This is a genomic window from Pseudoalteromonas sp. (genome assembly GCF_036960685.1).
Lineage (GTDB): Bacteria > Pseudomonadota > Gammaproteobacteria > Enterobacterales > Alteromonadaceae > Pseudoalteromonas.
The window spans coordinates 116,406-157,299 of sequence record NZ_JBALXK010000009.1 but is presented as its reverse complement, the minus strand read 5'-3'; the positions used below and the strand labels follow the sequence as shown (position 1 = coordinate 157,299).

40 protein-coding genes and 11 tRNA genes are annotated in these 40,894 nt (G+C 41.4%); 23 read left to right on the top strand and 28 right to left on the bottom strand.

Annotated elements, in window-relative coordinates; genetic code table 11:
- Positions 1-234 precede the first annotated feature (234 nt).
- Both V7783_RS10065 and V7783_RS10060 read left to right on the top strand, forming a co-directional pair.
- Positions 235-310: transfer RNA gene (locus V7783_RS10065), tRNA-Val, on the top strand.
- Positions 311-619: 309 nt separating this feature from the next.
- The gene (locus V7783_RS10060; protein WP_335678598.1) at positions 620-2,278 is read left to right on the top strand and encodes a response regulator; all 1,659 of its coding nucleotides are present in this window, start codon (positions 620-622) and stop codon (positions 2,276-2,278) included.
- Positions 2,279-2,326: 48 nt separating this feature from the next.
- Here the strand turns inward: V7783_RS10060 and msrB are convergent, their stop codons facing one another.
- From msrB to V7783_RS10015, 9 genes are all read right to left on the bottom strand, one after another.
- Positions 2,327-2,767 (bottom strand): peptide-methionine (R)-S-oxide reductase MsrB, encoded by a 441-nt coding sequence (gene msrB, locus V7783_RS10055; RefSeq protein ID WP_335678597.1) that lies wholly within the window; start codon positions 2,765-2,767, stop codon positions 2,327-2,329.
- 8 nt (positions 2,768-2,775) lie between these two features.
- Positions 2,776-3,285, bottom strand: a complete 510-nt coding sequence (locus tag V7783_RS10050; RefSeq protein ID WP_335678596.1) for a peptide-methionine (S)-S-oxide reductase — start codon at positions 3,283-3,285, stop codon at positions 2,776-2,778.
- A 72-nt stretch (positions 3,286-3,357) separates the two neighbouring features.
- A complete protein-coding gene (locus tag V7783_RS10045) occupies positions 3,358-3,798 on the bottom strand; it encodes a hypothetical protein (RefSeq protein WP_335678595.1) in 441 nt (146 codons plus the stop codon).
- A 26-nt stretch (positions 3,799-3,824) separates the two neighbouring features.
- Positions 3,825-4,322: a DUF2919 domain-containing protein gene (locus V7783_RS10040; protein ID WP_335678594.1), complete on the bottom strand. Its 498-nt coding sequence runs from the start codon at positions 4,320-4,322 to the stop codon at positions 3,825-3,827.
- Positions 4,319-4,663 carry a DUF3392 family protein gene (locus tag V7783_RS10035; RefSeq protein WP_335678593.1) on the bottom strand — a complete coding sequence of 115 codons (345 nt, stop codon included), beginning with the start codon at positions 4,661-4,663 and terminating at the stop codon, positions 4,319-4,321. The genes V7783_RS10040 and V7783_RS10035 overlap by 4 nt, the downstream gene beginning before the upstream one ends.
- Positions 4,656-6,677, bottom strand: a complete 2,022-nt coding sequence (ligA, locus tag V7783_RS10030) for an NAD-dependent DNA ligase LigA (protein WP_335678592.1) — start codon at positions 6,675-6,677, stop codon at positions 4,656-4,658. Before ligA ends, V7783_RS10035 begins: the two co-directional genes overlap by 8 nt.
- A 96-nt stretch (positions 6,678-6,773) precedes the next feature.
- Positions 6,774-7,565: a cell division protein ZipA gene (gene zipA / locus V7783_RS10025; RefSeq protein ID WP_335678591.1), complete on the bottom strand. Its 792-nt coding sequence runs from the start codon at positions 7,563-7,565 to the stop codon at positions 6,774-6,776.
- Positions 7,566-7,605: 40 nt separating this feature from the next.
- Positions 7,606-11,001, bottom strand: coding sequence for a chromosome segregation SMC family protein (locus tag V7783_RS10020; RefSeq protein WP_335678590.1), 3,396 nt, complete (start codon positions 10,999-11,001; stop codon positions 7,606-7,608).
- A gap of 67 nt (positions 11,002-11,068) precedes the next feature.
- Positions 11,069-11,800 carry an RNA methyltransferase gene (locus V7783_RS10015; protein ID WP_335678589.1) on the bottom strand — a complete coding sequence of 244 codons (732 nt, stop codon included), beginning with the start codon at positions 11,798-11,800 and terminating at the stop codon, positions 11,069-11,071.
- 168 nt (positions 11,801-11,968) lie between these two features.
- Between V7783_RS10015 and V7783_RS10010 the strand changes: the two genes are divergently transcribed.
- Genes V7783_RS10010 through V7783_RS10000 form a run of 3 tightly spaced genes read left to right on the top strand, consistent with a single transcriptional unit; the run spans position 11,969 to position 14,391 of the window.
- Positions 11,969-13,063: a YjgN family protein gene (locus V7783_RS10010; protein WP_335678588.1), complete on the top strand. Its 1,095-nt coding sequence runs from the start codon at positions 11,969-11,971 to the stop codon at positions 13,061-13,063.
- Entirely contained in the window at positions 13,064-14,101 is a 1,038-nt protein-coding gene (locus V7783_RS10005; RefSeq protein WP_335678587.1) for a M48 family metallopeptidase, read from the top strand.
- On the top strand, positions 14,098-14,391 hold the full coding sequence (locus tag V7783_RS10000; protein ID WP_335678586.1) for a hypothetical protein: 294 nt from the start codon (positions 14,098-14,100) through the stop codon (positions 14,389-14,391). Before V7783_RS10005 ends, V7783_RS10000 begins: the two co-directional genes overlap by 4 nt.
- Before the next feature lie 58 nt (positions 14,392-14,449).
- Here the strand turns inward: V7783_RS10000 and speB are convergent, their stop codons facing one another.
- From speB to V7783_RS09980, 4 genes are all read right to left on the bottom strand, one after another.
- Positions 14,450-15,373: an agmatinase gene (speB, locus tag V7783_RS09995; protein ID WP_335678585.1), complete on the bottom strand. Its 924-nt coding sequence runs from the start codon at positions 15,371-15,373 to the stop codon at positions 14,450-14,452.
- Between the two features lies 1 nt (position 15,374).
- Positions 15,375-17,288: a biosynthetic arginine decarboxylase gene (gene speA / locus V7783_RS09990; protein ID WP_335678584.1), complete on the bottom strand. Its 1,914-nt coding sequence runs from the start codon at positions 17,286-17,288 to the stop codon at positions 15,375-15,377.
- A 234-nt stretch (positions 17,289-17,522) separates the two neighbouring features.
- A complete protein-coding gene (locus V7783_RS09985) occupies positions 17,523-18,026 on the bottom strand; it encodes a hypothetical protein (RefSeq protein ID WP_335678583.1) in 504 nt (167 codons plus the stop codon).
- A 57-nt stretch (positions 18,027-18,083) separates the two neighbouring features.
- Positions 18,084-18,545 (bottom strand): GNAT family N-acetyltransferase, encoded by a 462-nt coding sequence (locus tag V7783_RS09980; protein ID WP_335678582.1) that lies wholly within the window; start codon positions 18,543-18,545, stop codon positions 18,084-18,086.
- A gap of 246 nt (positions 18,546-18,791) precedes the next feature.
- Here V7783_RS09980 and V7783_RS09975 point away from each other — a divergent pair, with 246 nt between their 5' ends.
- The gene (locus V7783_RS09975; protein WP_335678581.1) at positions 18,792-20,183 is read left to right on the top strand and encodes a hypothetical protein; all 1,392 of its coding nucleotides are present in this window, start codon (positions 18,792-18,794) and stop codon (positions 20,181-20,183) included.
- On the opposite strand, the gene V7783_RS09970 is transcribed toward V7783_RS09975, so the two are convergent.
- Positions 20,174-20,794 carry a sulfotransferase gene (locus V7783_RS09970; RefSeq protein WP_335678580.1) on the bottom strand — a complete coding sequence of 207 codons (621 nt, stop codon included), beginning with the start codon at positions 20,792-20,794 and terminating at the stop codon, positions 20,174-20,176. The two genes, V7783_RS09975 and V7783_RS09970, sit on opposite strands and share 10 nt — an antisense overlap.
- Before the next feature lie 101 nt (positions 20,795-20,895).
- Positions 20,896-21,369, bottom strand: coding sequence for a nuclear transport factor 2 family protein (locus V7783_RS09965; RefSeq protein WP_335678579.1), 474 nt, complete (start codon positions 21,367-21,369; stop codon positions 20,896-20,898).
- A 274-nt stretch (positions 21,370-21,643) separates the two neighbouring features.
- Between V7783_RS09965 and cysZ the strand changes: the two genes are divergently transcribed.
- A complete protein-coding gene (gene cysZ, locus V7783_RS09960) occupies positions 21,644-22,351 on the top strand; it encodes a sulfate transporter CysZ (protein ID WP_442961361.1) in 708 nt (235 codons plus the stop codon).
- A gap of 60 nt (positions 22,352-22,411) precedes the next feature.
- Here the strand turns inward: cysZ and V7783_RS09955 are convergent, their stop codons facing one another.
- The 13 genes from V7783_RS09955 to hemA form a co-directional block, all read right to left on the bottom strand.
- A complete protein-coding gene (locus tag V7783_RS09955) occupies positions 22,412-22,765 on the bottom strand; it encodes a YkgJ family cysteine cluster protein (protein ID WP_210797447.1) in 354 nt (117 codons plus the stop codon).
- Between the two features lie 47 nt (positions 22,766-22,812).
- Entirely contained in the window at positions 22,813-23,898 is a 1,086-nt protein-coding gene (gene rlmM, locus V7783_RS09950; protein ID WP_335678577.1) for a 23S rRNA (cytidine(2498)-2'-O)-methyltransferase RlmM, read from the bottom strand.
- Between the two features lie 38 nt (positions 23,899-23,936).
- Positions 23,937-24,305 (bottom strand): DUF423 domain-containing protein, encoded by a 369-nt coding sequence (locus tag V7783_RS09945; RefSeq protein ID WP_064668062.1) that lies wholly within the window; start codon positions 24,303-24,305, stop codon positions 23,937-23,939.
- Between the two features lie 23 nt (positions 24,306-24,328).
- Complete coding sequence (locus V7783_RS09940) at positions 24,329-24,961, bottom strand: alpha/beta family hydrolase (RefSeq protein ID WP_335678576.1); 633 nt, start codon at positions 24,959-24,961, stop codon at positions 24,329-24,331.
- Between the two features lie 4 nt (positions 24,962-24,965).
- On the bottom strand, positions 24,966-25,862 hold the full coding sequence (locus V7783_RS09935; protein ID WP_064668064.1) for a transcriptional regulator GcvA: 897 nt from the start codon (positions 25,860-25,862) through the stop codon (positions 24,966-24,968).
- Between the two features lie 117 nt (positions 25,863-25,979).
- Positions 25,980-26,834, bottom strand: coding sequence for a 3-deoxy-8-phosphooctulonate synthase (gene kdsA / locus V7783_RS09930; protein WP_335678575.1), 855 nt, complete (start codon positions 26,832-26,834; stop codon positions 25,980-25,982).
- Positions 26,835-26,844: 10 nt separating this feature from the next.
- Entirely contained in the window at positions 26,845-28,098 is a 1,254-nt protein-coding gene (locus V7783_RS09925) for a DUF819 family protein (RefSeq protein WP_335678574.1), read from the bottom strand.
- Positions 28,099-28,114: 16 nt separating this feature from the next.
- Positions 28,115-28,942: a tetratricopeptide repeat protein gene (locus tag V7783_RS09920; protein WP_335678573.1), complete on the bottom strand. Its 828-nt coding sequence runs from the start codon at positions 28,940-28,942 to the stop codon at positions 28,115-28,117.
- Positions 28,943-29,065: 123 nt separating this feature from the next.
- Entirely contained in the window at positions 29,066-29,440 is a 375-nt protein-coding gene (locus V7783_RS09915) for a SirB2 family protein (protein WP_335678572.1), read from the bottom strand.
- Positions 29,441-29,471: 31 nt separating this feature from the next.
- Complete coding sequence (locus tag V7783_RS09910; protein ID WP_335678571.1) at positions 29,472-31,013, bottom strand: DUF3369 domain-containing protein; 1,542 nt, start codon at positions 31,011-31,013, stop codon at positions 29,472-29,474.
- A gap of 50 nt (positions 31,014-31,063) precedes the next feature.
- Entirely contained in the window at positions 31,064-31,906 is an 843-nt protein-coding gene (gene prmC, locus V7783_RS09905) for a peptide chain release factor N(5)-glutamine methyltransferase (protein WP_335678570.1), read from the bottom strand.
- A 2-nt stretch (positions 31,907-31,908) separates the two neighbouring features.
- A complete protein-coding gene (gene prfA, locus V7783_RS09900; protein WP_335678569.1) occupies positions 31,909-32,994 on the bottom strand; it encodes a peptide chain release factor 1 in 1,086 nt (361 codons plus the stop codon).
- Between the two features lie 7 nt (positions 32,995-33,001).
- Positions 33,002-34,258 (bottom strand): glutamyl-tRNA reductase, encoded by a 1,257-nt coding sequence (gene hemA / locus V7783_RS09895; RefSeq protein WP_064668072.1) that lies wholly within the window; start codon positions 34,256-34,258, stop codon positions 33,002-33,004.
- Between the two features lie 83 nt (positions 34,259-34,341).
- Between hemA and lolB the strand changes: the two genes are divergently transcribed.
- From lolB to V7783_RS09815, 16 genes are all read left to right on the top strand, one after another.
- On the top strand, positions 34,342-34,929 hold the full coding sequence (gene lolB, locus V7783_RS09890) for a lipoprotein insertase outer membrane protein LolB (RefSeq protein ID WP_335678568.1): 588 nt from the start codon (positions 34,342-34,344) through the stop codon (positions 34,927-34,929).
- 1 nt (position 34,930) lies between these two features.
- A complete protein-coding gene (gene ispE / locus V7783_RS09885; RefSeq protein ID WP_335678567.1) occupies positions 34,931-35,812 on the top strand; it encodes a 4-(cytidine 5'-diphospho)-2-C-methyl-D-erythritol kinase in 882 nt (293 codons plus the stop codon).
- 76 nt (positions 35,813-35,888) lie between these two features.
- On the top strand, positions 35,889-36,836 hold the full coding sequence (locus V7783_RS09880; RefSeq protein WP_064668075.1) for a ribose-phosphate pyrophosphokinase: 948 nt from the start codon (positions 35,889-35,891) through the stop codon (positions 36,834-36,836).
- 160 nt (positions 36,837-36,996) lie between these two features.
- Positions 36,997-37,602, top strand: a complete 606-nt coding sequence (locus V7783_RS09875; protein ID WP_335678566.1) for a 50S ribosomal protein L25/general stress protein Ctc — start codon at positions 36,997-36,999, stop codon at positions 37,600-37,602.
- A gap of 17 nt (positions 37,603-37,619) precedes the next feature.
- The gene (gene pth, locus V7783_RS09870; RefSeq protein ID WP_145240631.1) at positions 37,620-38,204 is read left to right on the top strand and encodes an aminoacyl-tRNA hydrolase; all 585 of its coding nucleotides are present in this window, start codon (positions 37,620-37,622) and stop codon (positions 38,202-38,204) included.
- A 34-nt stretch (positions 38,205-38,238) separates the two neighbouring features.
- Positions 38,239-39,330, top strand: a complete 1,092-nt coding sequence (gene ychF, locus V7783_RS09865; RefSeq protein WP_335678565.1) for a redox-regulated ATPase YchF — start codon at positions 38,239-38,241, stop codon at positions 39,328-39,330.
- Positions 39,331-39,608: 278 nt separating this feature from the next.
- Positions 39,609-39,685 (top strand) — tRNA-Met (locus V7783_RS09860).
- A 69-nt stretch (positions 39,686-39,754) separates the two neighbouring features.
- Positions 39,755-39,839 (top strand) — tRNA-Leu (locus V7783_RS09855).
- Between the two features lie 40 nt (positions 39,840-39,879).
- A tRNA-Gln gene (locus V7783_RS09850) sits at positions 39,880-39,954 on the top strand.
- Between the two features lie 5 nt (positions 39,955-39,959).
- A tRNA-Met gene (locus V7783_RS09845) sits at positions 39,960-40,036 on the top strand.
- A 90-nt stretch (positions 40,037-40,126) separates the two neighbouring features.
- Positions 40,127-40,211, top strand: a tRNA-Leu gene (locus tag V7783_RS09840).
- Positions 40,212-40,251: 40 nt separating this feature from the next.
- A tRNA-Gln gene (locus V7783_RS09835) sits at positions 40,252-40,326 on the top strand.
- A 41-nt stretch (positions 40,327-40,367) separates the two neighbouring features.
- Positions 40,368-40,452: transfer RNA gene (locus V7783_RS09830), tRNA-Leu, on the top strand.
- A 40-nt stretch (positions 40,453-40,492) separates the two neighbouring features.
- A tRNA-Gln gene (locus V7783_RS09825) sits at positions 40,493-40,567 on the top strand.
- A 122-nt stretch (positions 40,568-40,689) separates the two neighbouring features.
- Positions 40,690-40,774: transfer RNA gene (locus tag V7783_RS09820), tRNA-Leu, on the top strand.
- A gap of 40 nt (positions 40,775-40,814) precedes the next feature.
- A tRNA-Gln gene (locus V7783_RS09815) sits at positions 40,815-40,889 on the top strand.
- The last annotated feature ends 5 nt before the right edge of the window (positions 40,890-40,894 follow it).

Below are 40,894 nucleotides of genomic sequence, written 5' to 3'. Positions count from 1 at the left end.
TCAGTTGGGAGAGCATCGCCCTTACAAGGCGAGGGTCACTGGTTCAAGTCCAGTATCACCCACCACATATAAAACCTGTTATTATATCAATAGTTACATGTTTAAAATTGTAATATGGGTCACAAGCTCAGTTACAAGAAAAGAGAGCATCACCGCTATTTACAAGTAACGGCGAAGTTCACTGGTTAAAGTCCAGTACTATTTATTTTAATAGTAGCGTTTTAATTTATATGTGGGTGATTAGCTCAGTTGGGAGAGCATCGCCCTTACAAGGCGAGGGTCACTGGTTCAAGTCCAGTATCACCCACCACATATAAAACCTCTAAATATTCTCAATCAAATCTTATATTCTTTGATAAATAATTAGCTCAGCTGAAAAGAAAGAGCATCGCCACCCTTCACAAATAATGGCGAGGGTCGCAGGTATCAAGTCCAGTATCACCCACCACATATAAAACCTCTTAATACCTTCAAGCAATAACTAGCGCTATAATTGGGCTGCTCGAAAACCCATAACTGATCAAATAAACGAAGTCTGCGGTATTAAATTTTAAATTCCCTTGTCAGCGACTAGACTGTTTATTATAGTCTCTGATACGTTCACGTGGTCACAAGTCTAATGCCAGCAAAGATTTTTTCTAATGCCAAAATACTGATAGTTGAAGAGCAACCTCTTGCTCAAAGCTATATGAAACAATCTCTCGAAAAATTAGGCTTTCGGCAGTTACGCTTTGCTGAGCATGCAAATTCAGCTAAAGAGCAATGTATCACTGAGCAGTTTGACCTCATTGTATGCTCGTTTAATCTGAGTAAAAATCAAGATGGCTATCAGCTGTATGAAGAATTACGGGTTAAACGTCTAATAAAAAACTCTACCGGCTTCATTTTTATCTCTGCTGAGACTAGCGGTTCCCTTGTACACAGTGTTTTAGAGCTGCAACCTGATGATTTTTTAGTAAAGCCTTTTACAATATATGATCTTAAAACCCGTATAGAACGCATTTTACTGCGTAAAAGCAACTTGCAATTAATATACAACTTCATTGACGATGGTAATGACTCTAAAGCATTGAAGGAGATCAACACTGCACTTGATAAAAAAGGAAATGCTTACAGTGCAATACTCCTACGTTTGAAAGGTGATGCCCTACTTCGCTTAAAACGTGCCGATGTCGCAAAAGCCTTTTTTAAATCTGTGTTAGACATTCAAAAATTCGCCTGGGCCAAGGTAGGATTAGTTGAAGCATTAATTGCGAATAATGAGCATATTCTTGCACAAAGAATGCTTAGAACAATGCTACAGCGCCATGAAACACGCTTAGTTGCATTGGATTTACTTGGTAAATTAGAAATAAAATTAAACCAGTTCGAATTAGCTCAAGATTTTTTAAGCCAAGCCGTTGATATTGCTCCGCGTAATATAGATCGTCAAAAATCATTGAGTCATGTGTCACTGATCAATCACGATTATGAAAAAAACTACCTAACACAAAAAGACATCGCTAATTTTGCCAAGCACTCAATCCACGATCACCCTGATGTATATTTAAATGCCGCCCGCGCGGGTATTGATTTTGCCTTAACAACTGATCAAAGTGACCAAATTCAACGCATTTCAAGACAAACCAATAAGTACTTAACAGACTTAAAAAGCCAGTTTCCAAATAGTCATAATCAAGCGCAAATTGATGTGCTAAATGCCAGGCTGCACTATTTAAAAGATGAACATCAAAAAGCGAAATTACTGATCGAGCAGCTCGATGATGACGATAACCATATCCGCTCAGTGGATGGTGCGCTTGATAAAGCAAAAGCATTTCATGAACTGGGGTTTCACCATAAGGCACAGTCACTATTTAGCCAAATTATCAGCCATTGTGAACGCCACCCGACAGTTAGTGATCCGGTTTATTTGCGGTATATTCAGCAGCAGCAAAGCGAACGCCGCGATATAAAAATGGGTCCTAAAGAACTCAACAATCATGCAGTAACTCAGTTTAATCGCGGTCAATTGAATACTGCGCTTGAAGCGTTTACCCAAGCATTTAGAGTCATGCCTCGTAACCCCAGCATTGCTTTAAATTTGCTACAGTGTCTATTTGATAACACCAAACAAAATGGCCAAACATTAAATACCATGATGGCAAAAAAATGTTATGCGCTGCTTAACTCAACGGCGCTGGATAACGAGCAGCAGCAACGCTTTAACAAGATAGTTTTGCAAGCAACGGCTATGGGGCTGACACTTGCGAATTTAGAAGAACCTGACAAGCCTTAATGAGCGTATAAATCAAACTCAATAGGCGTTCAGGGGTTGTATTGATGATTATAATTTTTGTAATGATACAGCATTAATACAATAACGCAGGCCACTTGGCATTGGACCATCTGGAAATACATGCCCTAAATGCGCGTCACACACATTACACACCGCCTCTATTCGTTGCATACCATGGGTTTTATCGCTGTTGTAAGCAATTGAGTTTACTTCTGCAGGCTGAGTAAACGATGGCCAGCCAGTGCCACTGTCAAACTTTTCATCCCCATCAAACAGTAAGTTATCACAGCACACACAGGCGTATTTACCTGGTTCAAACAAAGTGCAGCTATCAGAGCTGTGTGGGCGCTCTGTGCCTTTGTTGCGAGTAACATAAAACGCGGCTTCGCTTAGTTGTTCACGCCATTGCTGCTCGGTTTTAACTACTTTACGGCTCGGCTGCGGATTACCTTTATTGGCAAAGTTTAAAATATCATTCCAATTCAACATAACTGACCTCATTGAGTAAGATGGGTTAATTTACTGCTATCCACATTATCATGGTATCGCGCTAATAACCTTGCGAGCTTGGGATTTATCCGCACTTCGCAAAATGGTTTGTTTGGGTTTGAAAAATAGTAATTTTGATACTGACTTGGTGAGTGTTTAAACTCACCCGCGGTGACCACTTTTGTTATTAAAGGATCAGCATAATCAGTCTGCTTTAAATTTAAAGCCTGTAATGCAGCGTCACGTTGTTCGTTGCTATAGACATAAATAGCCGAGCGGTACTTTTCTCGCATACTGTGTTTACTGGTGGCACTGTGGGTATCGATATGAATAGCAATTAAGTCTGTGAGGCTGATCCTTTTAGGATCAAAACGTAGTCTTATCGCTTCGCTGAACTGACTATCTTGCTCTGCACTTTTAAACCAACCTTGATCAACACTTTCAACGCCTATCAGTGAACTAAAAATAGCTTCTGTACACCAATGACAGCTGCCTCCGAGGCCAACTTGCTGTAGCATGCTATACCTCCTATTGTTTTATTAATCACAGCTCACTGAACTAACTTATACCGTGTAAAGCAGAATTTAATTTCAGCAAATGATAATTATCTGCTTTTCATGCTCAGTAAAAAGACCATTAAAATAATACATAAGTTCAGTTTTAGAGGCCGGTAAGCCTATAGTGTATTGGTGCTGCTCGTTGGAAAAAATAGTGCATTGGTCATCATTACACTGTATTTTCTCAATACTATCAATGACCAGCCACTGCGGGCCATGAGTCCTGTCGAAAAATCCCGACAAGGTAAATAGTAAAAGGTGTTGCTGCTCACGTTTAATAAATTTATCTAACGGGTTACGCGCTATAAATAGTGGCGTTAACCGGTAACAGCATGAGCTAAATACAAACAGCCATAAGGCAATTAAAAATACAAACCAAGCCTGTTGAAATAGCCCAGTAAATACGCTCAACAATAACAGTACGATGCCAAAACATGCGACGATCAACGTCAATCGTTGATTAATTTTTTGCATTGCTGCTCCTCGTTAATCATGCTTGGCTAATCGCTTTTCTTATCGGTTTCAGGATCGGGCCAGTCATTAAAAAATACCGTTAAATAACGGCTTTTGGCTAAATACAGAAGTACCCATAACACTGTTACCATTTGCAACGCTAAAAACATCGAGAATTGATAATAACTATGTGCAGCTTGAATTACCAACCAGCTTAAATCTACTGCTGCACACACCAATAACGGCCAGCGCATAAAACGCCATATTCGGGCAAAACGTGTAGCACTATCGGCACTTTTTTGCGGCCTGCGCAAGCAAAAAACCACCGCCGGAATAATTGCAATAGCGCCAATGGCCAAAGCACTGAAAAAATCACTTTTTGAGCGAAATGCCAATGACATCAAATCGAGCTCAGGACGACGGCTAAGCGCCGCAATGATCCAAATAAAGTAGGCTCGCAGTAATACCAATAAACTCAAATGAAATGCGATTGGGGTACGATATGTGCCGTACTTATCCCAATACTCAGGCCCATAACGCTTCATAACTGGTTTTTCCTATCAGCTAAGATGCCAAGTAGGATAAATGCAGTGATCACGGTAAGTGCTAACCAACGTGTGCCAAAAAACATCAGTAATTGGCTAATGAGTGGCGTCACAAACACCACTAATAAACCAAAACCGAATCCAGTTACCAGTACAAACGCACAAACCCTGACAATAAAGTGACGCCTTGCTACGAAGCGTTTCGTGGTTTTAATGATCTCATTGGCATACAAAGACACTACGCAAACGACCAGTAATAAAGCGATATTATACAAGTACGGCTTTAGCCACTGACCAAAAGTCAGCGCTAAGTCCTGAAAAAGTGTAATAATGCTATCCATTATGTTGTGCCAGTAACGCAATTAAATCATCTTCGCTGAGTACATCAATCCCTAAGTCTTGTGCTTTAGTCAACTTAGAGCCGGCTTTTTCACCGGCAATCAAGGCATCTGTTTTCGCTGAAACACTACCAGAGACTTTTGCACCTAATTGTTGCAGGCGTGCTTTGGCATCATTACGATTAAGCTCGTTTAAAGTCCCGGTTAACACATAGGTTAAGCCTGCAAGTGGCTGTGAATCTTCACTTGGTGGAGTCAGTTCAGGCCAATGGATACCCTGCTCTATTAAAGCATTAACAACGTCTAGGTTGTGTTGTTCAGCAAAAAAGCCTTGTACATGCTTAGCTACAATCTCACCAACATCACTCACTTCAACTAAAGCCTCAATAGTTGCGCTAGTTACTTTTTCAAGTGTTAAAAAATGATTCGCTAAGTTTTGCGCAGTAGCTTCACCCACTTCTCGGATACCTAAAGAATATAAAAATTTGGCAAGCGTTGTTTGTTTAGCATCAGCTAGTGCTGCAACCAGATTTTTGGCTGATTTAGGACCCATGCGTTCGAGTGACTCAACATGTCCTTGCTTAAGAATAAATAAATCCGCAGGCGTTTTAATAAGCTCTCTATCCACCAGCTGTTCAACAATTTTATCGCCAAGGCCATCGATATCGAGTGCTTTTCGTGAAGCAAAGTGTTTAATTGCTTCTTTGCGCTGTGCTTGGCACACTAGGCCTCCTGTACAGCGCGCTACGGCTTCACCTTCAATACGTTCAATATGGGAGTCACAAATTGGACACATCGCCGGAAACTCAATTTCCTTGGCATCTGTAGGGCGACGCTCTAATACCACTTGAGTAATTTGTGGGATCACATCGCCAGCACGGCGAATAATCACTGTATCGCCAATCTTAACGCCTAAACGGTCTATCTCATCACGGTTATGCAAGGTTGCATTCGATACCGTAACACCACCGACAAACACTGGTTCTAAGCGGGCAACAGGGGTAATAGCCCCTGTACGGCCGACCTGAAATTCAACATCTAGTAGTTGAGTGATCTCTTCTTGCGCAGGAAACTTATACGCAATTGCCCAGCGCGGAGCACGCGCTACAAAACCTAAACGCTCTTGCATGGCTTTGTTGTTGATTTTGATCACTACACCATCAATTTCGTATTTAAGGCTGCTGCGACGCTCAAGAATATCGTGATAGTAATCAAGCGCTGCTTGCTGACCTTCAACTAGTTTTGTTTCTGGACACAGTGGCAAACCCCAGTCAGTTAATTTTGCTAGCTGTTGATAATGATCGCTCGGTAGCTCACCATTTTTAACAACTCCAATACTGTAGGCGTAAAACATCAATGGTCGCTTGGCAGTAATTTTTGAATCCAGCTGACGCAAACTGCCCGCCGCAGCATTACGAGGATTAACAAACACTTTTTCGCCGCGCTTTTCAGCCTCAGTATTTAGTTTGTCAAATCCTGCGCTGTCCATAAATACTTCACCGCGAATTTCAATTTCCTCAGGGAAATCATCACCGCGTAATTTCAGTGGCACGTTACGTATTGTTTTCACGTTGGTGGTAATATTTTCACCGGTGTGACCATCGCCACGGGTTGCCGCCTGCACGAGTATGCCATTGCGATATAAAATCGATACAGCGAGGCCATCAAGTTTCGGTTCACAGCAAAAGGTAAGTTCTTTATTGTCCATCAAACGTTCTTTAATACGACGGTTAAAGGCGCTGAATTCCTCCTCTGCGAAGGCGTTATCTAACGACAACATTGGTACTTGATGTGTTACTTGTTCAAATTTAGCAAGCGCTGCTCCGCCGACTTTTTGGGTCGGCGAGTCGGCGCTCATATACTCTGGATTATCCGTCTCAAGCGCACTTAACTCACGTAACAATCGGTCATATTCGGCATCAGGAATACTCGGGTTATCTAACACATAGTAGTTGTGGTTATGATCTTCTAATTGTTGACGAAGTTGCGTAATTTGCGCTAACACTAAAGTGGACATACTGACCTCAAAAAAACAAAAAAAAGCCACTTTAACGAGTCATCATTAAGTGGCTTATAAAATTCTTAACTAATTAACTTTATACATAACTGGTCGTTAAACTGAAAAACGTCTCACTTTTTCAACATACTCACGCACGCTATCAACAGTCATTTCTTCACGTTGTGAATCTAAAATCGTTGCGCCAAATTCATCGGCTAACTTTTTAGCTGCGCTGTGCAACATATTAAATGCAGCAAGGCCATCACCATCACATGGTAAGGTCATAAATAAACTCACCCCGGCAGTACTAAATTGTTCCATATTATCAATATCAAACGTGCCTGGGTTGTACATATTAACTAAGCGAAATAGCACAGGACCGTGGCCAGCAGGATCTAAATGGCGATTAAAAAAGCCTTCTTCTGAGTATTTAAAACCAAGCGTATTAACCGCTGGCAATAATTTACTGCCTTCCATATTTAAGCCTTCAGGCATTTGGATGTGCACAATGATAAAATCACTAGCTACTGGTTGCTCAGGCTCTTGCTCAGTCATCACTTCATCCGTTGGCTCTGCAGCTGTTGTAATGTTATCAACATTAGAAGCAGTTTGTTGCTCTGGCGGGGCAACTGGATCAACGTGAGTCTGTTTTTCATCAGCACTAAAGCTTAAATCGCCAAACTGCGGTTCATCACGTTCAGTGTGAGTTGCAGGCTCATTGTAAGACACAGGCTCAGGTGCACTTTGACGTTCAACAGCAGCTTGATGATCTGCAGGCTCAACCCGTTCGTCATTTGTCGCAGCGGGTGCATCTTTTTTACGCACTGACCATAGGCCATGTATTAATAATCCACCAATGACTACTACACTGATTATGATTAAAACCCATCTTAATTGTTCGGCCATCCCCTCACCTTTTATTATCTATTTACTCAAATATTAATAATTATGCGTGTGCCATTTGCACCGCTTGTTCAATATCTACAGCGACCACACGCGAAACGCCTGGTTCAGCCATTGTTACACCCGTCAACCTGCCAGCCATTTCCATGGCAATTTTATTATGACTGATATAAATAAATTGCACCGATTGTGACATTTCTTCCACTAATCGGCAAAACCGTCCAACATTCGCATCATCAAGTGGTGCATCTACCTCGTCCAGCATACAGAAAGGAGCTGGATTGAGCCTGAATATTGAAAACACTAATGATAATGCGGTCAGCGCTTTTTCTCCACCACTTAAAAGGTGAATTGTTGAATTTTTCTTGCCCGGCGGGCGTGCCATTATACTAACACCACTTTCCAATAAGTCATCACTGGTTAATTCAAGATATGCACTGCCGCCACCAAATACTTTGGGGAACAACTGAGCAAAATCAAGATTTACTTGATCAAATGTTGCTTTAAAGCGGGTTTTTGTTTCGCGATCAATCTTACCAATGGCACTTTCTAGTGTTGTTAACGCTTTAGTTAAGTCTTCCACTTGCGCGTCTAAGTACTGGCTACGCTGCTGCGCTTGTTCAAATTCATCAATCGCGGCTAAATTCACAGCCCCCAACTCACCAAGACTTTGCACAACTTTATTAAGCTGTCCTTGGTAAGTATTTATGTTGGCATTTTCATGCAGCTGCGCCAACACTTCTTTTAAGTTTTGTTGTAATTCATCGAGCGGCTCAAGCGCTGCTTGTGCTTTCACTAATAAACTTTGCTCTTCAAGGGCATGTTGCTGTAATTGCTCTTGCAGCTGGAGCATTTCACCTTGTGAAACTTTGAGCGTTGCTTGTTTATCAGTAAGTGCTGTTTTAGCTTCAGTTAATGCTGTTTGCAAATTTTTGAGTTCAATCTCACTTTGTTGATGTTGCTCTAACAAGCGTAAGATTTGCTCTGCCACCTCTTCTAATGGCATCACCAGCTCTTCTATTTGCGCCGTTAATTCCATTACAGCTTCGCGGGCTGACTCACTGGCCGTAACGGCATGTTGTAACTTAGTGTCGCTAAGTTGGCATTCACTGCGCGCCTTTTGCTCGCTCAACGTTGCTTGATGAGCCTGTGTTTTGTACTGTTCAAACTGCGCATGTGCTTGTTTATACTGCTCATCACTTTGCTGTTGCGCCAATTGCGCAGCATTGAGCGTGTCCGTTATTTCATCCCGCTGTGCGCCGAGCTGTTCGATATGTTGCTGTTGAGCTGTTAGCTTATTTTCAATGTTGCTGTGTTCAACATTTAATTGCGCGAGTTTGCTTTGTAACTTTTGCTGCTGATTTTGAAATTGCAGCAGCTGCTCTTTAAGCATTTCACGACGAGTACTACCCGAAGCCACTTGTTGCGCAAACTGATGAACCGCTGCTTTTAATGTTTCGCTTTGCGCATTCAGCTCTTCGCATACTTGCTGCTGTGCAGTCACTGCAGTGTTTTGTATCGCAAGCTCGCTACTGAGCTGTGCTGTTAATTGCGTGGCCTGTTGCAACTGTTTATGCTTAACAAGCAACGAATTATCTGCATTTTTAGCCGCTTGCTGTTGCCAATTGCGACCATGTATATTGCCATCGCTATCTATCACAGCGAGCCAAAACTTTTCAGCTAAATCATCATTACTAAAATTATCTTTATAGGCAATGCGATGTAATAAATCTGGATAAACCCCTTGCTCGATAAATGTCGCCAATGAACCTTCAGGGGCAGTATCAAGTGCAGGCCATACTCCGTTAGGCGTTGCCGCGACGGTGACATTTAATTGTTCAAGTCCTTGTAATGCCTGCTCTACTAAATGTTCAAAGCCGGTACGCACAACTAATTGTGCGAGCAAATTACCATCGGATTGCTCTTTAGTATCCCCGAGCATTGAATTTAAGCCTGCTATTTTGGCTTTATTCTCGTTAAGTTGCTGCGTGAGTGCTTGCTGAGTATCGTGGCTGCTGCGTAAAGCCGTTTGGGCTTGTTGTACATTGCTCTGCACTTTGTTTAATGCGCTTTGCTTTGCCGCAAGCTCTTGAGTTAACGACTGCATTAATTGTTGTTGCTGCGTTACCTGCTCAGCAATTGGGTTATCAGCAAGTTCTGCTAATTCGCTGGCCAATGCAGTTTGCTGATTTTCAATATAGTGGAGATTTTGGGTATATTGATCCGCGATATGTTGCTGTTGGCTATATTGCGCGTTTATGCTTTGAAACTGCTCATTAATGGCTTGCCAAGTGGCAGAGTTTTGCTCTTTTTCAGTCTGTAAATGAGCAACAGTTTCCGCCATTTCAGCAACTTGCTCTGTACATATTAAGGTATGTTCAATCGCGTCTTGTAAAGCGCTTTGCTGCTGTTGTGTATCATCTTTTTGTTGCTGTTGGAGCTGCTGGTTTTGCAGTTGCAATTGCTGTTGTTTAAGCAAATTATGATTAAACGTTTGTTGTTGTTGCTTTAAGCTAATTTGTTGTTGCTCAGCACGGGTAAGCTCGGTGTGAGTTTTATGTTGTGTTTGCTGCGCATCATTGAGTTTTTCAAGCTGGTGTTGTACTTGGTTTTCAAGGCTTGCTAGTACATCGTCATGGCCTGCATGAGCGGTTTTAAAAAAGCTAATTTGCTCATTTAACTGGGCCATTTTATCGGCTTTGCTCATTTGCTGCTGATGTAATTTTTGCCATTTCAATACAGCTAGTTGACCTTTGAGCGTACGCTCTTGCGCTTTTAGTTCTCGGTATTTCTTTGCTTCTACTGACTGTACCGCCAACTTATCAACTTGTGCTTGTAATTCTTTACGTACATCCAGTAAACGCTCAAGGTTTTCGCGGGTGCTTTTAATGCGAGTTTGTGTTTCACGGCGGCGCTCTTTGTACTTTGAAACGCCAGCAGCCTCTTCTAAAAACACCCGTAAATCGGCAGGTTTACTCTCAATTAAACGCGAGATCATACCTTGCTCAATAATCGCATAGCTACGCGGGCCAAGGCCGGTGCCTAAAAATATATCGGTGATATCGCGTTTTCGACATTTACTGCCGTTAAGGAAATATAACGATTGCCCATCGCGTGTTACTAGCCGCTTGATAGCCACTTGGTTGCGATCGGCAAAGGTATTGGGTAAATGCCCTTGGGTGTTATCAAAAATAAGTTCGACTGACGCTTGAGATATCGGCTTACGATTGGTTGAGCCATTGAAAATAACATCTGTCATGGCATCGCCACGCAGATTTTTAGCAGAGCTTTCACCTAGCACCCAGCGCACCGCATCAATCACATTAGACTTGCCGCAGCCGTTCGGGCCAACGACACAGGTCATTTGATCGGGGAATGGAATTTTAGTGGGCTCTACAAAGGATTTAAAACCCGCTAATTTAATGGTGCTCAAACGCATTTAATTGATTTACCGATTATTATTGTTATCTGCTTGATGTTAATTTAACCCACTTTGGGTCAAAAGGTTAAGCTTGGCGTTTAAAATTATCTAAAATAATTCCCGTTGCCATGGCGACATTAAGCGATTCAGCTGCACCAAATGCCGGAATGGTAATTTTATTTGTAACCAACGCTGCACATTCAGCACGGATACCATGAGATTCGCTGCCCATCAGTAATACGCCAGATGGCGCTAAGGTTGCGTGATGCAGGTTTTCACCTTCTAAAAATGCACCGTAAATAGGTAAATCAAGCGCCTTTAAATAGCTTGGCAACTCAACTTGGCTCACTGCAACACGGACAAATGACCCCATAGTGGCACTGATGGTTTTTGGGTTATACGGGTCGGCACTGTCTAAGCTTGCAACAATGTGTTGTATGCCATACCAATCAGCTACGCGAATAATCGTTCCTAAGTTACCAGGGTCAGATACTCCATCCAAAGCTAAGATTAATCCGTCAGTTTTCGGTAATTCAACACTGGGCATACCCATAATAGCAATAGCTGCATTGTTCGACACTAAAGTGCTGGCTTTAGTAAGGCTGTCTTCATCCGCTTCTATCATAGTGACATGATTAAATTGTGCTTGGAACTGGGCAATAAAGGCAGCTGTAGCAAATACATCAACGATTGCCAAGCCACTTGCCAATAACTCAAGTACGTTTTTTTCACCTTGTACAAGGTATTGATTATGTTGCTTTCGGTATTTTTTTTGACCTAATGCACGAATTAACTTGAGTTGGTTTTTTGAAATCATAACAGCCTCATAAAATGACGCCGTGAGTATAACAGATATAACTGGAAGTTCTAAAATTGAAAACTCAGTCTTTCTACCGTTTAATCGGCTTCTACTGTTGATTATGATTGATTAAAAAGCATTTTTTTAGTAACTTTTGCTGCTTAATAAAAGGAACTGGAAATAAAAATGGAACCCACCACACATTCAACTGAATCACCAATCGCGACTAATCCAACTATCTTTCAAGGCCGAGTACAATTTAGCGGTCAAGCTGGCGAATTTTTTGGCATCTGGATAGTCAATATTTTGCTTAGTATTTTAACCCTCGGTATTTATTCGGCATGGGCAAAAGTACGCACCTATCGTTATTTTTATGGTAACACCCAAATCGATGGCCATAGTTTTGACTACCTAGCCACCCCAATACAAATTCTCAAAGGCCGTATTTTAGCGGTGGTGGTGTTTGTAATTTACAGCCTTGTTGTACAGTTATTACCATTAATTGGACTTTTATTCGCACTAGGCTTTTTATTAGCTATGCCTTGGATCATTAACCAAGGCCTACGTTTTAATATGCGTATGACCCGCCATCGTAACGTACGCTTTGCATTTTCTGGCAACTACGGCGACGCATTCGTTAACTTTGTACTATTGCCTATCGCCAGTGTATTCACATTGTATTTATTACTGCCTTACGCGTTAAAGCGTATGGATCAATATTTACATGAAAATATCAGTTACGGTAATAAAGCTATCAATGTGAATCTCAAAGGTGAAACCTATTATATGGCTACACTTATTACAATCGGAGTCGCAATCGCAGGCTTAGTTATCTTTGGTATTTTTGCAGGGCTCAGCGGTGTTGCAATGAGTGTAGGTAATGTTGATGCAGAGAGCTTAAGTATCTCGACAATATTTTTTCCATTACTGATCATGGCTTTATATATTGCGTTTCTGACCTTGATCAGTGCGGTTTATCAATCAATTATTCGTAACCATATTTTTAACAGTAGTGAGTTTAGCGATGTGACCAGCTTTAAATCTGATTTAAAGGCCGCAGACTACGCCATATTGTTATTCACTAATGCACTGGCAATTATTTTTAGTTTAGGCATGGCTTACCCATGGGCAAAAATACGCAGAGCTCGCCTACTTGCTAAAGCGACAGAGGTGACCATCTACAGCGGTGCCCTTGCAATTATTGATACAGCACAACAAGAGCAATCATCATTTGCTGAAGAAGCGGCAAATGTGTTTGATATTGATATTTCGCTTACTTAAATGAGTGATTTTCCTATCACTGGCTGCTATTACTACCCTAATAGCAGCCAGCATCAACAATGCAGCGCTATTGTCACTGACGACAACCTGCAACTTATCGACGCTCAACAACAGCTTTTAGTGTCTTCATCACTCGTAAATTGCCAGTTAGAAAGCCCTTTGCCGGGTATTGCATCCGCAATCAGCTTTTCTGAAGGGGGCCGCTTTGTGCCCCAGGATATAAATTTTCGCTGGCCGTTTGCTCCAGATAAACAGGGACTTACAGAACGCTTAGAAAAAAATAAAGCGCTTATTTTACTGTCAATTATCTTAACGCCACTGTTATTGTGGTTTATTTTATACCGAGGCATCCCAGCCATCGCGGTATATAGCGTAAGCTTGGCCTCACCTAGCACCGTTGAAAACATGGGAGAGCAAGCTCTCACTGTGATTGAGAAAGTTGCTTTAGAGCCAACAAAGCTCAGTGAAGACCAACAATCAGCATTACAGTTACAATGGCAAACGATGCTCACGCAGCTGAATTTAGATGCCGCTAAATTTAGACTCTCATTTTATAAATCAGACTACTTGTCGGCTAATGCGTTTGCACTGCCACATGGCCGCGTTGTTGTTACCGATGAGCTTGTTAAGCTCTTAAATGATAAGCCGGACGCACTACGCGCAATTTTATTACATGAAATTGGTCATGTTGAGTACCATCACGGTATTCGCCTGACCGCCCAAGCGGCAGCCAGTAGTATTGTTCTCGCGGTTATTTTTGGTGACTTAGAAGGTATTACAGAAGTGGTTTTGGGCTCTGGCTCGTCTTTTTTACAGCAAGCATTTTCACGGGATATGGAACGCGAAGCTGATCAGTATGCCATCGAAAAGTTAATTGCATTAGGTTACTCTAATCATGATTTTGCTGATGCAATTGAAGCCCTGCAAGCACGCTTAGATGAAAAGGCTAAACTTGATGATAGTTGGTTAGAATACTTATCAACACACCCAAGCTCACAAGAGCGTATTGATTATGCGAGGCAATATAAGCCAAAATGACACCTGAGTTAACGTTAATTATTTTAGCCGCTATCATGATTGCGCTAGGGTATGGTTTTATTTACCCACGCTTTGCGGGGAATGATTTTAAAAAAGTATCGATACAGGATTTATTTGCTACAGCGATCACTTTAACCATTGCAGGCAGCCTTTATTACAATTCGCACATAGTATTTAATTGGGTCTGGTTTGAAATGAATTGGTTTTGGTTCACCTTTTTAACTTATTTGGTAATTGAAATACCAGTATGTTTACTTTATGCCAAAAAGCATAATATGAAGTTCAAGTGAGATAGCTATAAACAAAAAAAGCGCCAAATTGGCGCTTTTTAATCTGCATTAAAACATATTAATACTTATGCTTTAGTGCCCATAAATGCAGTAGCTCACTGGCAATAGTTGCTGCGGCAATCGCGGTTAATTCACTTTGGTCGAACGAAGGAGACACTTCAACTACATCCATACCAATCATATTAATGCCTTTAAGAGCACGTAATATTTTAAGTACTTTGTCACTGGTTAAGCCACCACATACTGGCGTGCCAGTACCTGGCGCGAATGCTGGATCTAAGCAGTCTATATCAAAGGTGATGTACACTGGTAAATCACCCACTCTCGCTTGAATCTGCTCAGCAATAGTCTGCGCCGATAAATCATTAGCGGTCATGGCATCAATCACTGCAAACTCATGTTTGCTTTGGTCAAAATCAGTACGAATACCTATTTGAATGCTGTGATCAACATCAATCAACCCTTCCTTTGGCGCATGATAAAACATGGTACCGTGGTCATAGCGAGAGCCATTACTGTAGGTATCGGTGTGGGCATCAAAATGCACCAACGCCATTTTACCAAAACGTTTAGCGTGCGCGCGTAATAAAGGTAAGGTTACAAAATGATCGCCCCCTAAACCTAAAATCGTTTTGCCTTGGCTTAAAATACCTGTGGCTGCTTGTTCAAGCTTAGCGGTAAAGTACTCAGCATCACCAACTGGGTAAGTAAAATCCCCTGCATCAGCTACTTTTAAACGCTCAAACAATTTAAACGTCCATGGGTATTTTGTTTCTTCCCACGCTAAGTGCACTGATGCACGACGAATCGCATCAGGGCCTAAACGCGCGCCTGGGCGTCCTGAGGTTGCCATATCAAATGGCAACCCTAACACCACAACATCAGCATTGATGTCAGCAATATTTTGTACCATTGGCTGACGTAAAAACGTCATGCCATTGGAATACAATGAGTGATCAGGGTGATCAAACAAAGTGGTCATATTAAAGCTCTTCTAAATAAGTATAACCGTCTAAACCCGCTTGTAATTCATCAAGCACGCTTTGTTGCTCAGCTTGTGGTAATTTTGCAGCCACCAGCTGTGCATATGAAGATTGAAAACCTTCAACATCTAAGTGCACATAACGCATCATATCTGCCACTGTGTCACCTTGATTAATTTCTACGATACTCGCCTGGCCTTGCTCATCCATGCTGATCATCGCACTGTGGGTATCACCGAATAGGTTATGCATATCACCTAAAATCTCTTGATACGCGCCCACTAAGAAAAAGCCCATCAAATACGGTTTTTCTGCACTAAATGCAGGCACTGGCAAAGTGCTCTCAATGCCCTGACCATCAACGTAATGATCAAGTGCACCGTCTGAGTCACACGTAATATCTAATAATACCGCACGACGTTGTGGTGCTTCAGTCAGACCACTTAATGGTAATACTGGAAACACTTGATCAATTCCCCACGCATCAGGCAGTGACTGAAACAATGAGAAGTTAACAAAAAACTTGTCCGCTAACCGCGCATTAAGTTCATCAATAATCGGACGATGAAAACGGTTTTTATTATCCATGTGTTTATTAAGTTCATAACATACACGTAAGTTAATTTGTTCTGCCCATGCACGTTGGGTTAAATCTAATAAGCCCATCGCAAACTGGTTATGCGCCTCAGCTAAGTCACCTTGGCTATCATGATAAATCTCAATCAATGCACGGTCATCAGTCAACACATGCAGTTGCTGCCACGATAACCACATATTATTCAGTAATAATGGTGCATCTTCGGCTGGTGCTTGAATTTCTTCAGGCTCATAGCTTTCAGTGCCAATCACATTAGAAATAAGAACCGCGTGATGCGCAGTTAACGCACGTCCTGACTCAGAGATAATGGTCGGGAACGGTTGCTCATACTGCTTACAAATATCACCTATGGTGTAAACAATATTATTTGCGTACTCTGCTAAGCTGTAGTTCATTGAGTTATGAGACTGGCTTCGCGTGCCATCATAATCAACAGCTAAACCACCACCTACATCTAGGCAATCAATTTGCGCGCCTAATTTGCGTAATTCACAATAAAAACGCGCCGCTTCGCTTACACCTAAACGTACGTCGCGAATGTTGGCCATTTGCGACCCTAAATGAAAATGCACTAACTGTACTAAATCAAGCTGATCAGTTTCTTTTAAGCGGTTCACAACATGTAATACTTGTGAAGCCGATAAACCAAATTTTGATTTTTCACCGCCACTGGCTTGCCATTTGCCTTTACCTTGCGACGCTAAACGTACGCGAATACCAATGCGTGGTTTTACGTTAAGCTCTTTGGCTTGACTAAGTACCATATCCAGCTCTGATAATTTCTCAAGCACGATATACACTTTGTGGCCTAACTTTTCACCAATTAGCGCTAAACGCACATACTCTTGATCTTTGTAGCCGTTACATACAATCACTGCACTGGTTTTTTCAGCTAATGCTAAAACGGTTAATAGCTCAGGCTTACTGCCCGCCTCTAAACCTAGTTGTTTCTTTTCAACATTAGCTTGGCTTGCCACGATTTCTTCAACCACTTCACGTTGTTGATTCACTTTAATTGGATAAACAAGTAAGTAATCTTTAGGGTAACCATAGCTTTCAATTGCGGTATTAAATGCCGCACATAAACTATGTACACGGTGATGCAAGATTTGTGGAAAACGTACCAAAGCAGGCAGACTTAAACCTTTATCTTCAAGTTGTTTCGCGATATCAATAAGTGCAATGGTTTGCTCCGGGGCATCAGCCTTTGGCGCAACATACACATCACCTTGATCATTAATACCAAAAAAACCTTGGCTCCAATGACGAACATTGTAACTCGTACGAGCTTGTTCTAGTGATGTTGTCTCTTTCATTTATCTTTCTCTTTTATTTAATGAATGCCTTGCGGCTGTTGCGCGCATTAAAAGAAAAATAGCTTATCAAGTCCAACAAGTATTTTTGCTCGTAACGAGTGAGTTTTAGTGTTGATAATTAGAAATGCAATATAGCAACCCGAATCCCATTAAAACAAAGCATTGCGAGCCTGCTACGCTAGATAAAACAAAGATTTTGGCCAGTAGTGGGCAAGAAAAAGGTGGCATGTTTAATTAATTTTTAGATTTAATCACTTTGCTGATTTCATCTGCTTTTGATGACTTTGAGCCTAACACTCGCCATGCTTGATATTCTTCACCATTGAGCCAAGTTATGCCTATGTATTCTTGCCAATGCTCAAAGTCGCGGGTTCTGTAGCGCTCTTCAGCGCAGCCACCTGCGCCTATTGCAGTGCGACAAAGAGTAAGGGTTAAGTAAGTGCCATCAAATTGCAATGTGCTGTTGTTTTCTAATTGATTAGGACACGATGTCAGTAATCGAAATGGGATCTGTAAAATGACGCGGGCTGTTTTATTACCATTATTATTAATAACTCGCGTTACAGAGTCACATGATTTTAAGTAAAACTCATCATTCTCAATCACAACATCTGGCTCTAAAGACGCCCACCACGGCTCAGCCGGTATGGGTTCAGAATTTCCTTTATTGAAAGCGTCGCAGGCGGTGATGAAAACAAAGCAGCTAAAAATTAAACAGAGTGACTTTTGGGTTTTCATAACGCCTCTTAAACGTGGGTTATATCTACTCAACTGCTTTGTAAAAATTAAATAAGTTTACTGGCTAAGCCCAAGCTCCATAAATAAACTTTGTGGATTCTCAGTGTAGTTACCAAACGGGCCGCAGGGTTGAAAGCCTAGATTTTCATATAAGCTAATTGATTTTTTTTGTTTTGGCCCTGTTTCTAATCGGATCAAAGGGATTTGCTCCTCACCTGCATGATGCAATAATATTTGCATAATACGTCGAGACAACCCCTTTCCACGATAACTCGGTTTTACATAGAGACGGCGTATTTCACCATAAGGTACGGTATCAAGCTGTTTCACAATCGCACCACATGCAACAATCCCATCCTCATTTTTTAAGCCTATTGCAAATACATTAGGCTGCCCAAGTTCATCGAGGCATAACGACTGAGCCGTCGCGACTGGGTACAGTGAATTTATCAGTCTATCGATATCCGAAAAAACATTAATCACATCCTGATCATGGGGGGTTAAGTCGACTAACTGCATAAAAGCTCTAATTTATAATTATAATTTGATAGCAAACTATACCGAATTGCAGCGAATGAACAACCCAGAATAATGGATTTATCGTTTATTTATGCCTTTATCAGTTACAACTTTTGTCGTAGCACTGTACTTTAATACTCTGTTAGCTACTGTATTTATTAAAGCTTTATAAAATAACAAGCTATAACATCAAGTTCTATCGTGCAGCGCCGATAAGTTATATAAGGTATCGTTAAAGGAATAACAATGAAACTAACTAATTTTAATCAAATACAGCAGATAGCGTTACAGAAAGTGTCTGCTAATCGGGCCGCTGAATTTAAAACTGCAACGACTCTTATCGAACCACAAGGTAACTTATCAAAGCTGGAAAGCGCAGCAAGTACGCCCTTGCATGACCCCTTTAAAGGCCGTAGGTTTAACTTAGACTATACCCCCTCTTCCTATTTGGGTATGAAACATCACAGTATCGTTTCTAATAATACCATTAACATGGGAGAACCAATCACACAGCCGAGCTACCGCTATGGTGATTTTACAGATCACGATGACATAAATGCTTTTTTAGACCAAGTAGATCGTCTAGATGGTGAGTTAAAAAACATGTTTCAACATCTCAAGCCAACCGCTGAGTTACTTGAACTCGTACAAAAGATGAGTGATGAAGAACTTACTGCATTTACCCAATTTGCTGTCAAAACCTCAAGTCACTTATTTGGCATAGAAAACAGAAATATTAGTGAGCAGTTAATTTTATCTTTAAGCAAGCTCTCAGACGATGCCTTAAGCAGTACTATTGCAACAATGGGTGAACTATTACAGCAAGGGAATGAATATAAAAAACCAGTGTCACCAATCGGTGAGAATGAAAATGGTAATGAAACGTTAGTAATGATCAGCATGCCTGAAAACATTAATTGGTTTAAATCAAACTACAGCGCCAACACAGCAAAGTATGAGTTAGCAAATAACTATGCCGATTTATTAATTGAAAAAACCTTTAGCGAAGGCCAGCTTATCCAATTGAATGACCACCTGTCTGAAAGCACACTTGAGCAAAGCAGCAGTATAATCGACATGATGAGTCTGTTGAAAACCCATCAAAACGATGATGTATTAACTATGCTCAATGACGTTGATAAAGACAGTGAGCCAAACTTATTAGACTACCTTGCACAGCAAACTAATTATCAAGCCAATAAACAGTATTACCAAATGGATAATGGTAAGTTTGTTGCACAGCAAGATAATATTAGCTCTGACTCTAATAGAAGTGAGCTTTATAACAATATCTTAAACGCCTATAACAACATTGGCATGGGCTGGATAAACGATGCGCTAGAGCAGTTCACCGGCACGCCAGCGCAAATTCAAAACGAATTATGGCAAACACTAATTGATGATAAAGAAAAACTGCCTGAGCAGTTTACCCGCTCAGACTCAGTTGAAGCTTGGGCACTAAAAAATATTGCTCGTATCGAAAACGTCTTTCACGTAGCTCAAATGAATAAAATTTATGACTATAATAGTGAGCGACTAATACCTGATTTAATCGGTGATCTTACCTTTTTCAGCAGTGGCAACGTTCGCAGTTCAGTAGATAGTGAAGAGCCACAATCAGCTGAAAATCAACCGTAATCAAAGAACTTACGGTGCTCTGCGCCTGCCAAGTTGGCATTCACTTTATTGGGGTGTTTATATTCACGCCAGTTGGCGACATTTCGGCCAACATTTAATTTCGCAAAATTAGTATCGCCATCTGTCGGCATACCCAAAAACTGCTTTAGTGTAAAAAGGGCGCCCTGCTCGCTTACATCAAGGGATAAAAAATCATCACGATCTTTAAAATACTCTAATACTGCCTGTTGATGTTGTGTATAACAAGCAGTCAATTCACACTCATTCAGAGGGTGAATATTAGGAAAAGTTTGTTGAAAGCTGCGTTTTAATACTGGATTAAAATGGCCTGTTTTAAGACACAGATGCGGCGCCATTTTTTCAAGCAACATGGTGATGGATGGCAACCACGCGCTAAGCTCTCGATTTAAATAAATAAACTTGCTGTGGGGAAATAATAAATCTAATTGCTTGAAATCACTAAAGCATGGCGCGTCTGATATCGCATCGGCCACTTCAAAGGCTTTTTTAGTAAATGCGGTATGCGCAACCAACAAGCCCATATCTAACAACGCAACACTAATACTAGTAGTGCCAGTTCGAGGTAGGCCGATAATAAAAATCTTAGACATCACAGACGCTCATATAAAAAGGCTGGTTAGTATATACCTAAATGGCAGCATCACCCACAGAGCAACAACAAAGCTAAGCCGAAGTTTAACCGCAAGCTCCCTTATTTATTATCCATATTACTACGGTGCCCATAACTCAATACTCGGGTAATTTCTAATTTGTCGCCTAAGTCATGCCAAAGCATCACAAAATCAGCTTTACCGTCACATTTGTTGCCGCCATCTTGACAAAATATGTGGGTTCCTTTGGTCATTACACCAAAGTCTTTAATGGTAAACACTTCAAACGTGCCGTTGACCAACTCCCGCGTATACTTGCCACACGCATATTGTTTAGTATTAGCTATCATGGAATTGCGATCCCAGGTAACTCCACCGTTATCATGATAAAACTCAACACCTTCAGCAAAGTAGCTCGCGTGCTTAGCAAGTTGTTCTGGGTTATTACAATGATTAAAAGAATCAAAAAGTGCTGTATCTAAACGCATCATTTTACTTTGCAAATCAGTAATATTAGCCTGACTTACCAGCGGCATCAGTAACAACAGAAACAGATATAACTTTTTCATAGTCATTTAAAACTTCCTGCGCAATAAACGAGCCAGCAACATCTCTCGTTTAATTTATTATTGTTGATATATAAACCATATCCCAGTGTTTGTTGCGATTCAATCAGGCACTTCGTTTTGCTATAAATATAAAGACAACGCTTTTGAGACTACACACTTTATTGCTCATTAGATATTAAACACTTTGTTACGCAAAAATACTGTTCAAAATATCTGAGCAATTTATACTATGGGCAATGTTGGTATGATTTGAGGTTTTAACGTGCAGTTTACGCAGGGTATGGAGTATTTTTTTTCTGGCTTTAAATTGATCACTCAAAAAGGCCTCAAACGTTTTGTATTTATTCCTTTATTAATCAATATTGTGCTGTTTGGTAGCTCGTTATTCTTTTTATATGGCTGGCTTACTGATGGCTTTGCTTATTTAAATGATCTATTACCAAGTTGGTTAAGTTGGCTCGAGTGGTTAATGTGGCCGATTGCCGTATTAGTTATTTTATTTAGCTACAGTATGGTGTTTACGGTGATCACTAACTTTATTGCTGCACCCTTTAATGGCTTACTCAGTGAAAAAGTAGAGCTATACCTGACAGGTCAAAAAATAAATGATGATGGTTTAGCAGATATTGTTAAAGACGTGCCGCGAATGCTTGGCCGTGAGTGGACAAAGCTTTGTTACTATTTACCACGCGCTATCGGTTTCTTTATTTTGTTATGGGTATTGCCTGTGATTGGCCAAGTGCTATGGGTGATGTTTACTTGCTGGATGTATGCGGTGCAATATAAAGACTATCCATTTGATAATCATAAAATCAATTTTAACGAAATGAAGCAAGACCTAAAACAAAAGCAAACGTTGTCGTACGGGTTCGGTTTAGCGGTTCTGCTACTTACTGCAATTCCTATCGTAAATTTAATTGTTATGCCAGTGGCAGTGTGCGGTGCAACGCGCTTATGGGTAGACCAATACCGCCCTAATTACCGCTAATAGCAATATTCAAAGGGGACTGCTAGCAAACCGTTAAAGTCCCCCAAATAGTCCTTCTATTTAGACTAAAACTTGACGTGTATTGGCAATAAAATGGTGCACTTCGCGCTCTGTTTTAATGTCTACAGGCTGCTCTGGCTTGCGATCATTCGGACAAGGCATTCGAGGCGTAGTACCAAACAAGCGGCAAATCAATGGCCGCTCGTCATATACAGTGCAGCCTTTAGGGCCCAGATGTACACAATTAAATTCATTTAGTGCGGCTTCATGCTCAGCGTCTGTTTTTACTGGTAATCGTGACATTTCTTCAGATGATGTTGTCACCGGTCCACAGCAATCATGACACCCTTCTACACATTCAAACTGTGGTATATTAGCGCGCAAGCGCAAAATAACTTCTTGGTTCTTATACATCAATTTTTACCTTTATTTAGCCGGTATTCATGCCACACTAAAATTAATTAGCTATATAGGCTTTGCGGCACTTTTGTCACGTTCAGGTGTACTGTGACTTCTTCTCTGTCATGATATAAATGCTTAGCTTGTAGCTCATAGCTTATGCCGTATTTATTAAGCTCTTCTTTGATCATGGTTAAGCATTCATACACACTATCAAAACGCTTTTTCATAGGGAGTTTCAAGTTAAATATGAGCTCTTTAGCATAAGCGTTAACCGCCCAATCAATCATTAGACTGGTTACTTTGGTTGGTTTTTCCACCATATCGCATACCAGCCAGGTAATATTTCTTTTTTCTGGTCGGTACTTAAAGCCATCAACACGAAAATGTTTAACTTGGCCTGTTTCCATTAAATCTTCGTTCATTGGGCCGTTGTCTATGGCGCTAACAAACATGCCACGGCGCACTAACTGATATGTCCAGCCACCGGGGCATGCACCTAAGTCAACACTGCGCATGCCTGCCTGAACACGCGCTTCAACTTCGTTAGGTGGAATAAACACATTAAACGCTTCATCGAGCTTTAACGTTGAGCGACTTGGGCCATCACTTGGCATCCGTAGTCGCAATATACCCATAAAAAATGGTGAATTATTATAGCTATACGAATGACCCACATAAGCGGTGTTATTAGTTAAGAACATAACGTGCATAACTGGACGGTTAGCTTTGGGTTCACGTAATACAGTATTTTGTTTTTCCAGCGCTTTCTTAAGTGGTGTTGAGATTTTTTTGCAGAACGTTAATAGTTCTTTACCTTCATTCGTATCCGGGGTTTCTACACGTAACTCTGAGCAAAGTGGAAAATCGACTGCGGCTGTTACGATTTCGCCAACTCTATCTTCAACAGGCATATTTTCCAGCAAAGTCCCAGCAAACCATTGACGGGCAAACACCATATTTTTGAAATCGACTTTTTTAATGATTTCGTCACTATGGTGCGCTTCAAAACATTCATAGATCACATAACCGGTATTAGGTTTTGCTTTTACATAGCCTGCAAAGCCCTGCTCTGCTGCATGAAATGTTATTTCTGCAGCGGCATCATTTTCAAACCCACTACGACAGTAAATCACTACACTTGACATAAAAACCCTTTAATTACGCACTCGCGCGATATTCTCTATTAAAATTTGAAGCGTGCCACTTGCACTAATAAAATAACCCAGCCGATTATAAAACAGACTCCACCAAGTGGCGTAATTGGCCCTAACCACTTATAACCTGTGATTGCTAATAAATATAAACTACCGCTAAACAGCACAATACCAGCAATAATAAACCAACCAGCCCAGCTTAAGTTAATTCCCCATTTAATTAAAATGGCAATCGCAATTAGCGCAAGGCCATGCACCATTTGATATTCTGCTGCGGTTTTAAATACGCCGATTGCGTATTCAGACACTCGGCTTTTTAAGCCATGGGCTGCAAATGCGCCCAACACCACTGACAGCATACAAAATAAACTGCCTGTCATTAAAAATAGTTTAATCATAATTTTTTCCTGCGAAATTGCCTTTAAATATGCTGCTTGATAAACCCTACGGCGTGCTCAGCTGCGCTTTGGATATTCTCACGCTCTGTAAAACCACTGCGCTTACGTGGCTTTAATGAATGATCGCCATCAGGCAGCCACACAAAATCAGGGCGTTTATCAAGCTGCATCTGAGTCAGTTCATCACGGGTACCAAACGTATCGCGCTCCCCTTGGAGCACCATAAACGGGCATGCTATTTTACCAAAGTGATCAATGCGTAATTTGTCAGGCTTGCCAGGTGGATGGAATGGGTAGCCAAATGCCAATACGCCTAAAATTGTCGGCATTGTTACTCGATCTTCACTGACAAGCATTGATGCCATCCGCCCGCCCATCGACTTACCACCAATAAACAGTGGCAGCGTAGGTTGTGCAATGGTTAATACCTGTTCAAAATAATCCAACAGTTTAGGTGCCCGATCGGGTGGCCTGCGCTTATTGGTTTGCTTGGCTGTTTGCATATATTGAAAATCAAACAAACCTACATCAATTTCATGCGCAGCTATTAATTGCGCCATCTGCTGCATAAACTCAGAATCACTACCTGCACCGGCACCATGGGCAAAAATAAACTGAGCTTTGGCTGGTGTGTTACTTTTGATCCATTCAATCATTATATTAATACTCTTGTTCTTGCTCAACGAGGCTTAGCATCCACTGCTTAAACGACACAATCTTACCTAATTCAGATTGCGTTTCACGACTCACTAAATAATAGGCATTTTTACTTTCTAGACTGTGGTTAAATGGAATAACTAAACGTCCTGCATCAATATCAGGTTTAGCAAGCACGCTGTTACCAATAGCAACACCTTGACCATGCACGGCGGCTTGAAGCACCATCGATGAGTGACTAAAAATAGGCCCTTGGTTTACTTGTACGTTACGGACACCCGCGGTTTTCATCCAGGTTTTCCAGTTTTTTCGAGTGGTGTCGTGCAGTAAAGTATGATTTGCCAAATCACTGGGCTGATTAAGTGGTTTTGGCCCGGTTAATAACATTGGGCTACACAAGGGTACTAAATATTCGGTATGCAATTTATGTGTTTGCACCCCACTCCAATGACCTCGACCATAATAAATAGCCACATCAACGTCATCCGTTAGCGAATTTTCATCTTGATCTTGGGCTTTTATTCGTACATCTATTTCAGGGTGCAGCTCGTTAAATAAGCTTAAGCGCGGTACTAACCATTGAATAGCAAAGCTTGGCGTTAGGCTTACAGTTAACGAGCCCTTTGCGCCACGTGCTAAGAGTTTTTCTGTCGCATCAATGAGCTGAGTAAATATTTCTTTAATATCTAAAAAATAACCTTGGCCTTCCTCGGTCAGTAATAATGAACGATTTTTACGTAAAAATAGCTTTAGACCTAGGTGCTCTTCTAAGGTTTTTATTTGATGGCTCACCGCCGCCTGCGTGACATACAATTCTTCCGCTGCTTTTGTAAAACTCAAATGGCGAGCAGCAGCTTCAAATGCTTTTAAGGCGTTTAAGGGAGGAACACGTCGAGACATAGCAACCAAACTTAGAATTAGTTTTTCTTATGGATGGATTATATACATATGCTACGGATGTGTATATTCATGACATAAAAAAAGCGACCTTAGTCGCTTTTTAACTATTATTTAAAATTATAAATCGCTGGCGCTCGTATCCAGTGGGCTAAAACTCTTGATCAAATCATCCACGGCTTTCATTTGGCTTAAATAGCCTTCTAGCTTACTCAGTGCCAGTGCACATGGACCATCACATTTAGCTTCATTAGGGTTTGGATGCGCTTCAATAAATAAACCGGCAATACCTAATGCCATACCGCTGCGAGCAAGCTCAGCGGCCTGTGCACGACGACCATCAGCAGAATCTGCACGGCCACCTGGGCGTTGCAATGCATGGGTTGCATCAAATATAACCGGCGCCATTGGTTTCATGTCATCCATGCCGAGCATATCAACCACTAAGTTGTTATAACCAAAGCTTGAGCCGCGCTCACACAGGATAATATTGTCATTCCCTGCTTCATTAAATTTAGTAATGATGTGACGCATTTCGTGCGGCGCTAAAAACTGTGGTTTTTTAACATTTATAATTGCGCCCGTTTTCGCCATCGCAACAACTAGGTCAGTTTGACGCGCTAAAAAGGCTGGCAATTGAATTATATCAACTACTTCAGCCACAGGTGCGGCTTGATGTGGTTCATGAACATCGGTGATCAAAGGCACGTTGAAGGTTTTTTTAATTTCTTCAAAAATTCTTAAGCCTTCTTCCATACCCGGCCCACGGTATGAGTTGATTGATGAACGGTTTGCTTTATCAAACGAGGCTTTAAATACATAAGGAATATTAAGCTTAGTGGTCACTTCAACATAATGCTCAGCAATACGCATTGCTAAATCGCGCGATTCTAAAACATTCATGCCACCGAATAATACAAACGGTTTTTCGTTTGCCAGTTCAATGTCATTAATCTTAATCAGTTGGTTATTCATTTTTCATTCCTTAAGGTGCAACTGCTTGCATCATTAATCCACAAATATAGGCCATGTAAGTGCCCACGCCATAACCGAGTACGGCTAGTAACACGCCAACCGGTGCAAGCGACGGGTGAAATGCTGACGCCACCACTGGTGCCGATGCAGCGCCGCCGACATTCGCTTGCGAACCGACAGCCATATAAAATAACGGCGCTTTAATAATTTTAGCAACAATCAGCATTAAGCTGGCATGAGTTAGCATCCAAATTAAGCCGATCACAAAATACATTGGCGATTCGACTATCGCAGTGATATTCATGTGTAGACCAATTGAGGCTACCAAAATATATAAAAAGCAAGAAGCGACTTTTGATGCACCAAAGGCTTCAATATGACGAACTTTAGTAAACGATAATGCAATACCTATCGTCGTCGAGATAACTATTAGCCAAAAGAATTTACTGTTTAAGCTGTATTCTTGTGCCCACGGGAAGTTAGCGCCAAAGTATGGCCCTAAAAAGTCAGCACAAAAGTGTGCAAGCCCGGTAATACCAAACGCAATGGCAATGATCATAATATAATCATTCATTGTTGGCATGCGAGAATGCTCAGCCTGATACTTCTCAACGCGGTTTTTCAGCTCTTCAATCGCGCTCGTATCGGCTCCGGTTTTTGCATCAATAGCTTTATGGTTGGCAGCCATTAATAACAATACCGCCATCCATAAATTCGCGACGATCACATCTACCGTCACCATCGCTGAGAATATATCGCCACCTACTTCAAACATTTCTTTCATCGACGCTTGGTTCGCTCCACCGCCAATCCAGCTGCCTGCGATGGTTGTCATACCTCGCCATACAGCATCCGGACCATGACCACCAACGGCTTCTGGATACACTGCACTCATGATCAAAATAGCTAATGGACCACCAATCACAATACCCACGGTACCGGTTAAAAACATAATCAATGCTTTCGGACCAAGATTAATAATAGCTTTTAAATCAATACTAATGGTCAGTAAGATTAAACATGCAGGAAGCAAATAGCGTGATGCAACAAAATACACATTGGATGAATGACCATCAACAATGCCAAAGGTGTTCAGTAGCGAAGGTAAAAAATAGCACAGTAATAATGCTGGGACATATTTGTAAAACTTTTTCAGCGCACTATTTTGGCTGCTCGATGTTTTAAAAATAAAGCCTAATATTACTGCTAATAAACCAAAGACAACTGCGTCATTGGTGATCAGAGCCGTATGGGCGTCAGCCATGTAAATTCCTTAAAAGTTAATGGTGAGTTTTGTGATTATCTTCGAGCTCTTCAAGTTGATGCTGGATAATTTCAATCGCAGGATCATCTGGGCACTCATCGATAAAAAATTGTAAATCGTCACGTGCCATTTTCGGACAATCTAGTTGGTTAAGTAAATAGCCTCTGTCGCGCCTTTCGTACGGGTCATCGCCTATTAACTCCATCAACATCTCAACGCAGCTCAAAGCATGACCAAATTTGTTGCTGGTAATGAACGCCCACTTTTGTTGTGCTAAATAAAGCTTATACACTTCCTCGTCAAAAATAAGCTCGAGCGGCTCTTGCTCATCGCCATTTTCTTCACTGGCATTTTCAGGAATGATATACCAACTTTGCTGACCAGAACTTGGCTCAAGCAAATAGCCCTCTTCATCGCTGATTGCAACATGGACATTTATTTCACTGTTATTAATCGTCACGTTTGCATCAAAATCTGCGTGGTTAAGTAAGTGGCAGAGTAAAATTGCCAAAGTTGTTTCTGAACCACTGCGCATACTTAGCATATAGCTGAAACTATTGAGGGTATATTCGGGAACTTTAAGGCTAGACACGCTAAATAGCCACTGCATAAAAAACATATCGACTAACGCATCAAAACGGTCGTGAATATCTGTGTGTTGTTGACACAGCGCGGTAACTTGCTCTTCAAAGTCGCTTAGAGTGGCAAAGCTATCACTTAAATCGGCGTGAGGATCCCACTTCGCTTCTGCGCTGATACAACGGTACAACGCTTGGGGAACGAAAGTGTCAAAAGCCTCATCTTGATAGGGTTCATTTTGATCTTCAAACCAAGGAGTGGTCATTTATACGGCTACATCTTAAATAGAAACTGAACGACTAGTTTACCTAGTTTTTAAAGCAGATACCAACGCCGCAGCTAAGTTTACTGTGCAAAGGTAAAAAATCCCCGTTGCACAGCGACTACTTTAAAGAAATAAAGCCGTTTTTGTAACAGCCAATTTACCAATGAGTGCTATCACCGCAGTAGTTACAACTAAAAACACCACTTTGAGACTGGTTTTTTGTTGTTTACTGGCAATAATTCCCAGTGCAATATAAGCGATTACGAGAATGATTTTTTCCAGTAACCACATTTGTTCTAGCGGATTAATTTTAGCTATCGCCATTAAAGCAATGGCTGAAATAAGTAAAAATGTATCGGTTGCATGACTGCCAATAAACACCAGTTTATTTTTAGCGATAGCGCCACTGCCGAGCCGAGAAAATGAACGAACATAAAATAAAACAATGCTTAAAACTGCAATTGCCATGTGTGTGTGTTTTACTGCTAAATAATCCATATGCCCCTAACTACTCTTTTAATGTTAAATTTTAATCTGGAAAACGCGTCAATATTTGCTCTAGCTCTGCAAAGTTATCATTAAATATATCAACTAGTTTAGGCTCAAAGTGCTTGCCTTTTTGCTGGTTGATTTCATTAACAACATCATCAGGTGTCCATGCTTCTTTATAGCAACGTTTGTGACGTAGCGCATCATATACATCAGCGAGCGCAACGATGCGACCAAACACATGAATATCAAGCCCCTGAAGACCTTGCGGGTAACCTGTACCATCCCACTTTTCATGATGATCACGTGCAATCTCAGCACCCGCATTAACAATTTCGCGGCGAGAGCCTTTTAATATCATAAACCCTTTTTGGGTGTGGGTTTTCATCACTTCCCATTCTTCATCCGTTAACTTAGCGGGTTTATTTAAAATAGCATCAGGAATACCCACTTTACCCACATCGTGTAGTGGTGATGCTAAGCGCACAAGCTCTGCCTCGCGTTTAGATAAGCCATAAGCCAGCGCTAAAGTATGGCATATATGCGAAACCCGTTTAACATGATTACCCGTTTCGGTTGAGCGCTGCTCAAGTGCTTCGCTTAAGCGAAACACCAGCTCTTGTTGGGTTGCTTCAATTTCTGATTGTAATTGCACATTTTCATACGCCAGTTGTACATTTTGCGAAAATATCTCAATTAAATGACGTTGCGTATCTGTTAAATACTTTGGAATGCCAGAAATAAACAGCATTGAATTATGATTATGTTCACTGCAACAATAGGCAAATAGGTAATTATCTTTATAGACAATGGTTTTATCTTTAAGTGCTTGTTTACAAGCTAATAACTGTTCGGTATTTAGCACGTCTTCAATTGCTTTGCCTTCACTGCGCTCAAAATCGCCTCGCCCAGAAAACACCACCAATTTATGTTGATTATCTTGCGGGTTACCTGCCACCAAACTGGTCGCGTACATGGCTTGATCGACCGTGCCTAGCAACGAAGTTAGTTGCTGCATTACGCCTTCGATAAAGTGGTCCAAGGAATGGGCGGAGAAAATATCTCGAGACGCTTTAATTATTTTTTCAAGCCCTTGGCGAGACTGTTCAATCGATAAAATATCGCGATAAGAGCGCAGGCTCGACATCACCACGGTAAATAGTTTTTGCGCGGTCAGCTCTGTTTTAGATTTATAATCGTTAATATCATAATTAACGATAACTTGGCGCTCTGGGGCTTGGCCTGGTTGGCCTGTACGTAGGATAATACGAATATGATTATTTTTAGCAACTTCACGAATATACTGCGCAACTTTTAAGCCAGCATCGTCGGTTTCCATCACCACATCAAGGAGCACAATGGCCGCATCAGGATTTTTATCTATCTGTACTTTTGCCTCAGCCCCTGAATACGCGCTGATAAATTCTAAACGCTTATCTTGAAACTCAAAATCACTTAATGCAAGTTTAGTAACAGCATGAACTTCTGGCTCATCATCAACAATTATAACTTTCCATGTGCCCTTTATTACTTCACAAATCTCTTCTTGCGGTTCGTCCGAAAACAAAAAATCATCCATCATACTGAGTCCTCAAAGGCGTTTATGCTGATCTCGCACTGTCATTGTTATAGTTATCCAGGCCACTGTGCGAGCGTTACACGATCATTATTCGCTAAATCTTTAACTGTAAGTATATTTGTATACGCCATTTCTGCAAAAAAACTATGCACTTTAATACTTTGTTGAAAACCATGCTCAATTAAAAGCGTCCCATTTGGGCTTAAAAAGTCACGCGCTTGGCTAATAATATACTTTATATCAGCCATTCCATCATCATCGGCCACTAATGCCGATAATGGTTCAAAACGTACGTCACCTTGGCTTAAATGAATATCATCGTGTTCAATATACGGAGGGTTACTAACAATTAGATCAAACTGTTGTGCTGTAACTTGGCTAAACCAATCACTTTGTACAAAGTTCACATTGGTAAAACCTAATCGCTGTTTATTTGTATTAGCCAGTGCCACTGCATCAGCGACTCTATCAACACCGGTTATTTGCCAGTCGGGCATTTCGCTGGCCAGCGCAAGAGCTATTGCTCCCGTGCCAGTGCCTAAATCAAGCACTTTGGCCGTTGTTGGCAGGGGTAAACCTAGCGCATGTTCTACCAGTGTTTCTGTATCAGGACGCGGTATTAAAGTGCTTGAATTGACTTGTAAAGGTAAGCTCCAAAACTCTCTTAAACCCGTAATATGAGCAACTGGCTCACCATTTAAACGGCGCTGACAATGTTCATCAAAGTGCTGCTGCTGCGCTGCACTAAGCTGTTTTTCAGGCCAACTGAATAAATAGCTACGTGGTTTTTGTAAGACATCAAGTAATAAAACTTGCGCGTCCAATTTGGCACTGTCGGTGCTACTTTGCAATAGCAAAGTAGCCCGTTTTATTGCTGATTCAACCGTGTCTGTCACGCTTATTCATCGCCCATCGCAGCTAATAAGTCAGCCTGATGTTCTTGCATGAGTGGTTCAACTACACAGCCTAAATCACCCGCAACCACTTCGTTTAAACGATAAAGTGTTAGATTAATACGGTGATCGGTAATACGCCCTTGCGGGTAGTTATAAGTACGAATACGCTCAGAACGGTCACCACTACCCACTAGATTTCGACGCTCCGATGCTTCGGCTGCATGGCGCTTTTCATCTTCTGCTTGTTGTAGGCGTGCGGCAAGAACTGACATCGCTTTAGCGCGGTTTTTATGTTGTGAACGCTCATCTTGACACTCAACAACCACACCGGTTGGTAAGTGAGTAATACGAATTGCTGAATCGGTTTTATTAACGTGCTGACCACCGGCGCCTGATGCACGAAAAGTGTCAACCTTAATGTCTGCAGTATTAATTTGAATAGCTTCCGCCTCAGGGACTTCTGCCATTACCGCCACAGTACAGGCTGATGTATGAACACGCCCTTGCGATTCAGTTTCTGGTACGCGCTGAACGCGGTGAGCGCCTGATTCAAATTTTAACTGTCCGTAAACACCTTCACCACTAATGTTAGCAATCACTTCTTTGTAACCGCCGTGCTCACCTTCATTAGTACTAACTACTTCAACTTTCCACTTCTTAGTTTCTGCGTAACGGCTATACATACGGAACAAGTCACCAGCAAAAATGGCCGCTTCATCACCACCTGTACCAGCACGTACTTCTAAAAATACATTGTTATTATCACGTGGATCTTTAGGGAGCATTAATACTTGAATTTGCTCTTCAATTACCTGAATTTGCGCTTTTGCTTCTTTGTATTCTTCTTGCGCCATTTCACGCATGTCTGGGTCTGAATCCTTGAGCATTTCCTCAGCGGTTGCAACATCATCTTGTGTTTGCTGATACGCTAAAAACGCTTTAACGATTTCTTCCAGCTCTGAGTACTCTTTTGAAAGCGTACGAAAGCGATTCTGGTCACTGATAACTGACGGATCACTTAGCAGTGCTTGCACTTCTTCGTAGCGCTCTACTAAAGTTTCTAACTTACGATATACAGACTCTTTCATGTAACTGCTATTCCTGATCAATACCTAACATTTTCTTTAATTGGCTTAACTGGGCAACTTCACCTTTTTTTGCCGCGTCTTGAATTGCACGGGTAGGCGCGTGCATCAGGCGGTTGGTTAATTTGTTGGCCAGCTCTAAAATAATTTGTTCTGCATCTTTACCGGTATTTAATTGGCTTATTGCCTTATCAACCAGTTCTGATTTTATATCATGTACATCTTGGCGGTAACTGCGAATTAAATCGACAGAGTCGAGTGAACGCATCCACATAGCAAATTCCGCACAGCGCTGAGTAATGATCACTTGCGCTTCATCGGCTGCTTGCTCCCTTGAAGCGATATTTTCGCTTACTATTGCCTGTAAGTCATCTACCGAATACAAATAGGCAGCATCTAATTCACCAACTTGGCTTTCGATGTCACGTGGTACAGCAATATCAATAAATAACATCGGCTTATTTCGACGTTGTTTAAGCGCTTGCTCAACCACCCCTTTACCAATAATCGGCAAGGTGCTGGCAGTTGAACTAATCACTATATCTGCTTGATGTAACCGCTCCGGTAATTGTGCCAAGGCAATAACATCCGCATTAACATCTTCCGCTAATAAGCGGGCACGCTCAATGGTACGATTCGCGACGGTAATTTGCTGAGGATCATTTTGATATAAATGTTTAGCTACCAGTTCAATGGTTTCACCAGCACCAATTAAAAGCACTTTGGTTTTATCTAGCTTGCCATAGATATGCTTGGCTAAATTAACCGCAGCATAAGCAACAGACACGGCACTTGCACCTATATCTGTTTCAGTACGAACTTGTTTGGCGACCGAAAAGGTTTTTTGAAATAACCGGTCAAACACCACACTGACTGAGTTGTGATTTTTAGCACTATTATATGCCTGCTTAATTTGACCCAGTATTTGCGGTTCACCGAGCACTAATGAATCGAGTCCACAGGATACCCGCATTAAATGATTTATCGCGTCGTTATCTTGGTGGCAATATACATTACTGCTCAGTTCATATTCATCCAAGCCATGGAAACTAGCTAACCATTGCAACAGTATTTGGGAATTTTGCTGGGCAAGGCTACAATAGATTTCTGTACGGTTACAGGTTGACACAATAACCGCTTCATTAAACTGATCGTGATCACTCAGTTGCTGTAATGCTTCTGATAATTGCTCAGGCGAAAAGGCAACCTTTTCTCGTAATTCTACAGATGCGGTTTTATGATTAATACCAAGTGCTACTATGGTCATATGTGCCAAATATTGCTAAGCCGTGCTCGAAAGACGATAATTTTACCAAAAATCAGCGGAATATGGAAAGTAAGGAACGACATTTGATTCGACTATATTTGATTTTACTCACATTTTTTTTATTTTTAAGTGGCTGCGCACAGCAAATTCGGCCACAAACTGCTCTTTATGAAGACTGGAAGTCGCAATTATCCCAACAAAGTAACTGGCAAGTGGAAGGCAAACTGGCTTTTATCAGCCCTGACGAACGCCAATCAGCTAATTTAAACTGGCAACAAAAGGATGAGTTAAACCAACTAATTCTAACTAGTTTTATTGGTACCCGAGTTTTGGCATTAACGCAAAATAGTCACGGTGCAGAACTTGAATACGATGATGACGTTTATTATGACGTAAATGCATCGCGCTTACTTGCTCGATTAACGGGTTTTACTATTCCAATGGACAGTGCCGATGACTGGTTAAAAGGCACGGTTGACGATACAAGTTTACAAGTCGATGAACTTGGTCGAGCTAAGAGTGTAAAGTGGCATGCAGCAGATGGTGCGCAATGGCAAATAAACTACGCTGACTATCAACAATATGCTGGGTTTTGGCTCCCTAAAAAGCTGACATTAAAACACCGCGATATTAAAATAAAAATTCAACTCTATGAGTGGCACTTTGACTAACATGACTAAGCACACTATGACTTCTTTTTCGTTATTAGCTCCGGCAAAACTAAATTTATTTTTACATATAAATGGTCGTCGTGAAGATGGCTATCATGAGCTCGAAACCTTATTTACATTTTTAAATTACGGCGATCAACTCACTTTTACTTTGATTGAAACGACAGAGATTGAAGTCACTGGCGACACCTTCGATATTCCACTTAAAGATAATTTGATCTATAAAGCGGCTGTTTTATTACAAAAACACAGTAATTCAGTTTTTGGTGCAAAAATAAATTTAACTAAAATATTGCCCATGGGAGGCGGTGTTGGCGGTGGCTCTTCCGATGCCGCAAGTACACTTTTAGCACTGAATAAATTATGGCGCTGTCAATTATCCCTGCAAGAATTAGCACAACTTGGTGTGCAACTTGGTGCTGATGTGCCTGTATTCATTAACGGCAAAAGCGCCCTAGCGCAAGGCATTGGCGAGAAGTTGGTCGATGTTGAGCTGCCGCAAAAGTGGTATTGTGTCGTGCATCCAAGTGAACATGTCAGCACTGCAAAAATTTTTACTCACCCCGATTTAAAACGCGATACACCGAAGCTAAATGGCAACTGGCAACAGCGCACATTAGGCAATGATTGTGAGCCTTTAGTTAAAAAGCTCTGCCCTGAGGTTGAAAAGACCCTCCAGTGGTTGCTAAAATACGCTCCGTCTAAGATGACTGGCACAGGTTCATGCTGTTTTGTTGAATTTGCCACGCAAAAAGAAGCGCAACATGTTCTTGAAAATCTCCCCGATAGCTGGGACGGTTTTATTGCCAGCAGCGTTAATATCTCTCCTGCCCATACGCAGTTGAACGCTATTCATTTAAGCAATGAAGTAACGTACAAGTAAATAAAGTTTAAGTTAATAAGCTATACTTTATGTATCGCTTATTAGTCCAGAAATTCAGTGCCTGAGGAACCCTACCGTGCCTGACATGAAGCTCTTCGCTGGTAACGCAACACCTGAGTTAGCTCAAAAAGTTGCAAAACGTTTATATATTGAAGTTGGCGATGCTGTTGTTGGCCGTTTTAGCGACGGTGAGATCAGTGTTCAAATTAATGAAAATGTTCGTGGCTCGGACGTTTTTATTGTGCAATCAACCTGTGCCCCTACTAACGATAACTTAATGGAGCTAATCGTTATGGTTGATGCCTTACGTCGTGCATCTGCAGGTCGTATAACAGCCGTCATTCCTTATTTTGGTTATGCACGTCAAGACCGCCGAGTGCGTTCTGCCCGTGTACCAATCACAGCTAAAGTCGTTGCAGATTTCCTCTCAAGTGTTGGCGTTGACCGTGTTCTTACGGTTGATTTACACGCAGAGCAAATCCAAGGCTTCTTTGATGTACCAGTTGATAACGTATTCGGTAGCCCTGTGCTACTTGAAGATATGAAAGAGCGTCAGTTTGATGATGTTGTTGTTGTATCACCAGATATCGGCGGTGTAGTACGTGCCCGTGCTATTGCTAAATTATTAAACGACACCGATCTTGCCATCATTGATAAACGTCGCCCACAAGCGAATGTTTCTCAAGTCATGCATATTATTGGTGATGTTGAAGGTCGTGACTGTATCATCGTTGATGATATGATCGACACTGGCGGTACTTTATGTAAAGCAGCTGAAGCACTTAAAGAACATGGCGCTAAGCGTGTATTTGCATACGCAACTCACCCTGTACTTTCTGGTAAAGCGGTAGAAAACATTCGTAACTCAGTAATTGATGAAGTGATTGTAACTGACTCAATTCCACTGTCTGCTGAATTAAAAGCAATTGATAAAATTAAAGTGTTAACACTTGCAGACATGCTAGCGGAAACAATTCGCCGTATTAGCAACGAAGAATCTATTTCAGCGATGTTTGAACACTAAAACTATTTAGTTACAAACCCCTGATTGAATTAAAGCGCCTCTGTGGCGCTTTTTTTATGTGTCGTGTTTCTTTTGATCAGCGGTGGTGGTATGATAGCGCGCCTTTTGGCTAGGGACCTTGGTCGCAAAGGCCCTACACTATTTATTTATTGGAGACATTATGTCTAACGAAACTTATACATTTAATGCAGAATTACGCACAGCAACAGGTACAGGTGCGAGCCGCCGCCTACGTCGTGAAGATAAAATCCCTGCGATCCTTTACGGTGCTGACAAAGAAGCTGCATCACTTACTTTTGAACACAAAGATATGATCAAAGCACAAGAAAGTGAAGGTTTTTACACTCACATTCTTACTCTTGATATCGCTGGTGAAAAAGTTGAAGCTATCCTTAAAGATATCCAACGTCACCCGTTCAAGCCTAAAATCACTCACCTTGATTTCCAACGTGTAGATGCTGCTCACAAACTTCACACTAAAGTGCCAGTTCACTTCATCGGTGAAGACGTAGTAACTAAAGCAGGTAACACTGTAGTTCACCAATTAACAGAAATCGAAATCACGTGTCTTCCTAAGTCACTTCCTGAATTCGTTGAAGTTAACGTATCTAGCCTAGTTGCTGGTGATTCAATCCACATCTCTGACGTTAAACTTCCTGCAGGTGTTTCTTCTGTTGATTTAGCGAAAGGTGCTGATCACGACCAGTCTATCGTAACTATCAAAGCTAACAAAGCTGCGCCAGTTGAAGACGAAGCTGCAGAATAATTTTTAAGGTTTGCACCTTGAATTCTATTCAAATGCTTGTGGGCCTGGCTAATCCAGGCCCCGAATACGCAAATACACGCCACAATGCAGGTGCTTGGTTCATCGAGCAACTCGCTGCACGCTACAACTGTACGCTAAAACATGATCCTAAGTATCACGGCCTGACCGGTAAAGTGATCATCCAAGGTCAAGAATTCAAATTACTGATCCCCACGACTTATATGAATTTAAGTGGTAAAGCGGTCGGTAGTTTAGCCAACTTTTTCAAAATCCCTGTTGAGAGCATTTTAGTTGCCCATGACGAAATGGATTTAGAACCTGGTGTTGCCAAATTAAAGAAAGGTGGCGGACACGGTGGCCATAATGGTTTAAAAGACATTATAGCAAAAATGGCAAATCAAAAAGATTTCATGCGCTTACGCGTTGGAATAGGTCATCCAGGGCATCGTGAAATGGTCACCGGATGGGTGCTTGGAAAAGCAGCCAAGGAAGACCAAGAAAAAATGGATGCCGCAGTAGATGAAGCAGTTCGTTGTATGGAAATACTTGCAAAAGACGGTGTGTTAAAAGCACAAAACAGACTACATTCGTTTAAGCCATAATCGGTTCAACGGATCTAAACAAGGTATCTTAACTATGGGTTTCAAATGTGGCATCGTCGGTTTGCCTAATGTTGGTAAATCAACACTTTTCAATGCATTAACCAAAGCGGGTATCGAAGCCGCTAACTTTCCTTTTTGTACCATTGAACCAAATACGGGTGTGGTACCGGTGCCAGATCCTCGTCTAGACGAGCTCGCAAAAATTGTTAATCCACAACGCATTCTTACCACGAGTATGGAATTTGTGGATATCGCAGGTCTAGTAAAAGGCGCATCAAAGGGTGAAGGCTTAGGTAACCAATTCTTAGCTAATATCCGTGAAACCGATGCAATTGGTCACGTAGTTCGCTGTTTTGAAGATGAGAACGTAATTCACGTAGCGGGCACAATTGATCCAGCTGATGATATCGACGTGATCAACACTGAATTAGTACTTGCGGATATGGACAGCGCTGACAAAGCAATTTTCCGTAACGCGAAAAAAGCCAAAGGTGGCGATAAAGACGCCAAAGAGCAAAACGCTGTTCTTGAAAAAGTAAAAGTACACCTTGATGAAGGCTTAACTTTACGCTCTTTAGCACTGACAAAAGAAGAGAAGGCAGCGATTGCGCCTATCAACTTCTTAACCATCAAACCAACAATGTATATTGCTAACGTTGCTGAAGATGGATTTGAGAATAACCCACACCTTGACCGCGTACGTGCAATTGCCGCTGCTGAAGATGCGGTTGTTGTGCCTGTATGTGCCGCGATAGAATCTGAACTGTCTGAGTTAGATGATGAAGACAAACTTGAGTTTATGGCCGATCTTGGCCTAGAAGAACCAGGTTTGAACCTTGTGATCCGTGGTGGTTATGAATTACTGCATTTACAAACCTACTTTACTGCGGGCGTAAAAGAAGTACGTGCATGGACAATTCCTGTAGGTGCAACAGCGCCACAAGCTGCTGGTAAAATTCATACTGACTTTGAACGTGGCTTTATTCGTGCGCAAACTATCGCTTTTGATGATTACATCGCTTTTAAAGGCGAAAGTGGCGCAAAAGAAGCAGGTAAAATGCGTCAAGAAGGTAAAGAATACATAGTTAAAGATGGCGATGTAATGAACTTCTTGTTCAACGTTTAACAACATGCCACTATGACTTAACACATTTAGTGATTTTTAAAGGCTCGTTTTTACGAGCCTTTTTTATTTCTGCATTACTATTAAATATTGGTGATAGTAAATAAGTCACTACAAAGCTGTTAAAAAAACACCATTTTTATTAAAATTTAGCCTGTTAGCCTATTTTTCCCGCAAACAAACCACGATACGTGTTTTTTTGCAAAAAAGGTGTTGACGGATTTGGGTCATATCAGCATAATACGCCCCGCACTCAGCGATGAAGTGCTAACAAAAAAGATGGCTAAGTAGCTCAGCTGGTTAGAGCACATCACTCATAATGATGGGGTCACAGGTTCAAATCCCGTCTTAGCCACCATTTATTTTTTGTTACTCAATGAAGAGTTAAAAATAACTACCTCAGTTTTGATTTATCAAAATTTGAAATGCGGGAGTGGCGGAATTGGTAGACGCGCTGGATTTAGGTTCCAGTAACTTCGGTTGTGAGAGTTCAAGTCTCTCCTTCCGCACCATGTTCTCGATAAGAACTCAAACTATCAAATAATTCTTTGTTGGGATATCGCCAAGCGGTAAGGCACCAGGTTTTGATCCTGGCATTCCCAGGTTCAAATCCTGGTATCCCAGCCAACAATGGCTAAGTAGCTCAGCTGGTTAGAGCACATCACTCATAATGATGGGGTCACAGGTTCAAATCCCGTCTTAGCCACCATTTCTTTTTTAGAAGTGGCTCTGCAAGAGTTAAATTGCAACTCAATGAAGAGTTTAAAATAACTACCACGTGTTTAATTACACAAAGTATGCGGGAGTGGCGGAATTGGTAGACGCGCTGGATTTAGGTTCCAGTAACTTCGGTTGTGAGAGTTCAAGTCTCTCCTTCCGCACCATGTTCTTGATAAGAACTCAAACTATCAAATAATTCTTTGTTGGGATATCGCCAAGCGGTAAGGCACCAGGTTTTGATCCTGGCATTCCCAGGTTCAAATCCTGGTATCCCAGCCAACTTCTTCTACCAAAGAATGTTGCATTAAGAATATAGAACTGCGGGAGTGGCGGAATTGGTAGACGCGCTGGATTTAGGTTCCAGTAACTTCGGTTGTGAGAGTTCAAGTCTCTCCTTCCGCACCATGTTCTTGATAAGAACTCAAACTATCAAATAATTCTTTGTTGGGATATCGCCAAGCGGTAAGGCACCAGGTTTTGATCCTGGCATTCCCAGGTTCAAATCCTGGTATCCCAGCCAACTTCTTCTACCAAAGAAATGTTGTATAAGAATATAGAACTGCGGGAGTGGCGGAATTGGCAGTTGTCTTGAATTAGACGCTGGATTTAGGTTCCAAAACGATTAACTGCATTCTAAGAACTGCGGGAGTGGCGGAATTGGTAGACGCGCTGGATTTAGGTTCCAGTAACTTCGGTTGTGAGAGTTCAAGTCTCTCCTTCCGCACCATGTTCTTGATAAGAACTCAAACTATCAAATAATTCTTTGTTGGGATATCGCCAAGCGGTAAGGCACCAGGTTTTGATCCTGGCATTCCCAGGTTCAAATCCTGGTATCCCAGCCAACTTC

Coding starts and splice junctions, on each gene's coding strand:
- V7783_RS10060 (WP_335678598.1), top strand. CDS start 620: ATGCCAGCAAAGATTTTTTCTAATGCCAAAATACTGATAGTTGAAGAG.
- msrB (WP_335678597.1), bottom strand. CDS start 2,767: ATGTTGAATTGGAATGATATTTTAAACTTTGCCAATAAAGGTAATCCG.
- V7783_RS10050 (WP_335678596.1), bottom strand. CDS start 3,285: ATGCTACAGCAAGTTGGCCTCGGAGGCAGCTGTCATTGGTGTACAGAA.
- V7783_RS10045 (WP_335678595.1), bottom strand. CDS start 3,798: ATGCAAAAAATTAATCAACGATTGACGTTGATCGTCGCATGTTTTGGC.
- V7783_RS10040 (WP_335678594.1), bottom strand. CDS start 4,322: ATGAAGCGTTATGGGCCTGAGTATTGGGATAAGTACGGCACATATCGT.
- V7783_RS10035 (WP_335678593.1), bottom strand. CDS start 4,663: ATGGATAGCATTATTACACTTTTTCAGGACTTAGCGCTGACTTTTGGT.
- ligA (WP_335678592.1), bottom strand. CDS start 6,677: ATGTCCACTTTAGTGTTAGCGCAAATTACGCAACTTCGTCAACAATTA.
- zipA (WP_335678591.1), bottom strand. CDS start 7,565: ATGGCCGAACAATTAAGATGGGTTTTAATCATAATCAGTGTAGTAGTC.
- V7783_RS10020 (WP_335678590.1), bottom strand. CDS start 11,001: ATGCGTTTGAGCACCATTAAATTAGCGGGTTTTAAATCCTTTGTAGAG.
- V7783_RS10015 (WP_335678589.1), bottom strand. CDS start 11,800: ATGATTTCAAAAAACCAACTCAAGTTAATTCGTGCATTAGGTCAAAAA.
- V7783_RS10010 (WP_335678588.1), top strand. CDS start 11,969: ATGGAACCCACCACACATTCAACTGAATCACCAATCGCGACTAATCCA.
- V7783_RS10005 (WP_335678587.1), top strand. CDS start 13,064: ATGAGTGATTTTCCTATCACTGGCTGCTATTACTACCCTAATAGCAGC.
- V7783_RS10000 (WP_335678586.1), top strand. CDS start 14,098: ATGACACCTGAGTTAACGTTAATTATTTTAGCCGCTATCATGATTGCG.
- speB (WP_335678585.1), bottom strand. CDS start 15,373: ATGACCACTTTGTTTGATCACCCTGATCACTCATTGTATTCCAATGGC.
- speA (WP_335678584.1), bottom strand. CDS start 17,288: ATGAAAGAGACAACATCACTAGAACAAGCTCGTACGAGTTACAATGTT.
- V7783_RS09985 (WP_335678583.1), bottom strand. CDS start 18,026: ATGAAAACCCAAAAGTCACTCTGTTTAATTTTTAGCTGCTTTGTTTTC.
- V7783_RS09980 (WP_335678582.1), bottom strand. CDS start 18,545: ATGCAGTTAGTCGACTTAACCCCCCATGATCAGGATGTGATTAATGTT.
- V7783_RS09975 (WP_335678581.1), top strand. CDS start 18,792: ATGAAACTAACTAATTTTAATCAAATACAGCAGATAGCGTTACAGAAA.
- V7783_RS09970 (WP_335678580.1), bottom strand. CDS start 20,794: ATGTCTAAGATTTTTATTATCGGCCTACCTCGAACTGGCACTACTAGT.
- V7783_RS09965 (WP_335678579.1), bottom strand. CDS start 21,369: ATGACTATGAAAAAGTTATATCTGTTTCTGTTGTTACTGATGCCGCTG.
- cysZ (WP_442961361.1), top strand. CDS start 21,644: ATGGAGTATTTTTTTTCTGGCTTTAAATTGATCACTCAAAAAGGCCTC.
- V7783_RS09955 (WP_210797447.1), bottom strand. CDS start 22,765: ATGTATAAGAACCAAGAAGTTATTTTGCGCTTGCGCGCTAATATACCA.
- rlmM (WP_335678577.1), bottom strand. CDS start 23,898: ATGTCAAGTGTAGTGATTTACTGTCGTAGTGGGTTTGAAAATGATGCC.
- V7783_RS09945 (WP_064668062.1), bottom strand. CDS start 24,305: ATGATTAAACTATTTTTAATGACAGGCAGTTTATTTTGTATGCTGTCA.
- V7783_RS09940 (WP_335678576.1), bottom strand. CDS start 24,961: ATGATTGAATGGATCAAAAGTAACACACCAGCCAAAGCTCAGTTTATT.
- V7783_RS09935 (WP_064668064.1), bottom strand. CDS start 25,862: ATGTCTCGACGTGTTCCTCCCTTAAACGCCTTAAAAGCATTTGAAGCT.
- kdsA (WP_335678575.1), bottom strand. CDS start 26,834: ATGAATAACCAACTGATTAAGATTAATGACATTGAACTGGCAAACGAA.
- V7783_RS09925 (WP_335678574.1), bottom strand. CDS start 28,098: ATGGCTGACGCCCATACGGCTCTGATCACCAATGACGCAGTTGTCTTT.
- V7783_RS09920 (WP_335678573.1), bottom strand. CDS start 28,942: ATGACCACTCCTTGGTTTGAAGATCAAAATGAACCCTATCAAGATGAG.
- V7783_RS09915 (WP_335678572.1), bottom strand. CDS start 29,440: ATGGATTATTTAGCAGTAAAACACACACACATGGCAATTGCAGTTTTA.
- V7783_RS09910 (WP_335678571.1), bottom strand. CDS start 31,013: ATGATGGATGATTTTTTGTTTTCGGACGAACCGCAAGAAGAGATTTGT.
- prfA (WP_335678569.1), bottom strand. CDS start 32,994: ATGAAAGAGTCTGTATATCGTAAGTTAGAAACTTTAGTAGAGCGCTAC.
- hemA (WP_064668072.1), bottom strand. CDS start 34,258: ATGACCATAGTAGCACTTGGTATTAATCATAAAACCGCATCTGTAGAA.
- ispE (WP_335678567.1), top strand. CDS start 34,931: ATGACTAAGCACACTATGACTTCTTTTTCGTTATTAGCTCCGGCAAAA.
- V7783_RS09875 (WP_335678566.1), top strand. CDS start 36,997: ATGTCTAACGAAACTTATACATTTAATGCAGAATTACGCACAGCAACA.
- ychF (WP_335678565.1), top strand. CDS start 38,239: ATGGGTTTCAAATGTGGCATCGTCGGTTTGCCTAATGTTGGTAAATCA.